The following is a 54,387-nucleotide window of genomic DNA, read 5'->3' on the forward strand; positions in this document are numbered from 1 at the left end:
TGGGGCGCTCGGCGGCTGACGGCCGCTGAAGTGGGGGGGGGGGGGGGGGGGGGGGGGGGGGGGGGGGGCGGCGGGGGGGGGGGGGGGGGGGGGGGGGGGGGGGAGCTGTTCGGGGGGGGGGGGGGGGGGGTGCGGGGGGGGGGCCCCCCCCCACGTCCGGATCACAACTCCCGGATCAGTTCTACCGGTTCAGGCATTCCGGTAGGGGTGTCCGACCGGTTCGGTCAGAGGCACAGGACGATGCTGGCGTCGCTCCAGCAGAGCAGCAGGCTGGCCTCGCTGCCGCCACCGCCGCCGCCGTGCTCGGGAGCGTCCATCGCCTGGAGGTCGAGAAGTGCCATGACACTTTCCTCTCACTATGGGGACGAAGTTGTACTGGTGTTGCTGTGTTGCTGATTGTGCTGTGTTGCGGGTGTTGCTGCGGTTCCGGGTGGCGGGTCTCCCCGTGACACCCGGTGGTACGGCTCCGGCACGACGGCCGGGGCCGGCTCTAGGGCCGCCGGACCTCCGGGGAGGGCGGTGGCGGGAGGAAGGGCAACTGGACGGGCCGGTCGTGCAGCGCGGCACCGAGGGCCAGCAGGCAGCCCGCCGTCCCGGTCGCCAGGTCCATCGACAGGCGCATCATCTGGTCGCCGGGGAAGGCGAGGTGCTTCTGGTAGGGCACGGCGTACCAGCTCAGGTACGAGATCTGGGCCGCCAGCTCCCCGTCGAGGTCGGCGCCCGGCGTGGTCGTACGCGCCAGGTGCAGGACGCATCCCGCGCGGCCGCGGAAGAGGCCGGGCTGCGCGTAGAAGCGGGACCTGGCGGCGGGCAGGATGGCGGTGCGCGCCTCCTGGAACTCCTCGTCCGCCCGGTGCGCCAGGTAGTCGTCCAGCACTGTCGCGATGCCGACACTGCCGCCGCCGAGGTACGGCAGCGTCCGCCAGCCCTCGTCGACGACCAGGGTGCCGTTCTTGTTCCGTACGCAGCGTGCCAGGTCGCGCCGGAGCGCCTCGGCCGCGAGGTCGAGCAGGCCCGGATCGCCGGTGGTCTCGTACAGCCGCAGGAACAGCAGCGCGGGTCCGCTGGCGCCGCGCAGCAGGCCGGCCCGCTTTCCGCAGGCGTCCAGCCGGTCGGCGGTGTGCCCGGCGGCCTCCAGGGCCCGGTCGCGCAGCTCGCGTTCGCCGCGGGTGCGGGCCAGGTGGTCGAGTGCCAGGCCGACGCCGGCCAGCCCGCCGTGCAGGTCGGGGGCGAGGCGGTGCCACTTCTCGGCGAGGACCCGCTCCATCAGTTCCATGGCCCGCTCGGGGTGGCCCAGCCGGTCCAGGACGCAGGCGACGCCGGACAGCCCGTCGTAGAAGCCCAGCGAGGTGCCGGGAGGAGGCGGGGCGGTCTGCCGCAACAACCACTCCTCGCCTTCCCCGTACCTCCCGGCACCGGTCTCGGCGAGCGCGTACAGCACGCCGGCGGCGCCGTACGCGATCCCCAGTCCGCCGCCGTCCGTGAACTGGGCGATGTCGCCGGGGAAGAGCCGGTCGGTGCGTTCGGGGGTGGCGGAGGCGAGGATGCCGGCGACCATCGCGTCCCGGCTGTGCGGCCAGTCGGCGGGCTCGGCGGGGAGGTAGGGGGTGGGGCCGGTACGGCGCTCGGCGGGCGGGGCGGCCGCCGGTGCGGCCGATGCGGCCGGTGCGGTCTCCGGCGCGGCGGCGGTCTCCGGCGTCCCCTGGATCACGTCCACCGCTTCGGCGAGGAACTCCGCCGGTACGTCGGGGAATTCGTGCGCCACGATCTCGGCGAGGTGCGCGGCCTTGTCCCGGTCGATGACCAGCAGGGTGGTCATCGGCAGGAACAGCGCGAGCCGCAGGCAGGCGAGCGCGTAGCGGTCCACCTCGAAGCCGGTGCGGTCGGCCGGGGCGATGAAGCCGGGGTGCGCCAGCGTCTGCCGCTGGGCCTCGCCGGCCTCCACGGCCGCCTCGAAGTCCAGGAGTTTCACGCCGCTTTCGTCGGGCGCGACCATGATGTTGAACATGTGCAGGTCGTTGAAGACGACGCCGCGGCGGTGCACGGCGGCCACCACGTCCTCGACCGCGGCGTGGATGCCCAGCGCCCAGCGCGTGTAATCGGCCAGCGCGGACGGCTCCGGCGCGGGCCCCATCAGCGGGTGCCGCTCGGCGTAGAAGGAGTTGAGGGTGCGCCCCTCCAGGAAGTCCATGACCAGGAAGCGGTGGTCGTCCAGGGTGAACCAGTCGCGCACCTCGGGCGCGACGCCGAGCCCGGACAGCTTCTCCAGGGCGGCCCGTTCGCGCTCCAGGCGGGTGACGGCGTCGGCGCGGTCGGCGGCCAGCCCGGCGTGCGGGCGGGCTTCCTTGAGCACCACCTTGTCGCCGGTGCGCCGGTCACGGCCCAGATAGACACCGCCGCCGTTGGAGAAGTGCAGCGCCGACTCGATCTGGTACGGCAGGTCGGTGACGGTGGTGGAGTTGCGGGCGGCGAGCTGCGGGGCGAGGAAGTCCGGCAGTTCGATCCACTCCGGCACGTGGAATCTCGGCTCGCGCCGGTCGGGGACCAGCTTTCCCTCGGCGTTCTCGATCGCACCGACCAGGTTGCCGTGCTCGTCGACGCAGTAGCGCCGGGTGAAGCCGCCGTACCGTACGTACAGCGGGCCGTCCTGCCAGCGCAGGTCGCTGAGGATGTACGGGCCCGGCTCGCCGGCCAGCAGCGCGCCCAGCTCCCGCAGGACGGTGTGCAGCTCCTGTTCGTCCGACGGGTAGAGGGTGGCGAACTTGCCGCTGGAACCACGGTCGGCGTACTTGGAGTTGCGCAGGTGCAGCGGGCGCGGACCGGGCACGAACTTGAACGGAATCAGCCGGGCGACGCAGTAGTCCCACACCTGGGACGCCAGCTTCTCCGCGTTGTCGGTACAGGCCGAGACGTGGATCTTCCAGCCCTGCGCGGGCAGTCCGGGACACGGCTGTCCTTCGGCGTCGACCGGATTGACGTGGAGCCAGTCCCCGGAGAGGAAACACCGCCACCCTTCGGGGACTGCGCGCTGCGCCGCTTCGTACAGGGGACCGCGGCCCGACGCGGCTCCGGTCCCGGCGGACAGACGGTCCGGGGTCTCGTAGAAGAATCTGTCGGCGAGACAGTAAACCTCGTACCGCTTGTCCATCGTCTCCCCCCTCGGCGGCGTGGCACAGAGATTTCCACGCCGCCGAGGGGCGTTAACAGTCACAGATGTCACGAGATCACTGTGAGAAGTTCACGGGTTACTGGCGGTACGTACCGGTGGGCGCGCCGCCTCGCACCCGTACCGCGCGGCGGTCACTCCTCCGGCGGGAAGACGGCCTCCCCCGTGGCGGCGAGCGTCACGGTGATCGCTTCGACGGGGCAGCCCTCGGCCGCCGCCAGCACGTCGTCGGACGCCTCGCACTCGGGCCGTACCGGATGCGACTGGCGGGCCGCGTCCAGTTCGAACCCGCCGGGGGCGGTGGCCGCGCACAGCCCGGAGCCGATGCACACGCCCCGGTCGACCGTCACGTGCCAGCGGCCGGGCGCGCCGGTCCCCTCGTCCTTGCCGCTCGTGTCGCGCACGCCGTTCTCACCCCTCCGCCGGCAGGTGGATCATCTTGTGCTCCAGGTACTCCCCGAAGCCCTCGGGCCCGAACTCCCGCCCGATGCCGGAGTTCTTGTAGCCGCCGAAGGGGCCGAGCATGTCGATGCTGAAGGTGTTCACGGAGTACGTGCCGGTGCGCACCCGCCGCGCGACGTCGATGCCGTGCGCGGTGTCCGCGGTCCACACCGAGCCGGACAGGCCGTACTCGGAGTCGTTGGCGATCCGGACCGCGTCCGCCTCGTCCTCGTACGGCAGCAGGCAGATCACCGGGCCGAAGATCTCCTCGCGGGCGATGCGCATGGCGTTGGAGACCTCGCCGAACAGGGTCGGCTCCACGTACCAGCCGGTCTCCAGGCCCTCCGGCCGCCCGCCGCCCGTGAGGACCTTGGCGCCCTCGCGCTGCCCGAGGCCGATGTAGTCCAGCGAACGCTGCTGCTGGCGCCGGGTGACCAGCGGGCCGACCTCGGTCGCCGGGTCCAGCGGGTCGCCCACCCGCAGGGCGGACGCGGCGGCGGCGAAGCGTTCGGCGATCTCGTCGTAGCGCTCGCGCGGCGCCAGGATGCGCGACTGCGCGATGCACGCCTGCCCGTTGACCAGCCACGCGAACGGCACGATGCCCGCCACGGCCGCGTCCAGGTCGGCGTCCGGCAGGATGACGGCGGCCGACTTGCCGCCCAGCTCCAGCGTCACCCGCGTCAGGTTGCGCGCCGCGACCTCCATGACCCGCTTGCCCGCGGCGACCGACCCGGTGAAGGCCACCTTGTCCACGTCCGGGTGCCCGACCAGGTACTCGCTCACCTCGCGGTCCGCCGGGAGGATGGACAGCACGCCCGGGGGCAGCCCGGCCTCGCTCACGATGTCCGCCAGGAGGTAGGCGTCCAGCGGCGTCTCGGGCGACACCTTGAGCACCACCGAACAGCCGGTCAGCAGCGCCGGCGCCAGCTTGGCCGCCGCGGTGAACTGCGGCACGTTCCACGGCACCACGGCCGCCACCACACCGGCCGGCTCGCGCCGCACCAGCAGCGGCCCGAGCGCACCGGCCCGGCGCTCCTCGAACGGGAAGTCCCGGGCGACGGTGAGCGCCGCGTCCCACGCCATCATCGCGGCCAGCGCCTGCACCATCACGCCGGAGGTGTACGGTGTGCCGTTCTCGGCGCTGATGACCCTGGCGATCTCCTCGCTCCGGACGGCGAAGGCGTCCTTGATGCGCGTGACCACCGCGATCCGCTCCGCGAGCGGCGTACCGGCCCACACCCCGGAGTCGAAGGAGGCGCGCGCCGCGGAGACGGCCCGGTCCACGTCGGTCCGCGAGGCGTGCGGCACCCGGCCGATGACCTGCTCGGTGTGCGGCGAGACGACCTCGATGGTGCCACCGCCGGCCGGGTCGGTGAACTCGCCGCCTATGTAGAGCTGTTCGTATTCGACGAGTGCGCTCATGGCTGCCGCCTCCTGCGGGTCGACCGGTGGGTGAGCACGTGCGGGAGTGGTACGCGGATTTTCTGACGCTGCATCAGGACTGATACCAGTTCCAGTTATGCTGGGCAATGCTCGGCACGGGGGGCCCGGTGGCACGGTGGCCCGGTACGGGGGCGCGGCGCGTCCGCGCGGAAGCGGAGGTGCGGGGGATGACGGCAGCGGCCCGGACCGGAACGACGGCGGACGGACCCCGGGTGACCGACCACCGGGGCGGCGTCTGGTCGATCGCCGTCCCCATCCCGGACAACCCGCTCGGCCACACCCTCGTCCACCTCCTGGAGACCGCCCGGGGACCGGTCCTCGTGGACACCGGATGGGACGACCCGGACGCCTGGGACACCCTCACCGCCGGGATCACCGCCTGCGGCTTCGAGGTCACCGACCTGTACGGCGTCCTCCTCACGCACCACCACCCCGACCACCACGGCCTCTCCGCCCGCGTACGGGAGGCGTCCGGCGCGTGGCTCGCCATGCACGCGGCGGACGCCGCCGTCGTACGCCGCACCCGGGAGGCCGAACCCGGCCGGTGGCTGGAGTACCTGATCACCAAGCTGGCCGCGGCCGGCGCGCCCGACAGCCACCTGGCACCGCTGCGCGCGGCGCGCACCCGGGGGCAGGTGCGCGACCTGCCCGGGCAGCGGGCCGCGCTGCCCGACCGCGACATCGTCCCCGACGCGCTCCTCGACCTGCCCGGCCGCCGGCTGCGCTCCGTCTGGACCCCCGGCCACACGCCCGGCCATGTGTGCCTGCACCTGGAGGAGGACCATCCGGCGCGGCGGCCCGGCCACGGCCGGCTCTTCTCCGGCGACCACCTGCTGCCCGGCATCAGCCCGCACATCGGGCTCTACGAGGACCCGGACGACACGACACCCGCCGACCCCCTCGGCGACTACCTGGCCTCCCTGGAACGCGTCGCCCGCCTCGCGCCCGCCGAAGTGCTCCCCGCCCACCAGCACGCCTTCACGGACGCGCCCGGCCGGGTGCGCGAACTCCTCGCCCACCACGAGGAACGGCTCGCCGGCCTGCGCGCGCTGCTCGCCGTACCCCGCACACCGTGGCAGCTCGCCGAGGCCATGGAGTGGAACCGGCCCTGGGAACGGATCCCGTACGGGTCGCGGAACATCGCCGTCTCGGAGGCGGAGGCGCACCTGCGGCGACTGGTGCGGCTGGGGCTGGCGGAAGCGGTGCCCGGGGCGTCGGGGACGGAGCCGGTGACCTACCGGGCGGTGTGAGAGGGCCGACGGGAGCGCCTGCCGGCCCGTACCCGGGCCTCCCCCGCCCCGCCGGTTAAGGTGTGCGAGACAATTTCATCCCGTGCCCGATCGGGGGAAGCCGGTGGAAATCCGGCGCTGACCCGCAACCGTGATCCGGGACGTACGGCACCGCCGCACCGGCCGCCGCCGGGACCGTGAACAGGTCCCGCGCCGAGGCCGCCCGCACGGCGCCCGTACCTCCCCGGCAAGCCGGAACACCCGCTGGGGCACGAACCAAGGCTCCCGCCACCGCAAGGCCGCGCCTCCTCGCGCGGACGCCCGGTGCGCGGCACCGTCGAGGTATGCGGAGCTGAGCCCGGTGCCACCGCGGCCGGTCACCGACCGGCGGGCGGCGGGGCGTCCGAGTGCGGCTGCGCACCCACCGCAGCACCCACGACCCGCCCACCGCGGCGAACCGACCCGAGAGGCACCGACCCGATGGCCACCACGGCTTCCCAGGCTCCCCTGGCCCCCAGGGCTTCCACGGCCCCCACCTTCGCCGCCCTGGCGCGGCGCGCCGCCGCGGCGCTGGCCGGGGCCGCCGTGCTGTGCGCGGCCGGTGTCCCCGTGGCGGCCGCCGACTCCCCCGCGCCCGCCGCCAAGGCGTCGAAGCTGCCCGACGGGCTGTACGGCACCAAGGACCCGCAGTACGACGGCGTGTGGCGGCAGTCGCTCGCCCTCCTCGCGCAGCGCACCGTCGGCGTGCGCCCGTCGGTGGCGGGCGTCGACTGGCTCGCCGGCCAGCAGTGCTCCGACGGCGCCTTCGGCGCGTACCGCGCCGACCCGTCCAAGGCGTGCGACGACAAGACGATGCGGGACACCAACCAGACGGGTGCGGCGGTCCAGGCGCTGGCCGCGCTCGGCGGGCACGACGATGCCGTACAGAAGGCCGTGAAGTGGCTGAAGTCGGTGCAGAACGACGACGGCGGCTGGCCCTCGATGAGCGGTTCGCCCAGCGACGCCAATTCCACCTCCGTGGTGATCGGCGCGCTCAAGGCGGCGGGTGAGAAGCCGGAGTCCGTGCGCAAGGGCGGCAAGTCACCGTACGACGCGCTCGTCGCCTTCCAGCTGGGCTGCGACGCGAAGGAGGGGGAGCGCGGCGCGTTCGCCTTCCAGCCCAAGGACGGCAAGCTGGCCCCGAACGCGGACGCCACGGCCGCCGCCGTGCTCGGCGGGCTGGGCGACGGCTTCGTGGTGGACCCGGCGGGCAAGGACGTCAACCAGCCGGTCAAGCCCCTCAAGTGCGCCGCGGGCGAGGACGCGGAGCGGGACCCGGAGCAGGCCGCCGAGGGCGGCGCGGCCTACCTGGTCTCGCTGCTCGACGCGGGCGGGCAGCACCTGAAGTCCGCGATGCCCGGCGCCGGGGACCAGCCCGACGTCGGCAACACCGCCGACGCCGTCGTCGCGCTCGCCGCCGGCGGACACGGTGCCGCCGCGCAGCAGCCGCTGAAGTGGCTGGAGAAGAACTCCGCGAACTGGGCCAAGGAGGCCGGCCCGGCCGCGTACGCGCAGCTGGTGCTGGCCGCGCACGCCGCGGGCGCCGACCCGCGCCACTTCGGCGGCGCCGACCTGGTCGCGCAGCTGAACGCCACCGGTCCCAAGCCGGCCGGCAGCTCCGCGCCGTCCGCCACGCCCGAGAAGGACGCGAAGGACCAGGACGAGCAGGGCGCCGGCGTGTGGTGGATCTTCGGCATCGTGTTCGTCGCGTGCGTGGGCGTCGGGTTCCTGATCAGCGGCCGCCGGAAGAAGAACGACCTCTGATGCGACGTCCGCCGTTCCCCCGCCCCGCCCGCCTCCTCGGCGCCCTGGCCCTGGCCGGTACGGTCACGGGCCTGGGCGCGGCGCCCGCCCAGGCGCAGGAGTACCGCTACTGGTCCTTCTGGGACGGGCCCGCCGCCGGCGCTCCGGTCTCCGCGGACGGCGGCTGGTCGTACGCGACCGAGGGCCCGGCCACCAGCCGCCCCCGGGACGGTGCCGTGGCGGGCTTCCGCTTCACCGTCGGCGCCGACTCGAAGGCGGCCGGCCGGCCGCGCCACGCCGCGGACTTCACCGCGATCTGCGGGAAGACCCCCGCGCAGGACGGCACCAAGCGCGTCGGCCTGGTCCTCGACTTCGGCACGAAGGCGGAGGCACCGGCCGGGGAGAACCCGCCGCCGGTCCGTACGGAGTGCGCGCGGCTGCCCGAGGACGGGACAGTCGGTGACGCGCTGGCCGCCGTCGCGGGGCCGCTGCGGTACGACGCGAGCGCGCTGCTGTGTGCGGTCTCCGGATATCCGAAGGCGGGCTGCGCGGAGAAGGCGGGGCGGGGTTCCGGTGCGCCGGAGCCCGGGGCCTCCGAGGACGCGTCCGCGTCCGCTTCCGGTGAGCAGGCGGACGACGACGATGCGGGCGGCCCCTCCGCCGGACTGATCAGTGGCATCGCCGTCGTGGTCGTCCTGGGCGCGGCGGCCGGGTGGCAGGCCCGCCACCGCCGCCGGTGAGCGCCCGCGTCCCCCGCGCCACCCGCTCCACCGCACTGCACGCGGGTGCCTGGTGGCTGTGGGCGCTGGGCCTGGCCACCGCGGCCTCCCGGACCACCAATCCGCTGCTGCTGGGCCTGCTGATCGGTGTCGCCGGATACGTCGTCGCGGCGCGCCGCACGGACGCGCCGTGGGCCCGCTCGTACGGCGCGTTCCTCAAGCTCGGCCTGCTGGTGATCGGCATCCGGCTGGTCTTCGCGTTCTTCCTCGGCTCGCCCGTCCCCGGGACGCACACCCTGGTGATGCTGCCGGAGGTGCCGCTGCCCGAGTGGGCGCGCGGCGTGCGCATCGGCGGCCGGGTCACGGCCGAAGGCATGCTGTTCGCGTTCTGCGACGGGCTGAAGCTGGGCACCCTGCTGATCTGCGTCGGCGCCGCGAACGCGCTCGCCAGCCCTGCACGCCTGCTGAAGTCACTCCCCGGAGCCCTGTACGAGGCGGGGGTCGCGGTCGTCGTCGCGATGACGTTCGCACCCCACCTCGTCGCCGACGTCCAGCGGCTGCGGGCCGCGCGCCGGCTGCGCGGCCGCCCGGACCGCGGCTTCACGGCGCTGCTCCAGGTCGGGCTGCCGGTCCTGGAGGGCGCGCTGGAACGCTCGGTGTCGCTGGCGGCGGCGATGGACGCGCGCGGTTACGGCCGTACGGCCCAGGTACCGCCCGCCGTACGGCACACCACCACCGCGCTCACCCTCGGCGGCCTGCTCGGGGTCTGCGCCGGTACCTACGGGCTGCTGGCCGACACCGGGGCCGCGTACGGCCTGCCGGTGCTGCTCGCCGGGCTCGTCGCGGCCCTCGGCGGACTGTGGCTGGGCGGCCGCCGGTCCGTACGCAGCCGCTACCGCCCCGACCGGTGGGGCGTGCGCGCCTGGCTCGTGTCGGGCTCCGGCATCGCGGTGGCCGCCCTGATGATCTGGGCGAACTCCTACGACCCGGCCGCCCTGCACCCGCCCGCCGTCCCGCTCACCGCCCCCGTCCTCCCGCTGTGGCCCGCGGCCGGGGTCCTGGTGGGGCTGCTCCCGGCGTTCGTCGCGCCGCTGCCGCCGCGGGCGGCGGAGGCCGGGCCGGGGCCGGGGACCGGGCCGGGGCCGGGGGAACCGGAATCCGCCGGACGGGTACGAGTAAGGAAACCATCGGCGCAGGGCGCGCCGCACACGAAGGAGTCCCCCCAGTGATCCGCTTCGACCAGGTGTCGGTCACCTACGGGGACGCGGCGGAACCCGCCGTCCAGGGCATCGACCTGACCGTCCCGGAAGGCGAACTGTGCCTGCTCGTCGGCCCGTCCGGCGTCGGCAAGTCCACCGTGCTGAACGCCGTCTGCGGCCTCGTACCGCACTTCACCGGCGGCACCCTGCGCGGCCGCGTCACCGTGGCCGGCCGCGACACCCGTACCCACAAGCCGCGCGAACTGGCCGACGTCGTCGGCACCGTCGGCCAGGACCCGCTCGCCCACTTCGTCACCGACACCGTCGAGGACGAACTCGCGTACGGCATGGAATCGCTCGGCCTGGCCCCGGACGTGATGCGGCGCCGCGTCGAGGAGACCCTGGACCTGCTCGGCCTCGCCGACCTGCGCGACCGCGCCATCACCACACTCTCCGGCGGCCAGCAGCAGCGCGTCGCCATCGGCTCGGTGCTCACCACCCATCCCAAGGTGCTGGTCCTGGACGAGCCGACCTCCGCCCTCGACCCGGCCGCCGCCGAGGAGGTGCTCGCCGTACTGCAACGCCTGGTCCACGACCTCGGGACGACGGTTCTGCTCGCCGAACACCGGCTGGAGCGCGTCGTGCAGTACGCGGACCAGGTCATCCTGCTGCCCGCGCCCGGCGCACCCCCCGTCGTCGGCGCGCCCGCCGACATCATGGCCGTCTCCCCCGTCCACCCGCCGGTGGTGGCCCTGGGCCGGCTCGCCCACTGGTCCCCGCTGCCGCTCTCCGTACGCGACGCCCGCCGCAAGGCATCGTCGCTGCGCGAGCGGCTGGCGGGGGTGGAGCCGGGGGGTACGGGGGACGCGACGGTGACAGGGGGCGGTACGGGGTCGGGTACGGGGGCGGGGTCGGCCGGTGTCGATCCCGGGTTCGGGGACGGGGTCGGTACCGGTACCGGTGCCGGTACCGGTGACAGGGGTGCCCGTAAGCGTCCGAGCCGGTGGCGCCGTCGCGATGCCCGTCGCGATACCGGTACCGGCGCCGATGCTGATTCCGGTTCCGGTTCCGGTTCCGGTTCCGGCGGGCCGTCCGCGCCGGTACCCACGCCGCTTCCGTCCGCCGCCGGCGCCCCCCTCGCCGCCGAGGCCGCAGGCCTCTCCGTACGGCGCGGCCGGATCGACGCCCTGCACCACGTCGGCCTGACCGTACGCGCCGGCGAGACGGTCGCCCTCATGGGCCGCAACGGCGCGGGCAAGTCCACCCTGCTCACCACCCTCGTCGGCATGCACGAGCCCGCCGCCGGCTCGGTGCGCGTCGGCGGCGCGGTTCCGCACCGCACCGCACCGCGTACGCTGCTGCGCCACGTCGGCCTCGTCCCGCAGGAGCCGCGCGACCTGCTGTACGCGGACACCGTCGCCGCCGAGTGCGCCGCCGCCGACCACGACGCGGACGCCGCCCCCGGCACCTGCCGTGACCTGGTCACCCGGCTCCTCCCCGACGTACAGGACGGCACCCACCCGCGCGACCTCTCCGAGGGGCAGCGGCTCGCCCTCGCGCTGGCCGTCGTACTGACCGCCCGCCCGCCGCTGCTCCTGCTCGACGAGCCGACCCGCGGCCTGGACTACGCGGCCAAGGGCCGGCTCGTGCAGCTGCTGCGCGGGCTGGCCGCCGAGGGCCACGCGATCGTCCTGGCCACCCACGACGTGGAGCTGGCCGCGGAACTCGCCCACCGCGTCGTCATCCTCGCGGACGGCGAGGTCGTCGCGGACGGCCCGACCGCCGAGGTCGTCGTCTCCTCGCCCGCGTTCGCACCGCAGGTCTCCAAGGTGCTCGCGCCGCTGCCGTGGCTCACCGTGCCCCAGGTCGCGCACGCCCTGGAGGCCACGGCATGATCCGTACGCTCCCCTCTCCGCCGGACCGGCAGGCGCGGGCCGTGCGACTGGGCCCGCGGGCCGTCGCCGCGCTCGTCCTCATCTCCGCGACGGGCGTGATGGCCTTCGGGTGGCCGCTGCTGGCGGACTCCGCCTCCGGCCTCGCGCACTCCAAGGACGCGCCGTGGCTGTTCGCGGCGCTGCTGCCGCTACTGCTCGCCGTCGTCGTGGCCACGATCGCCGACACCTCGGCGTCTTCGGCGGCGGGCGGCGCGCCCAGCCTGGACGCGAAGGCCATCGCCATGCTCGGCGTGCTGGCCGCCGCGGGCGCGGCGATGCGTCCGCTGGGCGCGGGCACCGCCGGGATCGAGCCGATGTTCTTCCTGATGGTGCTGGCCGGGCGGGTGCTGGGGCCGGGCTTCGGCTTCGTGCTCGGCTCGGTGTCGATGTTCGCCTCCGCGCTGCTCACGGGCGGGGTGGGGCCGTGGCTGCCGTTCCAGATGCTGTCGATGGGGTGGGTGGCGATGGGCGCGGGCCTGCTGCCCGGCCCGGACCGGCTGCGCGGCCGCCGCGAACTGGCCGTGATCGCGGCGTACGGCGCGATCTCCGCCGTCCTGTACGGCCTGCTCATGAACCTCCAGGGCTGGCCCTATATCGGCGGCCTGGGCTCGGGCGTCTCCTTCGTGCCGGGCGATCCGCTGCCCGACAACCTGGCCCGCTTCGTGGCCTACTGCCTGGCCACCTCACTCGGCTGGGACCTGCCCCGCGCCCTGGTCACGGTCGTCCTCACCCTCACCCTCGGCGGCACCCTCCTCAAGGCCCTGCGCCGCGCCACCCGCCGCGCGGCATTCGACGCCCCGGCGACGTTCGACGCCCCGGCGGCACCCGGACCGGGACCGCACGGGCCGGAGCCGTCCCCAGGGCCGGAGAAGCCCTAGCGCCGGTCCTCCGTAGCACCCAAACGCCTCCGTAACACCCAAAAACCACTCCAGCCCATTACGCACTCATCACACACCCGGCACGTTGCCCCGTTTCCCTGTGACCCCACCCACAGGACTTCCGTCCCCTACGACCGCCCTTCGTAGTCCCGCTCCTCCCCTTCACCCCCTCCGATCCGCTCCGATCCCCTCCCTCTCGGGCCGGGACGGGCAGGACCTTTCACCTTCCGTGCGAGATCTACTAGTACGTCCGGGTATTGCCAACCCTACCGACCACTTCCCAGGGTGGATGTGTCGCCGAGCGCAGCGTGCTTCTTCCCCCCCTGGCCGCAGCCTCGGCGGCGCCCCTTGCACCCGTCGGAAGGTTTCCCCTCCCGTGAGCGTCACCTCGTCCACGATCACCCGTCTCGCCGCCCACAAGAAGGCCGCCGTCGCCGCCGGTGCCGTCGCCCTGGGTGCTTCGGCCGCAGCCTTCGGCGCCACGCCGGCCCAGGCCGCCGCTCCCGCGCAGGCACCGTCCTCCGCGAGCGCGAGCGACGCCAAGGCCGCGGCGCACAAGCTGATCCCGGACCAGGCGCAGTACCAGTGCTTCAGCAACATCGTCGAGCGGGAGAGCGGCTGGGACCCGACCGCCACCAACCCGTCCAGCGGCGCCTACGGCCTGGTCCAGGCGCAGCCGGGCTCGAAGATGGCCTCGGCGGGCCCGGACTGGAAGACCAATCCGGAGACCCAGATCAAGTGGGGCCTGGACTACATGAACTCCACCTACGGCAGCCCCTGCGACGCCTGGAACTTCTGGCAGTCCCACAACTGGTACTGATCAGCAGCCCCTCCCCCGAAGCGGCCGACGCCCCCTGCGCCGGCCGCTTCCGCGCGCCCGCCCCTCTCCCCTCCCCCAGGGCCCGCCCTGGCATCGGTCCATGTCGGTGTGCGACCCGCCCCCGGTCAGTACCCGGTGGCCCCGTCCATTCGCTCACGCAGCAGATCGGCGTGACCGTTGTGCCGGGCATACTCGGCTGTCAAGCCGACCATCGGAGTCCGTTCGCCCGCGAACCGGATGTGGAACCACCACCGCTCCACCGCGGCGAGGTGCCGTATCAGCCCGTGCAGGCTCATCCCGGACGGCGGCACCGTCCGCTCCGAGAGCCGCTCCGCGGGCACCCCGAGCACTTCAGCGCGAAGGTGGCGCGGTGCCACTCCAGATAGCCGGTGAGGATCTCCCGTTCGTCCCCCACCAGCGGCGGGCGCTGCCGCGCACCGCCGTCGCCCGCCCACGCCGGTGCGTAGTTCCCCTGCGGCACCGCCGGCGGATCTGTCGCCTGAACCCCTGATCCGGTCATGAGGCGAGTGTGACAGGCACCACTGACAACGCCCCCGCCGCTGGTGGGGCGCGGCCCACCGTCTCGGCGACGCGGGCTGGGTGGGCCGCGCGGTGGAACGGCTGACGCGGCAGCGGCCCCGTGCGGCCCGCGCCATGCAGCAGGCGCTGGACGAGAGCCTCCAGGAGTGAGTCCGGGGCCCGTTCCCGGGCCCGTCCCTCACAGCCGCTGGATGATCGTTCCCGTCGCCAGCCCTCCGCCCGCGCACATCGTGATCAGCGCGAACTCCTTGCCCGTACGCTCCAGTTCGTGCAGTGCCGTGGTGATCAGGCGGGCGCCCGTGGCGCCGACCGGGTGGCCCAGGGCGATGGCGCCGCCGTTCACGTTGACCTTGTCCAGGTCCTGGTCGAAGACACGCGTCCAGGACAGCACGACCGACGCGAACGCCTCGTTGATCTCGACCAGGTCGATGTCCTTGAGGGACATGCCGGCCTTGCCGAGCACCGCCCGTGTGGCGTCGATGGGTCCGTCGAGGTGATAGTGCGGGTCGGCGCCGACCAGCGCCTGCGCGACGATCCGGGCGCGTGGTTTGAGCTTCAGCGCGCGGGCCATCCGCTTGGACGCCCACATCACCGCGCACGCGCCGTCCGAGATCTGTGAGCAGTTGCCCGCCGTGTGCACGGCGGTCGGCATGACCGGTTTGAGCCCGCCGAGCGCCGCCATGCTCGTGTCGCGCAGTCCCTCGTCGCGGTCCACGAGCCGCCACATGCCCTGTCCGGCGGCCTGTTCCTCCTCCGTGGTCGGCACCTGCACCGCGAACGTCTCGCGCTTGAAGCGTTCCTCGGCCCAGGCCGCCGCGGCCCGCTCCTGCGACAGCAGCCCCAGCGCGTCGACGTCCTCGCGGGTCAGCCCCCGGTTGCGGGCGATGCGCTCGGCGGCCTCGAACTGGTTGGGCAGGTCCACGTTCCACTCGTCCGGCCAGGGTTTGCCGGGCCCGTGCTTGGAGCCGCTGCCGAGCGGCACCCGGGACATCGCTTCCACGCCGCACCCGATGCCGATGTCGATGACGCCGCCCGCGACCATGTTGGCGACCATGTGGTTGGCCTGCTGGGACGAGCCGCACTGGCAGTCCACGGTGGTGGCGGCCGTCTCGTACGGCAGGCCCATCGTCAGCCAGGCGGTGCGCGCCGGGTTCATGGACTGCTCGCCGGCGTGGGTGACCGTGCCGCCGACGATCTGTTCCACGCAGTCCGGCTGGATGGCGGTGCGGGCGAGCAGTTCGCGGTAGGTCTCGCCGAGGAGGTAGGCGGGGTGGAGGTTGGCGAGCGCGCCGCCGCGCTTGCCGATCGGGGTGCGTACGGCTTCGACGATGACGGGTTCCGCGGCCATGACTGACTCGTCCTCTCCTCACGTCCCGCAGGACGTCCCGGCACCCCCGACGACGGAACTGGTACGCGTTCTAGTTCCACGGCCAGTCTCTTTGAGCCGCCGCCGGGGGCGCAAGGGTGCTGCACGGGCCTTCCGCCCCCAACGGCCCTACGGCGGCGCCGGTTGACGCCCCGCACCCCCTTGCCACTTATAGAACCCGTTACTACCTTCACCGCCATGAGCTGACGGCCCGTCAGGACCGCCGGTCGGCATCCGCACGACGGCGGGCCGCCAGGACCCCCGACCGGCACCGGGCCGGACCAGAGCTGGAGTCGCCGAGATGCCATGCCCCGCGCTGCCCGACGGGTTCGACTTCACCGACCCCGACGTCTACCACGACCGCGTACCACTGCCCGAGTTCGCCCAGCTGCGGCGCACCGCGCCCGTCTGGTGGAACGCCCAGCCGCACGGCATCGCCGGCTTCGGCGACGACGGTTACTGGGCGGTGACCCGCCACGAGGACGTCAAGGAGGTCTCCACCCGGCCGGAGGTCTTCTCGGCGAGCCTGAACACCTCGATCATCCGCTTCAACGCGGCCATGACCCGCGACAAGATCGACATACAGAAGCTGATCATGCTGAACATGGACCCGCCGGAGCACACCCGGGTCCGCCAGATCGTCCAGCGCGGCTTCACACCGCGCGCCGTCCGCGCCCTCGAAGGTGCCCTGCGCGACCGGGCGCGGACCATCGTCGCCGAGGCCCGGCACAAGGAGTCCGGCGACTTCGTCACCGACATCGCCTGCGAGCTCCCGCTCCAGGCCATCGCCGAACTGATCGGCATCCCCCAGGACGACCGGGCCCGCATCTTCGACTGGTCGAACAAGATGATCGCGTACGACGACCCCGAACTGGCCATCACCGAGGAGGTCGGCAGCACCGCGGCGGCCGAGCTGATCTCGTACGCGATGAACCTGGCCGCGGCCCGCAAGGAGTGTCCGGCCCAGGACATCGTCAGCCGGCTCGTCGCGGCGGAGGACGAGGGCAACCTCGCGTCCGACGAGTTCGGGTTCTTCGTCCTCCTGCTGGCCGTCGCGGGCAACGAGACGACGCGTAACGCGATCACCCACGGGATGCACGCGTTCCTGACCCACCCCGAGCAGTGGGAGCTGTACAAGCGGGAGCGGCCCGGCACCGCCGCCGAGGAGATCGTGCGCTGGGCGACGCCCGTCGTCTCCTTCCAGCGCACCGCCACCCAGGACACCACCCTGGGCGGCGCGCGGATCGAGAAGGGGCAGCGCGTCGGTCTCTTCTACGCCTCCGCCAACCACGACCCTGAGGTCTTCGAGCACCCCGAGACGTTCGACATCACCCGTGACCCCAACCCCCACCTGGGGTTCGGCGGCGGCGGCCCGCACTTCTGCCTCGGCAAGTCGCTCGCCGTCCTGGAGATCGACCTGATCTTCCAGGCCATCGCCGACACCGTGCCGGACATCGCCCTCGCGGGCACCCCGCGCCGACTGCGGTCGGCCTGGCTCAACGGGGTGAAGGAGCTGCGGGTGCGGTACGTGTAGGCCGTACGCGGCCCGCAGCCGAGCGGTACGGCGGTACGCCCCGGCCGGGTCCCCGCGGCCGGGGCGTACCGCCGCGTCTCTTTTGCGCCTCCTGTGGTTCCTTCGGTCCTCAACCTTGCCAACGGCTACTGGCAGACTTACATTCAACTCGCCAGTAACACCGGCCAGTTCTTCACACCCTCCACAGAACCACCACGCACCTCCACTTCCTGGCCCGGTGCCCAGCACGTCCCCCCACATCTCTCGGCTGCGCGATCCACCGCACATCGAAGGGGACCACTCTCATGAAGGACGCACACGGCAGACACGTCACGGGGCGGGTCAGCTGGCGCAAGTTCGCCGTGCTGTCCGTCCCGGCCTTCGCCGGGACCGCCGCGCTGGCCATCGCCCTGGCCAACGGCGCGCTGGCGGCATCGTTCGCCGTATCGGGACAGCAGTTCAAGGTGTCCGCCGCCTCCCTGAAGGGCGACGGCTTCGCCCAGTACGGCGGCGTCGACCAGAACGCCAGGGGCGACCTGCTGCCCGTGGCCGTGACCGCCATCAAGAAGGCCGAGCTGAAGAGCCTGTGCCAGTCGGTCGTCACCACGCTGCCGGTCATCGGCGACATCTCGCTCAACCTGACCGCGGGCCGGGGCAGTACGCCGGTCAAGGCGACCGACCTGTTCGTGGACGCCACCCAGCTCTCCGGCAACGCGGACTTCAACAACATCGAGATCGGCCGGGACGCCTCCACCCTCGACAAGGGTCCGGCGACCGCCCAGGGCATGCAGGACCTCTTCGCCCAGCAGGCCGACGACGTGAACATCACCAACCTCAAGCAGACGGCCTGGGCCACCAACGCCGGGACGTTCCGGCTGGCCGGCCTGAGCATGAACATCTCCAAGGGCAAGAAGGAATGCTTCTGACCGGGCAGGGCTCCTGGCGGCGTGGGCGTGCGGCCTGGCGGCGCTGGCGCAAGGGCCGTCCCTTCTGGGGCGGACTGGCGGCCGTCGTCGCCGGTGCGGAGATCTGCGCCATCCCGCTGGCCCCGCTGAAGGTCATGCTCCAGCAGGGCATCGCCGGGATCCCGTCCGTCCTGATGGGCCTGGTGATGATCCTGATGGGCCTGTCCGCGTGGTTCGCGCCGCACTACCGGGGGCTGGCCGGAATCCTCACCGTCCTGGTCGCCACCGCCGCGCTGGTGATGTCCAACCTCGGCGGGTTCCTGTTCGGCACGATCGTCGGCATCCTCGGCGGCGGCATGATCTTCGCCTGGCAGCCACGCCCGCTGCCGGAACCGGAGCCGCGGACGGACGCGGGTACGGGTACAGGCCCTGAGCCGGGGCCGCCCGACAGCGAGCCGTCCGCACCGCCCCGCACCCAGCCGCAGAACTGACCGGGCCGCGCGGCAGGACCGTCGTACGCGTACGGCAGCACCTCCGTACGCGTACGACGGTGGCCGCCGCCCCGCAAGCGCACCGCCACCGCAGCCCGGAACCGCAGCCGACCGCCGCACTCCCATGACTCGCAGGTGTTCGCAGGCACCTGCGTCGCCCCTGCCGCACCAGGGGTTCCACCAGCACCACCGCACCACCCCGTCCCACCCACACCGCTCGCAGAAGGAGATTCGCGATGACGCACAGACCCGCACGCTCTCGCGCACATCACTCCGTCGCACGGCGGCCGCGCGCCCTGCTCGCCGCCGGTACGGGAATCCTGGCGACCGCGTCCCTCTCCCTGGCCCTGACCGGCTCGGCCACCGCCCAGCCCACCGGGGCCCCGGCCGCCGCCGGTTCGACCACCGTCACACCGGCCGGTCACGCCTACGCCGCCGACCTCAGCGGCAAGGCCACGTTCAAGGCCGGTTCGGTGACAGTGACCTGCACCGTCTCGCACGCCGCCGGACAGGTGCCGGACGCCCCGGACAACACCAACGCCGCCGGCCCGGTCAGCAGCACCCTCTCGGCACCCACGTACGGCTCCTGCACGACGAGCATGCCGGGCGTCAGCGCCACCATCCAGACGTCCGGCACATGGGGCGTCTCCATGCAGAACGGCGCGCAGACCACCGCCGGGCTGACCATCCCGACCGGCGGTTTCGTCCTGAAGACCAGCGGTCTGGCCAGCTGTACGGTGACGGCCGCGCCGCAGAGCGCCGCGACGGTGAACGGCGCCTGGACCAACGGCGCCCCGTCCACCCTCGCCTTCACCAACGCCTCGGTGCCGGTCAAGGTCGTCGGCGGCTTCGGCTGCCCGACCAGCGCGACGACGTCGGCCTTCAACGCCACGTACCAGGTCACCGACACCACCGACCCGGCGTCGCAGATCACGGTCACCGGCTGACGGGCGGTCCCCGGCCGGCGGCCGGGAGGTGCCCGCAGGCCGCCCCCTCAGCCACGGGCACTCCCGGCCGTCGTCAGTCCGTTGCCCTCACCCGCCGGTGAGGGCAACGGCAACCGTCACCACGCCGGTCACCAGCACCACGGCCGCGGCCAGGCACCCCGTCACCAGCCGTCGCCGCAGCACCTCGTACACGCCCTCGTACTCGGCGCGCAGTTCTCCGCCGCGCGCCGCGATCCGTTTCAGATACGCGTGGGAGAATTCCAGCTGGTCGGCCTGGTACTGCCGCTCGACCTCCTCCCGCTGCGCGCGGGTCAGCCACGGCAGCCGGGCGGTGAATTCGCGGGCCCGCGTGCGTGCGCGGTCCTTCTCGGCCTCCCAGAGCAGATATCCCTCGATCTCGTTGATCGCCTCGGCCGTGCTCACCGGCGGACCGCCGCTCATACCAGTACACCTCGCTCCTTCTCACTGCCCAGCTCGGGCGCGCCGACCTCGGGGTGGTGCAGGTCGAATGCCGGGGATTCGGAGCGGATACGCGGCAGCGAGGTGAAGTTGTGCCGCGGCGGCGGACAGGAGGTCGCCCATTCCAGGGAACGTCCCCAGCCCCACGGGTCGTCGGCCTCGACCTTTTCCCCGTACTTCGCGGTCTTCCAGACGTTGTAGAGGAACGGCAGCAACGACAGGCCGAGCAGGAACGAGGCGATCGTCGAGACGGTGTTCAGCGTGGTGAAGCCGTCGGCAGCCAGGTAGTCGGGAATGCGGCGCAGCATTCCTTCGGCGCCCAGCCAGTGCTGGACGAGGAAGGTGCCGTGGAAGCCGACGAACAGCGTCCAGAACGTGATCTTGCCGAGCCGCTCGTCGAGCATCTTGCCGGTGAACTTCGGCCACCAGAAGTGGAAGCCGGCGAACATCGCGAAGACGACCGTGCCGAAGATGACGTAGTGGAAATGGGCGACGACGAAGTACGAGTCCGTCACGTGGAAGTCCATCGGCGGGGACGCCAGGATGACGCCGGTCAGACCACCGAAGGTGAAGGTGATCAGGAAGCCGACGGCCCAGAGCATCGGTGTCTCGAAGGACAGCGAGCCCTTCCACATCGTGCCGATCCAGTTGAAGAACTTCACACCGGTCGGTACCGCGATCAGGAACGTCATGAAGGAGAAGAACGGCAGCAGCACGCCGCCCGTCGCGTACATGTGGTGCGCCCAGACGGTGACGGACAGGCCGGCGATGGAAATCGTCGCCGCTATGAGCCCGATGTAGCCGAACATGGGCTTCCGGGAGAAGACCGGAATGACCTCGGAGATGATGCCGAAGAACGGCAGCGCGATGATGTACACCTCGGGGTGGCCGAAGAACCAGAAGAGGTGCTGCCACAGCAATGCGCCGCCATTGGCCGCGTCGAAGACGTGCGCCCCGAATTTGCGGTCCGCCTCCAGGGCGAAGAGAGCCGCCGCCAGCACGGGAAAGGCGAGCAGGACCAGTACGCCGGTCAGCAGCACGTTCCAGGTGAAGATCGGCATGCGGAACATCGTCATGCCGGGAGCGCGCATACAGATGATGGTGGTGATGAAATTGACCGCGCCCAGGATCGTACCGAAGCCGGACAGCGCCAGGCCCATGATCCACATGTCGCCGCCGATTCCCGGGGAATGCACGGAGTCGGAGAGCGGCGCATAGGCGAACCAGCCGAAATCGGCGGCGCCCTGCGGCGTGAGGAAGCCGCCGACCGCGATCAGCGAGCCGAAGAGGTAGAGCCAGTACGCCAGCATGTTCAGCCGGGGGAAGGCGACGTCGGGGGCGCCGATCTGCAGCGGCATGATCCAGTTGGCGAAACCGGAGAACAGCGGCGTCGCGAACATCAGCAGCATGATCGTGCCGTGCATCGTGAACGCCTGGTTGAACTGCTCGTTCGACAGGAGCTGGTGGCCCGGCCGGGCCAGCTCGGCGCGCATCAGCAGGGCCATCAGGCCGCCGACGCAGAAGAACGCGAACGAGGTGATCAGGTACAGCGTGCCGATGGTCTTGTGGTCGGTGGTCGTCAGCCACTTCACGGGGGACTTCATGCACCGTAGGTGTCCGGGGCCGCGGAAATCTTCACCGCCGGAGGGTGTGAAGATCCCGTACGTGCCGGACACCAACAGATCATGAGCAAGGACGCAGGCGCCGAGGGCGGCCCCGGCCAGGACTTCGACCCGGGCGTCGACGGTGACGTCCACCAGGACGCCGACGAAGCCTTCGCCGACGCCTACCGCGCGCACTACTGGGCGGTCAGCCGCTTCGTCGCCCGCCGACTGGACAGCGGGCAGGCGGACGACGTCGAGGAGGTGGTGGCGGAGGTCTTCTCCACGGCCTGGCGGCGGCGCGCCGAGCTGCCGCCGTCCCCGCTGCCCTGGCTGTACGGCGTGGCCCGCAACTGCCTGTCGAACACGGTGCGCGGCTTCGGCCGCTACCGGCGCCTGCTGCACCGCCTCGGCAACCACGAGGCCGCGCACCGCCGCCAGACCGTGGACAGCCCCGACACGGAACGGCCGGGCTCCTGGGTGCACGAGGCGCTGGAGCGGCTCTCCCCCGCCGACCAGGAAGTGCTGCGCCTGACCGCCTGGGAGGAACTGACCCTCCAGGAACTGGCCGTCACCCTCGGCTGCGGCCAGAGTGCCGCGGCGATGCGGCTGCACCGGGCGCGCAACCGGCTCCGTACGCAGATAGACCGCCTCCGCCCCGAGGGGGCGCCGGAGCCCGGCCCCGACCCGGGCCCGGTCCCACCCCCGCCGCGCCCGCGCGCACGCCGTACGCCCGCACGTTCCCCCCTGCCCGCACCCGCGGTGCCGACCCGAGCCGGAGGCCGCAGCCTTGACTGACGAACTGGAGCTGCTGCGGCAGGCCGACCCCGTACGGTCCGACGAGGGCCCCTGGCGCGACCGCCCGCTCGACGCCCACGCGGAGCACCGGCTGGCCGCCCTGATGGACACCGGCGCGCCGTCGCCCACGCCGGCGCGCGCCACCACACCCACCACCGGACGCGCCCCTGTCCCCCGACCCCGCCGCACCCGCCGCCTCCTCATCGGCGCCACCGCCGCCTCGGCCGTCATGCTGACCGTCCTCACCCTCACCTTCTCCGGTGCCGGTACGACTCCGGCGGCGGCCTCCCCCACCGCGCTCGTCGTGCAGCCCGACGCCCCGGCCCTCCCGCTGGACGAGGTCGCGCGCCGGGCGGAGACGTACGCCCGCGCCCTGCGCGACGCCCCCAAGCCGCACCGGGGCAGCCACCTGCAGAGCTGGTACCTGAGCATGCAGACGGGCCCCGACGCCAAGCCACCGGTGACCGTCCCCGAGGAACGCATCACCCGCTGGAACCCGGACGGCAGCGGCTCCGAACTCGTCGTCGCCACCGACCCCCGGCACCCCGGCCGCCCGGTGATCAACGACGCCGACGGCGAGTGGCGCACCGTCAACGACGGCAAGGTCCTGCACCGCAAGACGTACCCGACGGGCACCCGCCTGGACGACCCGGCCACCGGCGACGGCACGCTGCCCGCACGGCCGCCCGCCGACCCCGGCGAACTGCGCTCCTACCTGTCCGCCTTCTACAGCGGCGCCGGCACCGAGACGCAGCCGCTGCTGATGGCCCTCTCCTCCTTCCTCCAGGAGTGGACCCCGGGTCCGCGCGAGTCGGCGGCGCTGGTCCGGATGCTCTCCCGTGTGCCGGATCTCCGCCCGGCCGGTCAGGTCGTCGACCGTCTCGGACGGCGCGGCCAGGCGTACGCGTACCACGGCACGGACGCGTCGCAGGGGTCCATGGACGGCACCCTGCAACTGGTCATCCTCGACCCGGAGACCGGCCAGGTCCTCGGCATGGAGACGTCGTTCACGAAGGACATCCCCGACTTCAAGATCAAGTCGGGTGACGTGCTGTCGTACGAGGCCTGGATGCCGTGAGGTGTGCGCCCGCCCTCTTTGGGGCGGGCGCGTACGAAGGGCTTCCCCGAGTGGCGGAGTGCGGCCGGATGGCTGATGCTTGACGGGCGCGACGATCCCGCGGCGCGGCAGTGAGACTGCCGCGCCGCTCGCGTCCGGGCGCCGGGCCAGGGGGCTCCCAGGCGTCAGGCCAGGGGCTCCGAGGTGTCAGGCCAGCGGAACGTTGACGCAGGCCAGGCGGGCACCCGCGGTCCCCGCGTGGCCCGGTTCGGTGTGTGTCCTGTGCTCGTGGACGACCACGGAGCGGGCCTGACCATGGCGGACGTGCCAGTTGACCCTGGCGGCCGAGGCGCCGTCGCCGTCCGCGTCCGTCTTCAGGTCGAGCCACACCTCGTTGCGCGGGTTGGCGTAGGCGGGGTCGGTGGAGGGCTGCACGGGGTCGGGCACGTTCTGGTAGTGCGGTCCGGAGTCGTTCGGCTTCGGCCCGCACGGCTTGGTGTGGACGTGGGCACCGTACGTACGGTCCGGGACCAGGCCGGACAGCCGCAGGCCGACGGCCGTACGGGCGTCCTTGCCGGATCCGTACCGCTTCTCCACGACCGTGACCCGGCTGCCCTCGGGCACCAGGGCCGGTTCATAGGTGACGGCCTCACCTGTCGGCGACGCGGCGAAGTGGGCGCGGACGGTCACGCTGGTGCACTGCACTCCCATGGATGGCGCGGCGGCCGGCGCCATCGCCAGTGACGCGGTCAGCACTGCGGTAGCGATAGACATGCGAGGCACCCTCGCGCCCCGGTGCGCCGACCGGAACCGGGAAACCGGTCAGGCGGACCGCACGGGAACGTGATGGAAGAGGGTTGGGGAAAGGTTCGCGGGGCACACGGGAAGCCGTCGGGGGCGGCCCGGAGATGCTCGCAGGCGCCCCCGAAGCGGGCCGAAACGGACCATGGGCAAAGCCGAGACAGACCTCGGAAAAATTCTTCCGGCCGGTCCGCATACATCTCCGCGGAGTGGGCAGGGTCAGGTCCGTGCGTTGCGCATGTGGCGCAAGACGGGGCATTTCGGTTGCGGCGATCGCAGCGAGATGGATCACACTTATAAAGGCCGGATAAAGCCCCTCGGGACGCCGTTTCCCCTGCCGGGAGCAGGGATGCACGCTGTTGCGCGGTCGGCTGTGCACTGTCCGTGATGAGCCGCTCTGCCCCTATGGTCGACCTTTGCCCGTCACGCCATGGCGGGCCAGGCCCGCCCCCGGCGGGTGTTCCATGCAGTCGTCCCAGAGAGCGCAGGCGAGCGAGCACGTGCCGACGCAGTCACCCGTGGCACCGCGGACCCGTACCGGTGGTCCGGCCCCCGATCCGGCCGAGCCGGAGAAACCGGAGAAGCGCGGGCAGGGCAACGACGTCACCGTCGTCGACCCGTCCATGGTCAAGCGCGCCGTCTCGGCAGCCGCGGTCGGCAACGCGATGGAATGGTTCGACTTCGGCGTCTACAGCTACATCGCGGTCACGCTGGGACAGGTCTTCTTCCCGTCCGGCAACCCGACCGCGCAGTTGCTGTCGACGTTCGGCACCTTCGCCGCGGCCTTCCTCGTCCGCCCCATCGGCGGCATGGTCTTCGGGCCGCTCGGTGACCGTATCGGACGGCAGAAGATCCTCGCCATCACCATGATCATGATGGCGGCCGGCACCTTCGCGATCGGCCTGATCCCCTCGTACGCCTCCATAGGCGTCTGGGCCCCGATCCTCCTGCTGATCGCCCGGCTGGTGCAGGGCTTCTCCACCGGCGGCGAGTACGGCGGCGCCTCGACCTTCATCGCCGAGTACGCACCCGACAAGAAGCGCGGCTTCATGGGCAGCTGGCTGGAGTTCGGCACGCTCGCCGGTTACGTCGGCGGCGCCGGCCTGGTCACGCTGCTGACCTGGATCCTGCGCGACAACCACGACGCGCTGCTCTCCTGGGGCTGGCGCATCCCGTTCCTGATCGCGGGCCCGATGGGCATCATCGGCCTCTACCTGCGGATGCGGCTGGAGGAGACCCCGGCGTTCGCGCAGCTGGAGAAGGAGGCGCGGACCAAGGAGAAGGAGCGCCGGGAGGCCGAGAAGAAGATCGGCCTGCGCGAGATGATCTTCGGCCAGTGGCGGGCGATGCTGCTCTGTGTCGGCCTGGTCCTGGTCTTCAACGTCACCGACTACATGCTGCTGTCGTACATGCCCAGCTACCTGACCTCGGAGCTGAAGTACGACGAGACGCACGGACTGCTGGTCGTGCTGGCGGTCATGGTCGTGATGATGTGCGTGCAGCCCTTCGCGGGCCGGCTCACCGACCGCTTCGGGCGCCGCCCGGTCATCGCGACCGGCTGCGTCGGCTTCCTGGTGCTGTCCGTACCGTCACTGCTGCTGATCCGGCAGGGGTCGCTGGCCGGCATCGCCCTGGGCATGGCCGTCCTCGGCCTGCTGCTGGTGTGCTTCACGTCCACCATGCCGTCCACGCTGCCCGCGCTGTTCCCGACGAAGGTGCGCTACGGCTCGCTGTCCATCGGCTTCAACATCTCGGTCTCCGTCTTCGGCGGTACGACTCCGCTGGTGGTGACCGCGCTGATCGGCGCCACGGGCAACAACATGATGCCCGCGTTCTACATGATGGCCGCCGCCGTGGTCGGCGGGATCGCGGTGCTGCTGATGTCGGAGAGCGCGCGCAAGCCGCTGCCGGGGTCGCCGCCGGCCGTCGAGACCGAGTCGGAGGCGCGCGCGCTGCGCAAGGCCGCGGCGTCGAAGCCGGTCGCGGGCAACAAGCGGCAGGTGGCCGCGGAGTCGCCCGCCTGACCGACCCGGCCGGTGGTGTGAGCCCCGGCCGCATGAACCCCACGGCGCCGGTGCGCGAGGACTTCCCTGTCCTCGCGCACCGGCGTTTCCGGTCCCCCGGAAGACGGCGTCCGCGCCGCGCGCCCGGTACCTCAGGTGTCACTCGGGCGGTACGGGCGCTCCCACCCGCCGTTGTCACACGTACGCCCCGACGGGTCCTTCTGGCCGTGCGCGTAGACCCCCTCCCCCGAGGTCGCCCCGGACGGCGAGGGGAAGAAGCTGGTGAACGCGACACGGCAGCTTTCACCGCGCGCCGCACGGTGGTCGTGCGCGGGGCAGGCCGACGCGGCGGGAACGGCGGCCAGGACGGCGCCGGCCACGGAGACCGACACCACCACGGCGCGGGTGAACTTCCGCATGGGGTACAAGAGGTTGCCTTTCGTCACCGGGCCGCGCCCTCGCGCGCCCCCGGTGGTCATGCTGGCGGGAAACCGCCGTCCGGCCCCGGCCACACTCCGGCGCCCCCACGGCTGCAACCTCAACAGCGGACACGGCCGTTACCGCAACGCCGCCACCCCGTTGAACCCTCTCGGGTCACTGCTCCACGAGCCGTACGAACGGTATGTTCTCCCCCGCCTGCCGGTAGCCCTCCACCGTGCCGTCGACCTCGAACCCCATGTACGCCGTCAACTGCCGGGCCGCCTTCGGATGCTTCGGCGCGTACCGCGCCATGATCCGGCCGCCCTCCTCGGCGGGGAGGAAGTGCGCGATGACGGCACACCTCCTGCGCCCGACCTGGATGGTGGCCCGGGGCTGCGCCTGAAGATTGCGGTACCACTGCGCGCCCGGCCCGAAGCCCGAAGCCAGCGTCCACGTACGGGCCTGCCGGTCGTACGACACCACCTCCAGGACGACCCGCCGGGTCTTGCCCGACGTACGGCCGAGGTGCTCCAGAAGCAGCAGCCGCTTGCCGAAGAGACCACCGAGACCGAGCCGGTAGAGGTGGATCGGAGCGCGCAACGCAAGCCGTTTCCAGCCCGTCGGCCGCGCCGGCCTGCTCACCCGCCGCGCCGCCCGCGGCACCTCCGACGGTCCCTGTCCCGCTTCTGAGTTCGACATGTTCCGACGCTAACCCCGCCCACCGACAACCGGAGTGACGCAACCGGCCGAGCTGAGCCTCCGGGGCGCACCAGCGTTCAAGACGGCCTTCCGCTTCCGGACGAGACTCACCCCATGAGTACCGACCTGAACGCCGAAACGCCTGCCGAGACGCCGGACGAGACCGCCGAACGCTTCCCCACGAAGATCGCCATCGTGGTCCGCGAAGACCTCGCCACCTGGCAGAAGCTGAACGTGACGGCCTTCCTGGCGAGCGGCATCGCACACGCCTGCGACGACATCATGGGCAAGCGCTACGAGGACGGTTCGGGCAACGACTACCTGGCGCTGCTCCGCGAACCCGTCCTGTGCTTCGCCGCCGACTCCGCCGGCCTGGCCCGTACGCGCGCCCGCGCCCTCTCCCGGGAACTGCCCACCGCGCTGTACACGGCGGACATGTTCACCACCGGCAACGACGACGACAACCGCGCGGTGGTACGCGCCGTCACCGCCGACGACCTCGACCTGGTCGGCGTGGCCCTGCACGGCCCCCGCAAGCAGGTCGACAAGGTGATCAAGGGCCTGAAGCTGCACGGCTGAACCCCATACCGTCCGGCGGACGGCCCTGGACTACGCCCGCCGGACGGTATGGGGCACGATGTTCGGTATGAGCATCGTGAAGATCAATGTGCTGACCGTTCCCGCCGAACAGCGGGACATCCTGGAGAAGCGCTTCGGAGCGCGGGCCGGTTCCGTGGAGTCCTCGGACGGCTTCGAGTGGTTCGAACTGCTGCGCCCGGTCGAGGGCACCGACCAGTACCTCGTCTACACCCGCTGGCGGGACGAGGAGTCGTTCCAGGCCTGGATGGAGGGCCCGATGAAGGCCGCGCACCTGGGCGGTGGCACGGAGGGCGGCGAGCGGCCCAAGCCCGCCGCTTCCGGGTCGACGCTGTGGTCGTTCGAGGTGGTGCAGCAGGCTGGGCCGAAGGCACAGGGCTGAGCGGTCGGGGGGCGGGACGGCTCAGAAGTCGAGGAGGCGCTGGGCGGTTTCCCGGTAGTGGCGCAGGGCGACGCGGAGCTGTTCGGTGTCCGCGCCGCCCTGCTCCCAGGTCGCGTGCAGGGCGCGGCGGCGGGCGGCCAGGGCCTCCGGGAGGAGGGCGGCCAGCTCTTCGTAGATGCCGTCGGCTTCCTGCACGGCCTCGCGGGGGCGGTCGACGAAGCCGTTGACGGCGTGGTCGAGCCGCTGCCGCAGCTTCTCCCTGGCGTCGGAGGGGAGCAGGGGTTCGGGGGTCCCCGCCCGGTCATGGCCGGATGCTTCGGTCGTCGAGGGGGAGGCCGCGCCGGGCGTGCCCGCCGGGTAGTCGGTTTCGGTGCCGGGCAGGCCTGCGTACACACCGGGTTCGGTGGCGCCTGACGTGGTGGTGGGCGGCGGTGCGGTCGGCTGCTGTGCGCTGCGGTCGCCCTCGTACGCCGCGGCTCCGCGCTCCGGGGGCTGCATGCCTTCGCTCGCCGCGCGCTCGCCGGGCGTCTCGACGGGACCGGTCCCGCGCTCGTCGTACGTACTCATCGCGCACCGCCTTCCGCGGTGTCGTGCCCGTGGCCGCGGCCGTGCGTCCACCGGGAACGCAGCCGGTCGCCGAACCGCCGGGCGGTGGGCTTGTCGTGCCGGGGGCCGTGGCCGCCCGTCGGGTGGTGAGCGTCGCGGGCGGCGGGGTCGGTGCGGCCGTGGTCCGTGCCGCCGCGGCCGTGGTCGCGGGGGTTGTGGTCACGGGAGCCGTGTGAGGTGGTGGAACGGCCCGGTCCGGCGTCGAGCAGTTCGGTGAACAGGGCGCGTGCGTGGACGACGGCGGCGCGCAGTTCCTCGGTGCCGGCGGCGTTCTCGGGGCGGTTGTCACGCGCGCGTACGGCCGTCTCGTGGGCCTTGCGGTAGTCGTGGACGGCCTGCGCGTGGTGGACGGAGAGCGCGTCGGTCTGCTCGTCGTAGGTGTCCGCCGGGTAGCCGCGCTCGCGGGCGAGCCGGCCGATCAGCAGGTCGGCCTCGACGACGGCCTGTTCGGGCTCGTCGACGAACTGCCGCTGTACGGCCTCCCACCGCTCCTCGTACTGCAGGCGCAGTTCGGCGGTGAGCGGCTGCGGGCGGAACGCGCCGTGCCGGTCCAGCCGCTGGTTCAGCTCGCGTTCGGCGGCCGTGGTGTCGCCGTCGTGCACGGCGACGGCGCGTTCGTACTCGGGGCCGAAGCGCCGTCGTAGGCCTCTGCTGCCGCTGCGGGCGACCTTGGCGCGGGCCATGAGGACGAGAGCGGCGATCACCAGGAGCGCCACGATGGGGACGATGATCAAGGTGATGGACATATGGGGCGGGTAGCCGCGCCATCGGGCGTCAAACCCCGCCTGGTGGCGGCCTCTTGGGGCGTCCCGGCGGTGCCTCGCGCGATATTCGGGGGCGGCGGTCCGGCCCGTACCGGCACAATGCCGCCATGACCGACGCCGCCATCAGGCACCTGTCCGGGACGAGCAGCCTGCCGGGGGCCGGGACGCTGCCGGGAGACGCGAGGCCGTCCGGGAGTTGGCAGCTCGCGGCCGAGCCCGACGACTCGCCCGTCGCCACGGCCCTGTTCCGTGAGTACTACACCGAGGTCGCGGCGCGCTACCACGTGGTGCACGGGTGGCCGCCGATCACGCCGGAGGAGATCGACGAGGGGGTGGCGGAGTACCCGGTGGGTCAACTCATGTCGCCCGGCGGGGAATTGCTCGTCGTCCGCGAGGGCGGGGAGGCCGTCGGGTGCGGCGGGCTGCTGCTCCTCGACGGCGGACGTACGGCAGAGCTGAAGCGGGTGTTCATCCGCAGCGCGTGGCGGGGGCAGGGTGCGGCGGGCGTCCTGATGCGCGCCCTCGAACAACGCGCGGCGGAACTGGGCGCCGGACGCGTCCGGCTGGACACCCGGAGCGATCTGGTGGAGGCCGTCGCGATGTACCGCGCCCACGGGTACGCGGAGGTCCCCGCGTACAAGGAGGACCCGTACTCGGACCTGTTCTTCCAGAAGGCGGTGGCGGGCGGGTAGCGCCGTGCTCAGCGCGGCGCCGACGGCGGCCGCCGTCTTCGGGCGTCGCCGTCGCGCGGACTCTCCGCGTCCGAGCCGCACAGTTCCGCGCTCAGCTGGTCGACCAGCTCCGTGAGGTCGGTCGGCCGGTCCTCGGTCCACCAGTCGCCGAGCAGTTCGGCCAGCGACGCGCGGCGCGCGGCGGCCAGCCGTTCGGCAATCGCGCGGCCCTTGTCGGTGAGGACCAGCGGCAGCCCTTCGCGTACGGCCAGGCCGCGCTCCTCGATCTGCCGGGCGGCCTCGGCGATCACCCGGAACGGCACGATGCTGCGTTCGGAGAGCAGCGTGGGCTCGACCGATCCGTAGCGGTTGATGCGCAGCAGCATCCAGCTCGCCGCGGGCTTCAGGTCCAGCCCGGCCTTCTCGGTGATCCGCTCGTAGACCGCCTTGCGGCCCTCCAGGCTGCCCAGCTTGGACAGTGCGCGGCAGACCTCGTCGTACGAGGAGCGGTGTACGGGGTTGGAGGAGAGCACCTCGGAGGTGTCGGGCGCGGTGACACCGCGGCGCAGCGGCTCCTCGCGCAGGAACCAGGCGAGGACGAAGGCGATCAGCACGACCGGGACCGCGTAGAGGAAGACGTCGGTGATGGACGTCGAGTAGGCGTCGAGCACGCCGGACGCGGCGTCGGCGGGCAGCTGTCCCACCGTTCTCGGGTCCTCCGCGATACGGGACGGGTCGACGCCGGGCGGCAGCTGCTCGCCCGCGAGGGCGTCGGCGATCCGGGGCCCCAGCTTGTTGGCGAAGATGGTGCCGAAGATGGAGACCCCGAAGGAGGAGCCGATCGAGCGGAAGAAGGTGGCGCCGGAGGTGGCGACGCCGAGGTCCTCGTAGCCGACGGCGTTCTGCACGATCAGCACCAGGACCTGCATGACCAGGCCCAGCCCGAAGCCGAAGACGAAGAAGTACAGGCTCATCGCGGTGGTACTGCCGGCCGGGCCGAGCTGGTGCAGGAGCAGCAGGCCGGCGGCCGTGACGGCCGTACCGGCGATCGGGAAGACCTTGTAGTGCCCGGTACGGCTGACGAGCTGCCCGGACCCGGTCGAGGACAGCAGCATGCCGATGACCATCGGCAGCATGTGCACCCCGGACATGGTCGGCGACACGCCCTGCACCACCTGGAGGAAGGTCGGCAGATAGGTCATCGAGCCGAACATCGCGAAGCCGATGACGAAGCCGATGACCGCGGTGAGGGTGAAGGAGCGCAGGCGGAACAGGCGGAGCGGCAGGACCGGTTCGGCGGCCCGGCGCTCGACGGCGACGAACACCGCCAGCAGGACCAGGCCGAGCACACCGAGGCCGATGATCTGCCAGGAGCCCCAGCCGTAACTGACGCCGCCGAGCGAGGTCATCAGCACGAAGCAGGCGGCGACCGCGGCGATCAGGGCGGTGCCGAGGTAGTCGATGCGGTGCGGGGTGCGGCGGACCGGGATGTGCAGCACCGCGGCGATGACGGCCAGCGCGACGATCCCGATGGGCAGGTTGATGTAGAAGACCCAGCGCCAGCTCAGGTGGTCCACGAACAGGCCGCCGAGCAGCGGCCCGAGCACGCTCGTCGCGCCGAAGACCGCGCCGAACAGGCCCTGGTAGCGGCCGCGGTCCCGGGGCGGCACGATGTCACCGACGATCGCCATGGACAGCACGATCAGGCCGCCGCCGCCCAGGCCTTGGACCGCCCGGAACGCGATCAGCTGCGGCATGTCCTGCGCGATGCCGCACAGCGCGGAGCCGACCAGGAAGATCACGATGGCGGTCTGGAACAGCCGCTTGCGCCCGTACTGGTCACCGAGCTTGCCCCACAGCGGGGTCGCGGCGGTCGAGGCCAGCAGATACGCGGTGACCACCCAGGACAGGTGGTCCAGGCCGCCGAGGTCGCTGACGATGGTGGGCAGCGCGGTGGCGACGATGGTCTGGTCGAGTGCCGCGATGAGCAGACCGAGCAGCAGCGCGCCGATCGCGACGAGGACCGTCCGCCGGGACTGGCCCTCGCCGGGCACGGCCGGAGCGCCGGTGTCCTGCGCCATGAGCGTCTCTCTTCGTGCGGGCGGGGGTCGGACTTCTTCCATCCTGATCGTTTCGGTGGGATACGGCCTGCTGAGAGCCGTGGGGCCCGCCGGCTTGCGGATGCTCCCTGTGCAGGAAGGGACCAGACCGGGATAATTCGCTGACCGATCGAGGGCTTCAGGAGGGGGAACGCTCGTGACGGACCGAACCTGCCCGCACTGCTCGGCACCCGCACGGGACGGCGGCCGGCCGCGGTGCCTGTGCGAGGCCGCCGGCGCCGAGGACTTCGACCCCCTGCGGGTACGCCCGTACGTGCGACTGCCGGACGGGGCGGACACCACCGGGGCGGCGGGCACGACGGCGGGGGGTGCGGAAGGCGCGACGGCGGGGAGGACGGGAGGCGCGACGGCGGACGTGATGCGGCCCGAACCGCGGCCCGCGCCCAGGTTCGGCTTCCGTACGGTGCCGTCGGGCGGGGGCCGGGCGGGGACGCGGGGAAACTCAGGCTGCGGGGGTGGCTCCGGCCACGGGGGTGGTTCCGGAGCCGGTTCCGGTCGCAGGGCTGACTCCGGTTCCGGTTCCGCTTCTGAAAACGACGCCGGGAGGGGCGCCGACGCCCCCCGCCACCGTAAGAAGCAGGCGGCCCTGGCCGCCATGGCGGTCGTCGCGGCGTCCCTGGCCGCCGGCGCGGTGCTGCTCAGCGGCGCGCTGCTGTCCGACACGGACCAGGACCGCGCCCTGCCGGACGACCACCGGCACATGCCCAGCGCCGCCCGCACGCCGGGCAGCGACGGCGGTTCCGGAGGCGGCGGTCCCGGCCGCCACGCCGCGCCGCCGTCCGCCGCCCCCACACCGGCGCCTCAGCGGGTGACCAGGGCCCAGCCGTCCGCCGGCCCCTCCCGTCCCCCGGCCCCGTCCGCCAGTCCGTCGTCGGCCGCGCGTACGGCCACGGCGTCCGGCAGCATCACCAGCGCTCCGGAGAGCCGTGCGCCGAGCAGCCCGCCGGACGGGCCGCTCGTGCTGCGGGAGGGGGCCGGCGGGCCGGAGGTGCTGGAGTTGCAGCGGCGGCTGGAGCAGGTGGCCGTGTACCCGGGCCCGGAGGACGGCCGGTACGGCGGTGCCGTACGGGAGGCCGTCGCCTCGTACCAGCGTTTCCACGGGCTGTCGCAGGATCCGGCCGGTGTCTACGGAGTGCAGACCCGCCGGTCGCTGGAGGCCCGTACGGTCGAGCCGTGAGCCGGGGCGCGCGGTGCGGTCCGCCGGGCGCGGAAGCACGCGTGTGGCCCGTCGCACCAGGGGGCGGTTGGCCTCTCGCGGAGGCTCTTTGTATCGTGTAGGAACAAAGTGGTTCCGCCCGCACTCCCTGACCGGCGGGCGGAGCCGCTTGACTCTTTCCTCAGCGCCCAGGAGCCCGCCGATGCCGGCAACCACCCCGCTCATAGCCCGCGCCCTGCTGCTGGACATGGACAGCACGATCGTGAACTCCGAGGCCGTGGTCGAGCGCTGCTGGCGCCGCTGGGCCGCCGAGCAGGGGCTCGACGCGGACGAGGTCCTCAAGGTGGTGCACGGGCGGCAGGGCTGGGCCACGATGGCCGCACTGCTCCCCGACCGTCCGATGGAGCTCAACCACGAGGACAACCGGCGGATGCTGGAGCAGGAGACCGCCGACGTCGAGGGCGTCGTACCGGTCCCGGGCGCGCCCGCCTTCATGGCGGCCGTCGCCTGCCTCCCGCACGCGCTGGTGACCTCCGCCGACATCGCCCTCTCCGACGCCCGCATGGGCGCGGCCGGGCTGCCGATGCCGGCCGTACGGATCACCGCCGAGTCGGTCAGCGCCAGCAAGCCGGACCCCGAGGGCTTCCTCAAGGGCGCGGCCGAGCTGGGGTACGCGCCCGAGGACTGCGTGGTCTTCGAGGACTCCGAGGCGGGCATCGCGGCCGGGCGCGCGGCGGGGATGCGCGTGGTCGGCGTCGGCGAGCGGGCCGGGGCCTTCGGCCCGGACGTCCTCGTACGCGACCTGGAGCAGGTCCGGGTCGAGGCGCTCGCGGACGGGTCGATCGCGCTGCACATCGACGCCTGACCAGGGCCTGCGCATCGACGCCTGACCCGGCACGAGAGGCGGTACGGGGGCGGGGCCACGGTCGGTGACCCCACCCCCCGTACCGTCCCGTACTCACCCCACGATCGCCTCGTACAGGCTGAACCCCGCGAGCAGCACCATCACCGCCGCCGCCACCTTCGTGATCAGCTTGAGCGGTACGTACTTCATCAGCGTGCGACCGCCGAGGATGCCCAGCCCGGCCACCGCCCACAGGGCCAGCACCGCGCCGACACCCACCGAGACCGGGTCGTCGTAGCGCGCGGCGAGGTTCGCGGTCATGATCTGGGTCAGGTCGCCGAACTCGGCGACCAGGATCATCATGAAGCCCGCCCCGGAGACCTTCCAGAAGCTCTGGTCGGCGGGCTTCTTGACCTCCTCCTCGTCCTCGTCCTTCTTGAAGAGCAGGACCGCCGCGCCCGCGAGGAAGAGCACGCCGACGACCGCCTGGACGAGGCGGTGCGGGAGCAGGGACAGCACGCTGCCCGCGGCGATGGCGAGCGCGACGTGCACGGCGAAGGCCGCGGCGACGCCGGCGAACACGTACGAGGCGCGGTAGCGGGTGCCGAGCATCAGCCCGGCCAGGGCGGTCTTGTCCGGCAGCTCGGCCAGGAAGACGACGCCGAAGACGACGGCGGCGACGGTGAAACTGAACACGGGGTGTCTTACCTCGATCGGTCGGGCCGCACCGAGGGGCCCGGAAAAGGGGTCGCTTCGGCACGGCAGCGTCTCTTGCGCACACGTGCGTCTGCGCAAACACTGCGGCCGAAGGTCTCGCTGGCGCGGCAGGGACACATGCCACCTGTCGCGCTCCGGGCGCCGGCCCACCGCGGGCGGCCTGTCACCTGGGCGGTGGCGGCCGACGGGCGGGCAGTATGTCGACGGTCCGGCGAAGAGCTACTCCCCTTCTGCTGCGGCCAAGGGTACGCGGTGCAGCCGCCCGCGGGCCACCAGCTCCAGCACCACCGCCACGGCCGCCGCCTGTACGGCGAGCAGCGCGACCAGGACGAACAGCTGCACCGCGCCCGCCTGAACGGGTGACGCGCCGCCCAGCAGCATGCCGACGAAGGCTCCGGGGAGCGTGACGAGTCCCACGGTGCGGGTCTGGTCCAGGCCCGGCAGCAGCGCGTCGGACGCGGCCGGACGGGCGACCTCCATCCGGGCCTCCCGGTCCAGCAGGCCCAGCGCCAGCCCGGCCTCCACCTCCCCGTGCCGGGTCTCCAGCTCGTCCAGGGCCCGCCGTCCGCCGAGGACGGTGGCGGTGAGGGCGCCGCCGATGAGGATGCCGGCGACGGGGATGAGGGTGACGCCGCGCGGCGGGACCAGGCCGGTGAGCAGCAGGGCGCCGACGACCGGCACGACCCCGGCGGCGAGCGGCGCGGCCGCCCACCACCAGGTGCGGTTCGGGGTGAGGCGGCGGCCCGCGGTCCGTACGGCGACCGTGAACATCAGTACGAGGAAGCAGAGCAGCCAGGGCACCGCCCGTACGACCCAGCCGATGAGGTACGAGACGGCGGCGAGCTGGAGGGCGGCGCGCAGTCCGGCGAGGGCGACGGCGCGCGCGTGGCCGAGGCGCGCGAGCGCGGCGACGGCCACGGCGGCGGTCAGCAGGACGGCGAGAACGACCCCGAGGGTGGCGTTGACCGGCAGCAGCACGCGCTCACTGTAGGGCGCGCGGGGTGGCGTCACGGACGGGCGCACGCGCCCGCGCGAGCCACTTTCCGGCCCGCCGGGGGCGGGTGACGTCACGTCAACCCCTTGAACTGACGTGGGCATGTCGTCACTCTGTTACCTGGAGCCCGCCCGGTGGTAACCCCACGGCGCCACCATGGGCCCCGTCCCGCACCTCGACTTCCCCCCACACAAAGGGAGTTACGATGCCCAAGGTCTACGCGCGTCGCGTATCGGTCGCCGCCGGGTCCGCCGCCGCCCTCGTCTGCACGCTGGTGCTCGGCACCCAGCCCGCCCAGGCGGCGCCGCCCACTCCGCCGGACGCCGCAACGGCCCGTACGTACCTCGCCCAGCTCAAGGAAGCCCCCCAGGGCTCGCAGGACGGTTACAGCCGCGACAAGTTCCCGCACTGGTCCGACCAGGGAAAGAACTGCAACACGCGCGAGGTCGTGCTCAAGCGGGACGGCGAGAACGTGCAGACCGACAGCAAGTGCGCCTCGACCAGCGGCACCTGGAAGTCGGCCTACGACGACGGCGTGTGGACCAAGGCGTCCGACGTGGACATCGACCACGTCGTACCGCTGTCGGAGGCGTGGAAGTCCGGCGCCTCGAAGTGGACGACCGAGCGCCGCGGGCAGCTGGCCAACGACCTCACCCACGCGCAGCTGATCGCCGTCACCGACAACGTGAACCAGGAGAAGGGCGACAAGGACCCGGCCAAGTGGCTGCCGCCGAAGACCTCGTACCACTGCACGTACGCGCGGATGTGGGTCTCGGTGAAGCACGTATACGGGCTGACGGCCGACTCGGCCGAGAAGGCGGCACTGAAGAAGATCCTGGACCGCTGCTGAGGGCTGCCCCCGAGTGGCCCCTGCGGAATGGTTACTGCGGACGCGTCCGGCACGTACCTGATCGGCTTGTGACCGGCTGACGCAACCGTACGACCGGATGGCTCCGTCTTTCTTCGTGAAGGAGGGCGGAGCTGTCCCGTGGCCCCGCGATCGGCTCTTATCCTCTGAGCACACACGTACGGGCACCGGCCCGTACGAGGGGAGGATCGCCGATGGCCGGGCTGCTCCTGGGACCGCTGCTGCGGTACGTGGACGAGATCAGCGCGACGGTGTGGGTCGAGACCGACCGGCCGTGCGAGGTGCACGTCCGCTGCGAGAACGGCGCCGGCGGTGCCGAGCGCACGTGGCAGGTGGCCGGGCACCACTACGCGCTGGTGCCCGTCACCGGGCTTGCGCCGGCGAGCGAGACCCCGTACCGGGTCCTGCTGGACGGCGAGCAGGTCTGGCCGCTGCCCGACAGCCGCTTCCCGGAGAGCACGATCCACACACCGGCGGCTCCGGGTGACGCCCCGGCGGACCAGCACCTGCGGGTCGCGTTCGGCTCCTGCCGCTGGGCCGCGCCGCCCACCGACGCGCACGACCCGGTCGGCCCGGACGCCCTGGACACCCTCGCCGCCGCGCTCGCCGCCGACCCCGCGCGCCCGCGCCCGGACGTCCTGCTCCTGCTGGGCGACCAGGTGTACGCCGACCAGACCTCGGACGCGACCGCCCGGCTGCTCGACGCCCGGCGCGACACCTCCGAGCCGCCCTGGAGGCAGGTCGCGGACTACGAGGAGTACACCCGCCTCTACGCCGAGTCCTGGCTCGACCCGGAGGTGCGCTGGCTGCTGTCCACCGTCCCCAGCTGCATGATCTTCGACGATCACGACGTCATAGACGACTGGAACACCTCCGCCGCCTGGCAGGCCCGGATGCGCGCGACCTCCTGGTGGCGGGAACGGGTGCTGGGCGGCCTGATGTCCTACTGGGTGTACCAGCACCTGGGCAACCTCTCCCCCGCCGACCTGGAGAAGGACGAGCTGTACGCCCGGGTGCGCGCGCTGCCGGACGGCACGGACCTGGTGCGGGAGTTCGCCGCGGCAGCCGACGCCGACCCGGGCTGCGCGCGCTGGAGCTACCGCCGCGACTTCGGCCGCGTACGGCTGGTCATGGTCGACACCCGCGCCACCCGCGTCCTGGACGAGGGACGGCGGGCGATGCTCGACCCGGCCGAGGCCGAGTGGCTGCGCGAACACGTGCTGGCCGACCACGGCGCGTACGACCACCTGCTGATCGGCAGCTCACTGCCCTGGCTCCTGCCGAACCTGATCCACGACGCGGAGGGCTGGAACGCCGCACTGTGCGCCGGGGCGCGCGGCGCGCGCTGGGCGCGCCGGAGCGAGTGGCTGCGGCAGCGGGCCGACCTGGAGCACTGGGCGGCGTTCCCGGAGTCCTTCGCCGCGCTCACCGACCTGCTCACCGAGGCCGGTTCGGGCGAGGCGGCACCGGCGACGGTGTGCGTGCTGTCCGGCGATGTGCACCACGCGTACGTGGCCGAGCCGCACTGGCACGACGGCTCCGCGCCCGCCGGGCGCGTGCTCCAGCTGACCTGCTCGCCCGTGCACAACAGCATCCCCGCCACCATGCGGGCCGGGTTCCGCTTCGGATGGAGCCGGCTCGGCCGCCGGCTGGGCCACGCGCTGACCCGGCACGCCCGGCTGGAACGCCCGTCGATCGGCTGGCGCCGCACGGGAGGCCCGTGGTTCGGCAACCAGCTGATGACCCTGGCGCTGAACGGGCGCGCAGCGCGGCTGCGGCTGGACCAGGCACAGCGCGAACAAGGCGGTGACGCGCGGCTGGTCTGCGCGTGGGACGAGCAGCTGGCGGGAGGACAGGAGCCGGGCGCGGGGGCGGGGGCGGCCTCGCGCTAGGGCGCGAGGGCGGCGTTGCGCCAGGGCGCGCCTTCCGGACCGCCCAGGGCCCGTCCGCTCGCGCCGGGCTCTTCACCCGCTCTTCCACTCGTCCTGTCGCCGGGCTTTGCGTGCGGCCGGCCTTCTGCTGCCGCCGAGGCGCTCCGCCCAGGCGGACGGGCATATTCCAGGGCAACCCGGGGTGAGTTCGGTGGCCGGTGCAGTCACTGTTGCCGCCCCTCGGGCAGCACTTCGCGCCATGACCAATTTCGGCCACCGGCCGGATATGGCCAGATGTTGAACTTGCAAGTACCGATTAGGTCTCCCTAACCTTTCCCCTTGTCGGTTCCCGTCCCCGAAACCGCAGGAGTTCCTACATGTCCGCTCCGTCCCCGGTGACCGAGTTCACCGAACGAATCAAGCCGCAGGTCCTCTCACTCTTCCGCATCGTCACCGGCCTGCTCTTCGCCTGCCATGGCGCATCCTCGCTGTTCGGCATCCTCGGCGGCGCGATGGGCAAGGGCCTGACCGTGCCCGCGGGCACCTGGCCCGGCTGGTACGCGGCCGTCATCCAGTTCGTCGGCGGCCTCCTGGTGATGCTGGGCCTCGGCACCCGCGCCGCGGCGCTGATCAGCTCCGGCTCCATGGCGTACGCGTACTTCTCCGCGCACGCGGGCCAGTCCCTGTGGCCGCTGCAGAACGGCGGCGAGCTGTCCGTGCTGTTCTGCTGGTCGTTCCTGCTGCTCGTCTTCACCGGCCCCGGCACCTGGTCGCTGGACCACCTGTTCTTCCGCTCGCGGCAGCCGGCCGAAGAAGCCCCGGCGGGCGCCCGGCGCGAGCCGAGCGCGGCCTGACGGCAGCCCGGCGGCCTTTCCGGCTGCCGGCGGCCCGGCGGCCCTCCCGGCCGCCGACCGGCGATGAGCGGCGGCTCCCGGTGCGTGCCGGGGGCCGCCGCTCGTCCGTACGACGGTGGGGTCACCCGGCCGCGCCGAGTCCGTACGACCGGGCCGCGGCCGGAAGAGCCCCGGCCACGGTCAGAAGATCTTCGACAGGACGCCCGCGACGGCCTTCGCGGCTTCCTTCGAGTTGTTGAACGGCACGGAGTAGCACGCCACCACCCGGCCGGCGGTCCCCGCCACCCCGGCCCCCGTCGCGGTACGCCGCTCATGGATCGCCACGGACCGCGCCTCGCCGGAGCGGAAGCGCCACGCGTTGCGGGACTCGGCGCTCCCCTCGCCGCGCCCGTCGGTCGTGAAGTCCAGCCAGACCTCGTTCTTCGGGTTTGCGTACGCCGGGTCGACGGACGGCGAGCGCGGGTCCTTGCGGTGCTGGTAGTGCGGCCCCGAGCTGTCCGGACGGGCACCGCACACGCCGGTGTGAACGTGCGCCCCGTAGGCGCGGTTCGCCACCAGGCCGGCCACCCGCAGGCCGACCCGGGTCCGCTTGCTGTCTGCGCGCTCGCTGACCGTGACGCGGGAGTTCACGGGGACCAGCTTGGGGTCGTACGTCACCGCCCTGCTGAGCATCGCGCCGTCCGGCCGGGTGAACTGCGCCGCGATGGTGACGGCGTACTCCTGGTCGACGCGGGTCTTCGTGACCTTGTCGCCGTCCGCCGCCACGGCCGCCGGTGCGAGCAGGAGCGCGCCCGCCGTGGCGAGGACCGCCACGGAGGCGCCCGCCGCCCTGGCCGCCGTCCGCGTCCGCGCCGCGCCGCCCCCGGCCCGCCCCCCGTGCACGGCCGTTCCCCTGCCGGCGGCCCCGCCCCCGTCAGCGGCGCGTTCCGCCACGCTGCCCGACACGCCTTCCGACGCGCTCTCCGATGCGCTCTCCGCCGCGCCTTCCGACGCCGTCGACGGCTCCCTCATCGTCTGCATCCCTGTCTCCATTCGTGTGCCGTTCCGCTCCGGAGCACCCTGTTTGCGCGCTTCACAAGGCACTTATAACGGCACATAACATGCCCAAAGCCGTGCTCTTTTGCGCCACGGCCGGAGCAGACGGGTGACAGTGGCGCCGAGAGCCCTTCCTCAGGGGGTGTGAAGCCGACAACACCGCGCGCCCCGGAACGTCACTGCGGGCACGCCAGGCGTACGCTGTATGGCGGTACAGCCGCCCCAGCCGCCGATGCGACGTCGCGGCAGGGGTTCGGATCAGGAGAAGGACGTTGTTGGAAAGCCTGGGGTCGTTGAGCGACACCCCTTGGGTCTACGCGATCGTCGGCCTCTCCGTACTCCTCGACGTCTTCGTGCCGATCCTGCCCAGCGGTGTACTGGTGATCACCGCGGCCACCACGGCCGCCGGCACCCGCACCGCGGCCGGCGCGGTGGGCGTCACCACCTCCGTACGCGGCGACGCCGACATCGCCGAGATGCTGGCCCTGGTGCTGTGCGCCGCGACCGCCTCGGTGCTCGGCGACATGGTCGCCTACCGGCTCGCCTGGCGCGGCGGCGACCGCTTCGACCGCGCCATCGCCCGCTCCCGCCGCCTGACCGCGGCGCAGGAACGGCTCGGCGCCGCGCTGACGCGGGGTGGCGGCGGCATCGTCGTACTGGCCCGCTTCGCACCGGCCGGGCGCTCGGTGGTCAGCCTGGGCGCGGGAGTCGCGCACCGTACGGTCCGGGAGTTCCTGCCGTGGTCCGCGCTGGCCGGGCTGGCCTGGGCCGCGTACGGGGTGAGCCTGGGCTATGTGGGCGGCCAGTGGCTGGGCGCGTCGTGGATCAGCACCGCGATGTCGGTGTTCGCGCTGTTCGCGGCCGGGTCCGCGGCGGTCTTCCTGATGCGCAGGCCGGAGCGCCGGGCCGCGGCGTTCCCGGCGGCGACTTCGGACTGACACCACCCTGACCCACCGGCCCACTGCCACCGCCCCCTGCCCGTCGCCGGGAGGCAGCAGCGGGACGGGAGGCGGTAGCGGGGCGGTCATGGGGCTGTGGAAAACTCCGGGCGGATTGTCAGACCCCGGTGCGACGATGAGGGCATGAACACCTGGCAGTGCCGCCCCGAGACCCCCGAGGACGTTCCGGCCGTCCGCCGGGTCAACCTCGCCGCCTTCGAGACCGCCGGCGAGGCCGACCTCGTCGACGCGCTGCGGCTTGACCCGGTGGCCTGGCTGCCGGGCCTTTCGTACGTGGCCGGGCCCGCCGCCCAGCCGGCCGGCGCCGCGTCCGTCGTCGGGTACGCACTGCTCACCCGCTGTCACATATCCGGCGAACCGGCCGTCGCGCTCGCGCCGTGCGCCGTACTGCCCGAGCACCACGAGCAGGGCGCGGGCAGCGCCGTCATCCGGGCCCTGCTGGACGCGGCACGGGCGGCCGGCGAGCGGACGGCCGTGGTGCTGGGCCACCCGCCGTACTACCCCAGGTTCGGCTTCGAGCCCGCCTCCCGCTTCGGCATCCTGCCGCCCCAGGAGTGGCCGGACGAGGCGTTCCTGGCGCTGTCCCTGGACGGCGGCACACCACCGCGCGGCACGGTGCGCTATGCGGAGGCGTTCGGCATCGGCTGAGGAGAGGCGCCGGGTGGCTCGGTCGGGTGGTGCGGAAGGCTGCGGGCCGGGGGTCCCGGGCGCCGGGGCTACTTCCCTTCCCTGTTCCGCCCGGACTCCTCCGGCACGACCGCGACCGGGCACACCGCGTGCAGCAGTACGGCGTGGGCGACCGAGCCGAGCCGGCGGCCGACCGGCAGCCGCCTGCGGTGCCGGGCGACCACGACCAGGTCGCTGGCCCGGGACGCCTCGACGAGCTGCCCGGCCGCGTCCGCGTCCCGCAGCTCGGTCGTCACCGTCACCTCGGGATGCCGCTCACGGTGCGGCGCGAGCGTCCGCGCCACCTGCTCGGCCAGCGCGCTCTCGTACTCCTGTTGGGTGCCTTCATAGGCCGCCACGTATTCGAAGGACGGTGGTGTCAGCATCGGCCAGGCGTAGCCGGAGACCACCTTCAGGCGCGCGCCGCGGCGGCTCGCCTCGGCGAAGGCGAAGCCGATCGCGCCCGGCTCGTCCGAGGAGGCGTCGACGCCCAGCGTGACCTGCGGGGGGACGGGGCGGACCAGCTCGCCGTCCGGGCCGGGTTCGGCGCCGGCCCGGTCCGGGCGCGGCACGACCACCACCGGCCCTTCGGAGTGCGCCGCGCACGCCATGCCATTCGAGCCGAGCAGCAGGCTGGCGAAGCCGCCGCGTCCGCGCGAGCCGAGCACGAGCAGCTGCGCCTCGGCCCCGAGGGCGGGCAGCAGTGTGTCGGTGAGGCCGCTGAGGCTGCGGAATTCGATGCCCGGCAGACCGGCCGTGTCGGCCTGCCCGTCCTGCGTCTTGCGCAGCTCGTCCAGGACGGGGTCGCCGATGCCGGACTCGGCCGCCGCGCGGCCCTCCGAGGTGACGTACGGCCAGACGTGCACGACCTGGAGCGGCGCGGAGCGCAGCCGGGCCGCCTCGATCGCCCAGCGCAGGGCCCGTTCGCTGTCGGGAGATCCGTCCACCGCGACAATGACCGGCAGGGTGTCCATGTACGCCTCCATACGACCAACAGCGTGTGCTATGCCCAACTATTTCCATACTCCTCTCCCGAACCGCCCGGACGACAGGGGACGGAGGTCCCTCCCTGGCACGGAGTAGAGTCGAACGTCACTTCTCAGCCCCTTACCTGGGACGCAATGAACACACTCCAGGCCCCGCAGTCCGTCGCGTGGACCGAGGCCGGCGCCGCCCGCACCGCGCGCTGGCGTTCCGAGAGCGGCACCCCGGCGCCCCGCCGGGTGGCCGTCGCGGACGACCGCACGAAGGCCGACGACGCCTACAAGCTCGCCTGCGAGGGCACCGCGCTGCTGTGGCGCGGCGACTTCCACAACGCCCGCCAGCTGCTGACGGCGCTGGCCCGCCGGATCGACCGCCGCCCGCGCAAGCGGCCGCCGACCGACCCCGCCCAGGCCTTCCACCTGCACCGGGCCGCGCAGAGCCAGCGCGCCCGCATCCTGGGGATGGTGCTGGTGTCCCTGGACCCCGGATACGGGCTCGCACTGCGCCGCGCGCCCGACGTACGGGAGGCGTGCCTCCAGGCGTACGGCCCGGACGACGCGACGGCCGGGGCGGAGGGCATGGTGCCCGGGACGGAGGGCGCGGTGCCCGGGACGGCCCTGCCCTTGATCGTTTCACTGCGCGAGCTGCTCGGGGTGATCGGCGCGTACGAATGGCGCAGAACCGGCGTCGCCGTACCGGCGCTCGGCGGCGACCGCGTCCACCCGTACTACGGCGTCTTCTCGCCGGTGCGCGGCGAGTACGTCGACCTGGTGGCCCGGGCGCCGCTCCCGTCCGCCCCGGGACCGGCGTTCGACATCGGCACCGGTACCGGAGTCCTGGCCTCGGTGCTGGCCCGCCGCGGCATGTCCCGCGTCGTCGCCACCGACCAGGACCCGAGGGCGCTGGCCTGCGCGCGGGAGAACACCGAACGGCTCGGCGTGGCCGACCGCGTGGAGGTCGTGGAGGCCGACCTGTTCCCGGCCGGACGCGCGTCGCTGATCGTCTGCAATCCGCCGTGGGTGCCGGCCAAGCCCACCTCCCCCGTCGAGTACGCGGTCTACGACCCGGGCAGCCGCATGCTCCGCGGCTTCCTGAACGGCTTGGCCGCTCATCTCGAAACGGGCGGCGAGGGCTGGCTGATCCTGTCCGACCTCGCCGAACACCTCGGGCTGCGTCCCCGCGCCGAGCTGACCGCCGCGTTCGACGCGGCGGGCCTGACGGTCCTGGACCGCCTGGACATCCAGCCGCGCCACCCCCGCGCCCGCGACACCACCGACCCCCTGCACGCGGCCCGCGCCGCCGAGGTGACCTCGCTGTGGCGGCTGGGGGTGGCGGGGGACCCGAACCATGCCTGAGCCCGTAGGAGGAGCAGGAACCCCGATCATGGAACTGCAGCAACTCGTCGCACGCGCCCGGCGCCTCGCCGCCTCCGCCACCCCGGCCCGCCGCCGGCTCCTCGGTATCGCGGGGCCGCCCGGCTCGGGCAAGTCCACCCTGGCCACCCACCTGGTGTCCGGGCCGGCCGGGCCGGCGGCGCTCGTCCCCATGGACGGCTTCCACCTCGCCGAGGCGGAGCTGCGCCGCCTGGGGCGTACGGACCGCAAGGGCGCGCCGGACACCTTCGACGCCGCCGGGTACGCGGCCCTGCTCGCCCGCCTGCGCACCCCCGCGCCGGACACCGTCGTCTACGCCCCGGCCTTCGACCGCCGCATCGAGGAGCCGGTGGCCGGCAGCATCCCCGTGCCGCCCGACGTGCCGCTCGTCGTGACCGAGGGCAACTACCTGCTGCTCGACGACCCGTCGTGGGAGCGGGCCAGGGCCTGCCTCGACGAGATCTGGTACGTCGACCTGGACGACGCGGAACGGGTACGGCGCCTGGTCGACCGGCACGAACGCTTCGGCAAACCACGCGCGCACGCCGAGCGGTTCGTGCACACCTCGGACGAGGCCAACGCCCGCTTGGTGGCGGCCGGGCGGGAGCGCGCCGACCTGGTCGTCAGGTTCGGCCCGGGGGCGGCGCCGGGGCCGTACGAGGAAGCGTGAGGCCCGTGGCTGGTCACCACAGCCACAGCAATCACCACAGCCACCCCGGCCACCGCGTCTATGCGTAGATCTGCACGCTGGGGCCGCCGCCGGGAACTTCGACGCGCCCTCATCCGTACATACAGCGGAATCACCGTTATCCCCGGATTTCACGGATTAAGTGAGCCCAGGGGTTTCGGCGGAAGCGGCGGAAGCGGCGGAAGCGGCGGAAGACCGTAACTACCAGTCCTGTGTCGCAACTTCCGTAACGACACCGTCGATGTCATCATGACACCATGAGTGTCACCGAGGACGGCGCGGACCCCGCCGAGCACCTCGCGTACGAGGTGATCCGCCGCCTGTGGCCGCTGCACCGGGCGGTCGTACGCGCCATGGAACGGCAACTGACCGGTACGGGCCTGACAGCAGGTCAGCACGCGCTGCTGGACGCCCTGCGCGCGCAGGGCCCGCGAACCGTGCCGGAGCTGGCCCGCGCCCTCGAACTGGACCGGCAGCCGGTGCAGCGCTGGGTGAACCACGCGACGGAACTGGGCCTGGTGGAGGCCACCCCCAACCCCGCGCACCGACGCTCCCCCCTGATCCGGCTCACACCGCACGGCTCCGAGGTCATGGGTGCGCTTCAGCGGTCCGAGGCGGCCGGGCTGCGGCGCGCGCTGGCCGGGGTGCCGGCCGCCGACGTGGCCACCGCGCTGCGCGTGCTGGACCACCTCGGCGCGGAGTTCCGGGCGCCGGCCCGGAACGACCCGGCAGACCCGCAGTCCTCCCCGACGCCCTCAGCGCCCCACCCGACCCCCGTACCCGAACCCGCACCCCACACAGGACGGCACGGAGCATGACGACCGAAGAGATCCAAGAAGCCGGCGCCTGGCCCGGGGCGGAGGTCGAGAACGACACGGTCCCGGTCGAGAACGGTGAGCTGTTCTACGAGGCGGCCGGCGCCGGTACGGAGGGCGACCCTTCGGTGGTGCTGCTGCACGGCGGGATGCTCGACCAGCGCATGTGGGACGAGCAGTTCGCCTGGCTCACCCGGTCCGGCCTGCACACGGTCCGTTACGACGCGCGCGGCCACGGCCTGTCCTCCACCGTCGACGGCGACTACGCCAACCACGAGGACCTGCGTACGCTCCTCGACCACCTCGGCATAGCGCGCGCCATCCTCGTCGGCCTCTCGCACGGCGCCCGCATCGCCCTGGACATGGCACTCACCCACCCGGACCGCGTCTTCGCGCTGGCACTGGCCTCGCCCGGGGTCAGCGGCCGGGCCTTCACCGACCCGTTCATCCTGGAGCACATCAAGGAGCAGGTGGCCGCCCTCACCGACGACGAGGAGGACGGGGCGGAGCGCTACATCGAGCACTTCCTGCGCATGTGGGTGGACGGTCCGCACCGCGGCCCCGATGCCGTGGACCCCGCACTGCGCGAGCGGATGCGGGCGTCGGCGGACGCCAATGTGGTCGTGCACGCGGGCGGTATGGGCGCCGGTGTGCCGATCGAGGTCGGCGCGTACGAGCGGCTGGCGGAGATCCGCGTACCGACCCTGGCACTGGACGGCGACCTGGACAGTTCCGACATCTCCGCCAACGCGCACGCCATCACCCTCGCCGTGCCGGGCGCCCAGCGGGTACGGATACCGGGCGCCGGCCACATGGTGAACCTGGAGAACACCGGTCACTTCGACCAGGCCCTGCACGCTTTCCTCTCCGGACTTCCGTACTGAACCCCGCCGCTACGGGCGGACCCCGCGCCGAGCCCTGCCCGTCCGGCGTCCGGGGCGGGGTGCAACGATGAGCGGGTCATGATTGCGGGGCGTGTTCTCAGAGGTTTGCGGGCCGGGGTGTTCGCGGCGGTGTGTGTGCTGCTCGCCGCCCTCGGCCACGCCCTCATGTCCGGCGCGCCCGTGCCCTGGTGGGTGCTGTTCGGCGCGGTGACGCTGACGGCCTGCGGAGCGTGGTGCCTCGCCGGGCGCGAGCGGGGGCCGCTGTTCGTGACCTCGCTGACGCTGGCGACGCAGGCCGCGCTGCACTCCGCCTTCTCCTTCGGCCAGTCGGTCGCGGCCGGCCTGTCCGCCGCCGGGACCGGCGGCGAGCAGGCGTCCCTGGCCCAGCGGTGGGCAGCCTCGCTGATGTGCGGCACGGTCGGCCCGATCCCGCAGCGCGAGGCCGAACAGATGCTGCACGACGCGGGCATCGGGCGGCAGTACGGCGAGGCCGTGGCCGGGATGCACGGAGCGCACGGGATGCACGGGGCGCACGTCATGACCGCATCGCACCAGATGCACGACATGGCCGGTACGGGCAGCATGACCGGCATGATCGCGGCCCACGTCCTGGTCGCGCTGCTGAGCGCCTGGTGGCTGTGCGGCGGCGAACGGGCGGCGTTCCGCGTCGTACGGACCGTCTCCGTACGGCTCTTCGTACCGCTCGTCCTCGTCCTGCGCGCGGTCCTGCCCGAGCCGCCCCGGCCTGCCCGCCCGGTACGCCGCGAGCCCCGGCAGCCCCTGCGGCGGCTGATCCTCGTCCACGTCATCTGGCTCCGCGGCCCGCCCCGGGAGACCGCTGTCTGCTGACAGCACGGTCACACCCAGGACTTGGTACCTGCCGTGCCGCCGAACCGATGCCATCCGGTTCCGTTCGTTCGAGCCGATGCCATCCGGTTCGTTCCCGTCCTGGTCCTTGTAATCGCCACCGGTCCCGTTCGCCGTCGTCCGTTCCGTACGCGGCGGGGCGGGACCGGCTCTCCCGAAGGACTACTGATGATGACTCCTGTCCTGCGCGGCCGGCCGCCGCAGCCGGTCGAGCAAGCCGTCCAGAGCAGCCGACGCGTCACCGCTGGGTGCGTTCCGCGCGTCCGAGGTGAGGAGCCGCAACCGGGCAGCCCGCTCCGACCAGAGACGGCAGTCCGCGCACCCCGCCAGGTGGGCGTCGAGCTGCTTGCCCGTGACACCCGGCGGCAGCTGTTCGCCGTCCAGGCGGGCGGAGACGGCGGTACGTACGCGCGAGCAGTGCATGCCCCCATCCTCCCCGACGTGCGCGGCCGCGCATCCCTGGCCGGTGGCGAGGAGGTGCAGCGTGCGCGATGACAGCGCGGTGACGGACTGGGCCCTGGCGGCCCGTACTGGCGACGAGAAGGCTGTGGAACGTTTCGTCCGCGCCACACAGCTGGACGTACGCCGTTACGTCACGCACCTCAGCGGCGACGCACAGGCCGCCGACGACTTGGTGCAGGACACGTACCTGCGGGCGCTGCGCAGCCTGCCCCGGTTCGAGGGCCGGTCGTCGGCCCGTACCTGGCTGCTGGCCATCGCACGCCGGACGGTCGCCGACCGGCTGCGGTCGATGGCCAGCAGGCCCCGGCTCGCCGGGACCGAGGACTGGCAAACCGCGGTGGAAAGGGCACAGCCGCGTGGCGTACCCGGCTTCGACGAAGGCATCGCCCTCACCGAACTGCTGTCGGCACTGCCCGGGCCCCGCCGGGAGGCGTTCGTGCTGACCCAGTTGCTGGGCCTGCCGTACGCGGAGGCGGCGGCGATCGCCGACTGCCCGGTGGGGACGGTGCGTTCCCGCGTGGCGAGAGCCCGCGAAACGCTGGTGTCGCTGCTGGCGGAGCAGGAAGAGCGCGAAGAGCGCCCGGAGGCGGGCCAGGCGTGCGCCGTCGGCGCGCTCGGACGGGCGCACGGGCGCGTACCGGCGGGCTCTGCCGCGTAAGGGCGATGCCCGAAGCAGGTGCCTGAACAGACCGGTGCCCCGGGCGCGCGCCCGGGGCACCGGTCTTCGGCCGGGGCGTCGGGCCGGATCAGGGGCGCAGCTGTCCCGGGCGTACGGCGACGGCCTGGGCCGTGACGGGGCCGCTGTCGCGGAAGTGCAGGGTGAAGGTGAGCCGGTCGCCCGGTTCGAGGCGCGGTGGCGGGCTGACCATGATGTCCAGGCCGGTCGGTGCCATGCGCAGTTCGCCGCGCGCCGGGACGGGGACGGCGCCGGCCATCTCCATCCGGTGTGCTCCCACGGCGAACTCGACATCGCGGCCGACCATGGCCTGTAGTCCGGCGGGGCCGGTGACGCCTGTCAGTTCGTCGGCGGTGGTACCGGTGTTGCTGATGGTGAAGAAGGCGGCGGTGGCTTCCGTGTTGGAGGCGGTGAGGATGCGGCCGTCGCTCACGTGCAGCCGGGGCGGAGTGCCCGCGTTGCCGGTGACGGTCCAGATGGTGAGGCAGCCGAGCGTCAGCACGCCTGTGAGGAGGGGGACGGCGGCGGAGCGTAGGACGGAACGGGCGGAACGGAGGGTGCGGGAGGTATGGGATGTATGGGAGGTGCGAGCGGGGGTTGGGGTGTTTGTGGTGGTGGAGGCAGGCGTCATGGGGTGTCCCGAGAAGTTGCGGAGAAGGTGTGGACGGTGTCGGCCGCGGCGCGTCGCCCAGGTGCACCGGACCGCCGGTCGCCCCCCTTCCGGCCGCCCGGCTGCCATGCCCGTAGCCGCAGGCTGTTGCCCACCACCAGCAGCGAACTCGCGGACATCGCGGCAGCCGCGATCATCGGGTCCAGCCGTCCGACGGCGGCGAGCGGCACGGTGACCAGGTTGTAGCCGAAGGCCCAGACGAGGTTGGCGCGGATGGTGCCCAGGGTGCGCCGGGCCAGCCGTACGGCGTCGGGTACGGCCTGGAGGTCCTCGCGCAGCACGGTGACGTCGGCCGCGCCGATCGCCGCGTCCGTACCGCTGCCCATGGCGATGCCCAGATCGGCGCGGGCCAGGGCGGCCGCGTCGTTGACGCCGTCCCCGACCACCGCGACCCGGCCACCGTGTTCCTTCAACGTGGTGACCAGCGCGGCCTTCTCCTCCGGGAGGGCCCCGGCGTGGATCTCGGTGATGCCGAGGTGCCCGGCGACGGTCCGCGCGGTGGCCGCCCGGTCCCCGGTGGCCAGCACCGGCCGCAGGCCCAGGCGGCGCAGATGGTCGACGGCCCGGTAGCAGTCGGGCCGCAGCGTGTCGCCGATGGCGACGACGGCCTGCGGGGTGCCGTCGACGGTCACCAGTACGGCGGTGTGCCCGGCGGTCTCGGCCGTACGGACGGCGTCCGCGAGCGAGGCGGGCAGTTCCGTCAGCTCGCCGGGCCGCCCGACGGTCACCGGCCGCCCGTCCACCTCGCCGGTCACGCCGTACCCCGCGGTCGCGGCGAAGTGGCGTGCGGTGGGTGGCGGCCGGTGCTCGGCGAGGGCTGTGCGGCGCAGGTCGCCGTACGCGGTGATGGCGCGCGCCAGAGGGTGTTCGGAGCCGTGCTCCACGGCGGCGGCGAGGCGAATGATTTCGTCGGCGGTGAGGCAGGGGGCGTGCGAAGTCTGCGCGGCCGCGGCCGCCATGCCTTCCGTGGCCTCCGTACGGGCCGTCACGGCGACCACGCTCATCCGTCCCGTGGTCAGTGTGCCGGTCTTGTCCAGCACCAGCGTGTCGATGCGCCGCAGCCGTTCCAGGGCCTGCGGTCCGCTGACGAGGATGCCCAGCTGCGCACCTCGCCCGGTGGCGGCCAGCAGCGCGGTGGGAGTGGCCAGTCCGAGTGCACAGGGACAGGCGACGACCAGGACGGCCACCGCGGCGGTCACCGCCGCCTGCGGGTCGGCGCCCGCGCCCAGCCAGAAACCGAGGACGGTCACGGACACCGCCAGCACCGCCGGCACGAAGACCCCCGCGACCGCGTCGGCCAGGCGCTGCACCCGGGTCTTGCCGGTCTGCGCCTCCTCCACAAGGCGGGTGATCCGGGCCAGCCGGGTGTCCGCGCCGACCGCGGCAGCCCGTACTTCGAGCAGGCCGCCCACGTTCACCGCACCGCCGACGACCGCCGCACCCGGCCCGACCTCCACCGGGCTGCTCTCGCCGGTGACGAGGGACAGGTCGAGGGCGGAGCTGCCGTCCAGCACCGTGCCGTCGGTGGCCACCCGCTCCCCGGGGCGTACCAGGAACCGGTCGCCGACCTGGAGCCGGGCCACCGGAATGCGGCGTTCCACGGTGCGGGCGGTGCCCCCGGGCCCACTGCCGGAGCCACGGTCCGTGACGTCGGCGGCAGGTACCCGTACGGACACCTCGTTGCCGACCAGTTCGGCCAGCGCCCGCAGCGCGGACCCCGTACCGCGACGGGCCCCGGCCTCCAGCCGCCGCCCCGCGAGGACGAACAGCGGTACGCCGACAGCCGCTTCCAGATAGATGTGCGCGGTGCCGCCGCTCAGGAAGAGCGCGTATGCGGACCAGGCGAACGAGGCGGCCACGCCGAGGGAGACCAGGGTGTCCATCGTCGCGGCGCCGTGCCGCAGGCCGCGGAACGCGCGGCGGTGGAACGGCAGGGCGCTCCAGACGGCGACCGGCGCGGTCAGTGCGAAGCAGAGCCACTGCCAGTTGCGGAACTGCCAGGCGGGGACCATCGAGAGGACGAGTACGGGGACGGACAGCAGCGCGGTGACGAGCAGGCGGTTGCGTTCGGTGCCTGGCGCCTCCCTTTCGGGGGACGGCGCTTCCCGCACCGGTTCCGGCAGTTGGGCCTTCGGGATCTCCGCCGTGAACCCGGCGGCCTCCACCGTCGCCACGAGGTCGTACACCGGCAGCGTGGCCGGGTGGCTGACGCGGGCCTTTCCGGTGGCCAGATTCACCGTGGCGGTCACCCCGTCGAGCCGGCCGAGCTTCTTCTCCACCCGGTTCACGCACGCGGCGCAGGTCATCCCGCCCACCGTCAGTACGGTGACGCGCTCGCTCATCCCATGCCGCCCATGCCGTTCATGCCATCCATTCCGTTCGTGCCGTTCATGGAGTCGCCGTTCCCGGGTTGTTGCGGACCTCCGGGGAGCGTGCCGCTCGGCCGGATGCCCGGCGCCACGGGTCCGGCTGCCGACCCCACCACGTACGCGCACACGAACAGGACGGCGAGCAGCGCCACGAACCCGATCACCGGTTTCGCGGGCAACACGGATGACAGACGCCGTACGAGAGGCATGGCCGCTCCGATACACAGACGACGGAAGAGGAAAGGAGAAGGAAAGGGAAATTTCCCGAGGAACGGAGAACGAGGGCACGGGAACAGGACGCGGCCAAGGCACGCGGAAACTCCGGAGAATTCCGCGCGCCACAAGCAGCAACTCACCGACCGGCCAGCCCGAAGCAGCCATCCTGACACGGCATTCGCCTCCCGCCCCCTCCCGGACCGCTCCCCCTCCCACGTGAGGTTTGTCCTGGCCACACGACGGAACCGGACCGCCCGCCAGCCCGACTACCTAGGGTTCCGGCCACCGTTGACCGCACCCCCGCGTCGCGATTCCCGCAACCCCGGCAAGCCCCGGCGCGCGCCTCGGCAGAAGTGCCGACGGAATTCCCGTACCGCGTCGGGAACTCACCGCGCATTCCGCCCGACCTCTGAGTGAAGCGCGCGCACGACCGGTCTCCGGCGTGTACGCGGACATTCGACCGACCGCCGAGGAGTTCGGGCCATGTGTGGCATCACCGGATGGATCTCGTACCGCGAGGGCCCCGACGGCCATGAGAACCGCGACGACCACGAGGGCCACGAGACCCCCCGCGCCCAGGCATCTGTCATCGAGCGGATGACGGCCGCGCTGGCCCTCCGTGGCCCTGACGCCTCGGGCACCTGGTGCGGCCCGTACGCCGCGATCGGACACCGTCGCCTGGCCGTCCTGGACCTCGAAGGCGGTACGCAGCCCATGACCGCGCCCGCCGTCGCGCCCGTACCCCCGCGCCCCGGAAGAGCGGTGCCGCCCCACCACCCGCCGGAAGCCGTCCTCACCTACAGCGGCGAGATCTACAACCACCACGCCCTGCGTGCCGAACTCCGGTCACGCGGGCACCGTTTCGCGACGCGCAGCGACACCGAAGTCGTGCTGCGCGCCTACCTGGAGTGGGGCGACGGCCTCACCGAGCGCCTGGAGGGCATGTACGCCTTTGCGGTCTGGGATGCCCGTCGTGAGCGGCTCCTCCTGGTACGCGACCGGCTGGGTGTCAAACCGCTGTTCTTCGCCGAGGTTCCCGGCGGCCTGGTCTTCGCTTCCGAGCCCAAGGCCCTGTTCGCGCACCCCGCGTGCCGGCCGCGCGTCGACGCGCAGGGGATGCGCGAGGCGTACAGCCTGGTCTTCGGTACCGGGGAGACGCTCTGGTCGGGGGTGCGCGAGGTGCAGCCCGGCGGCGTGGCCGTCTTCGACCGGAGCGGTCTGACCGAGCGCGTCCACTGGCGCCTCGAAGCCCGTCCGCATCCGGACGCCGGGGTCGCCGCGACGGTGGACGCCGTCCGCTCCCATGTGGAGCGGGCCGCCCGCGCCCAGTCGGAGGCGGACGTGCCCTTGTGCACGCTGCTCTCCGGAGGTCTCGACTCCACCGTTCTGACCGCGTTGCTGGCGGACGAGCTGCGCATACGGGAGAGGTCCGCGGCCCTTTCGGTCCCGGCCCGGCTGCGTTCGTACGCGGTCGATTACAGCGACCAGATGGAACGCTTCACCGGCGATGTCCTGCGCACCGGCCACGACACCCCGTACGCCGCCGAGGCAGCCGCCTTCATCGGCACCGACCACCACCTCGTCGTCCTCGACCCGCGCGAACTGCTGGACCCGGCACACCGCGCGGCCGTGGTGGCGGCCCGCGACTCGCCCATCGGCGTCGGCGACATGGACACCTCGCTGTACCTCCTCTTCGGCGAGATGGCCCGGCACTCGACGGTCGCGCTGTCCGGCGAGGCGGCCGACGAGGTCTTCGGCGGCTACCCCTGGTTCCGCAGCCCCGCCGCGCGGGACGCCGGCACCTTCCCCTGGCTGCTGGTGACCGGCGACGAGGCCGCCATGCCACTGCACCCGGCGCTCGCGGCGACGCTGCGCGTCGGCGAGTTCCGGGCCGACACGTACCGGTCGGCGCTGGCCGCCGTCCCGCACCTGGACGGCGAGACACCGGCACAGCACCGCCGGCGCGAACTCCAGCACCTGTCCCTGACCCGCTGGCTGCGCCAGCTGCTGCACCGCAAGGACCGGCTCAGCATGGCGCGGGGGCTGGAGGTGCGGGTGCCGTACTGCG

Annotated in this window: 52 protein-coding genes and 1 pseudogene (1 of these 53 only partly in view); 31 read left to right on the top strand and 22 right to left on the bottom strand. The window is 72.9% G+C overall.

From position 1 onward, the window contains the following. Window positions 1–224: 224 nt before the first annotated feature. The 4 genes from ACZ4Z1_RS16680 to ACZ4Z1_RS16695 form a co-directional block, all read right to left on the bottom strand. Complete coding sequence (locus ACZ4Z1_RS16680) at window positions 225–341, bottom strand: SapB/AmfS family lanthipeptide (protein ID WP_073761776.1); 117 nt, start codon at window positions 339–341, stop codon at window positions 225–227. Between the two features lie 149 nt (window positions 342–490). Further along, the gene (gene lanKC, locus ACZ4Z1_RS16685; RefSeq protein WP_468487328.1) at window positions 491–3,148 is read right to left on the bottom strand and encodes a class III lanthionine synthetase LanKC; all 2,658 of its coding nucleotides are present in this window, start codon (window positions 3,146–3,148) and stop codon (window positions 491–493) included. 152 nt (window positions 3,149–3,300) lie between these two features. Then, the gene (locus ACZ4Z1_RS16690; RefSeq protein ID WP_468487329.1) at window positions 3,301–3,570 is read right to left on the bottom strand and encodes a ferredoxin; all 270 of its coding nucleotides are present in this window, start codon (window positions 3,568–3,570) and stop codon (window positions 3,301–3,303) included. Between the two features lie 7 nt (window positions 3,571–3,577). After that, window positions 3,578–5,029: an aldehyde dehydrogenase gene (locus tag ACZ4Z1_RS16695; protein ID WP_468487330.1), complete on the bottom strand. Its 1,452-nt coding sequence runs from the start codon at window positions 5,027–5,029 to the stop codon at window positions 3,578–3,580. Between the two features lie 188 nt (window positions 5,030–5,217). Here ACZ4Z1_RS16695 and ACZ4Z1_RS16700 point away from each other — a divergent pair, with 188 nt between their 5' ends. The 7 genes from ACZ4Z1_RS16700 to ACZ4Z1_RS16730 all read left to right on the top strand — a co-directional run bounded on the left by ACZ4Z1_RS16700 (window position 5,218) and on the right by ACZ4Z1_RS16730 (window position 13,611). Further along, complete coding sequence (locus tag ACZ4Z1_RS16700) at window positions 5,218–6,300, top strand: MBL fold metallo-hydrolase (protein ID WP_468487331.1); 1,083 nt, start codon at window positions 5,218–5,220, stop codon at window positions 6,298–6,300. A 459-nt stretch (window positions 6,301–6,759) separates the two neighbouring features. Next, window positions 6,760–8,082, top strand: a complete 1,323-nt coding sequence (locus tag ACZ4Z1_RS16705; protein ID WP_468487332.1) for a prenyltransferase/squalene oxidase repeat-containing protein — start codon at window positions 6,760–6,762, stop codon at window positions 8,080–8,082. Beyond that, entirely contained in the window at window positions 8,082–8,801 is a 720-nt protein-coding gene (locus tag ACZ4Z1_RS16710; RefSeq protein WP_468487333.1) for an SCO2322 family protein, read from the top strand. Before ACZ4Z1_RS16705 ends, ACZ4Z1_RS16710 begins: the two co-directional genes overlap by 1 nt. After that, window positions 8,774–10,009 (top strand): energy-coupling factor transporter transmembrane component T family protein, encoded by a 1,236-nt coding sequence (locus ACZ4Z1_RS16715; RefSeq protein WP_468487334.1) that lies wholly within the window; start codon window positions 8,774–8,776, stop codon window positions 10,007–10,009. Before ACZ4Z1_RS16710 ends, ACZ4Z1_RS16715 begins: the two co-directional genes overlap by 28 nt. Beyond that, entirely contained in the window at window positions 10,006–11,874 is a 1,869-nt protein-coding gene (locus ACZ4Z1_RS16720; protein WP_468487335.1) for an ABC transporter ATP-binding protein, read from the top strand. Before ACZ4Z1_RS16715 ends, ACZ4Z1_RS16720 begins: the two co-directional genes overlap by 4 nt. Beyond that, entirely contained in the window at window positions 11,871–12,791 is a 921-nt protein-coding gene (locus ACZ4Z1_RS16725) for an ECF transporter S component (protein ID WP_468487336.1), read from the top strand. The genes ACZ4Z1_RS16720 and ACZ4Z1_RS16725 overlap by 4 nt, the downstream gene beginning before the upstream one ends. Window positions 12,792–13,167: 376 nt before the next feature. Further along, entirely contained in the window at window positions 13,168–13,611 is a 444-nt protein-coding gene (locus ACZ4Z1_RS16730; protein WP_468487337.1) for an aggregation-promoting factor C-terminal-like domain-containing protein, read from the top strand. Between the two features lie 125 nt (window positions 13,612–13,736). On the opposite strand, the pseudogene ACZ4Z1_RS16735 reads toward ACZ4Z1_RS16730, so the two are convergent. Both ACZ4Z1_RS16735 and ACZ4Z1_RS16740 read right to left on the bottom strand, forming a co-directional pair. Beyond that, window positions 13,737–14,131, bottom strand: a pseudogene (locus ACZ4Z1_RS16735) (mycothiol transferase). 198 nt (window positions 14,132–14,329) lie between these two features. Further along, complete coding sequence (locus ACZ4Z1_RS16740; RefSeq protein WP_468487338.1) at window positions 14,330–15,499, bottom strand: steroid 3-ketoacyl-CoA thiolase; 1,170 nt, start codon at window positions 15,497–15,499, stop codon at window positions 14,330–14,332. A gap of 319 nt (window positions 15,500–15,818) precedes the next feature. Between ACZ4Z1_RS16740 and ACZ4Z1_RS16745 the strand changes: the two genes are divergently transcribed. The 4 genes from ACZ4Z1_RS16745 (at window position 15,819) to ACZ4Z1_RS16760 (ending at window position 19,373) form a co-directional block, all read left to right on the top strand. Further along, on the top strand, window positions 15,819–17,051 hold the full coding sequence (locus ACZ4Z1_RS16745; RefSeq protein ID WP_468487339.1) for a cytochrome P450: 1,233 nt from the start codon (window positions 15,819–15,821) through the stop codon (window positions 17,049–17,051). A gap of 284 nt (window positions 17,052–17,335) precedes the next feature. Continuing rightward, on the top strand, window positions 17,336–17,956 hold the full coding sequence (locus ACZ4Z1_RS16750) for a DUF6230 family protein (RefSeq protein ID WP_468487340.1): 621 nt from the start codon (window positions 17,336–17,338) through the stop codon (window positions 17,954–17,956). Beyond that, the gene (locus tag ACZ4Z1_RS16755) at window positions 17,947–18,426 is read left to right on the top strand and encodes a DUF6114 domain-containing protein (RefSeq protein ID WP_468487341.1); all 480 of its coding nucleotides are present in this window, start codon (window positions 17,947–17,949) and stop codon (window positions 18,424–18,426) included. The genes ACZ4Z1_RS16750 and ACZ4Z1_RS16755 overlap by 10 nt, the downstream gene beginning before the upstream one ends. Before the next feature lie 236 nt (window positions 18,427–18,662). Beyond that, window positions 18,663–19,373, top strand: coding sequence for a hypothetical protein (locus ACZ4Z1_RS16760; RefSeq protein ID WP_468487342.1), 711 nt, complete (start codon window positions 18,663–18,665; stop codon window positions 19,371–19,373). Between the two features lie 87 nt (window positions 19,374–19,460). Here the strand turns inward: ACZ4Z1_RS16760 and ACZ4Z1_RS16765 are convergent, their stop codons facing one another. Next, window positions 19,461–19,814 carry a hypothetical protein gene (locus ACZ4Z1_RS16765; RefSeq protein WP_468487343.1) on the bottom strand — a complete coding sequence of 118 codons (354 nt, stop codon included), beginning with the start codon at window positions 19,812–19,814 and terminating at the stop codon, window positions 19,461–19,463. Beyond that, on the bottom strand, window positions 19,811–21,436 hold the full coding sequence (gene ctaD / locus ACZ4Z1_RS16770; protein ID WP_468487344.1) for an aa3-type cytochrome oxidase subunit I: 1,626 nt from the start codon (window positions 21,434–21,436) through the stop codon (window positions 19,811–19,813). The genes ACZ4Z1_RS16765 and ctaD overlap by 4 nt, the downstream gene beginning before the upstream one ends. A gap of 81 nt (window positions 21,437–21,517) precedes the next feature. Here ctaD and ACZ4Z1_RS16775 point away from each other — a divergent pair, with 81 nt between their 5' ends. Both ACZ4Z1_RS16775 and ACZ4Z1_RS16780 read left to right on the top strand, forming a co-directional pair. Further along, window positions 21,518–22,231, top strand: coding sequence for an RNA polymerase sigma factor (locus tag ACZ4Z1_RS16775; protein WP_468487345.1), 714 nt, complete (start codon window positions 21,518–21,520; stop codon window positions 22,229–22,231). Beyond that, window positions 22,224–23,309, top strand: coding sequence for a CU044_5270 family protein (locus ACZ4Z1_RS16780; RefSeq protein ID WP_468487346.1), 1,086 nt, complete (start codon window positions 22,224–22,226; stop codon window positions 23,307–23,309). Before ACZ4Z1_RS16775 ends, ACZ4Z1_RS16780 begins: the two co-directional genes overlap by 8 nt. A gap of 186 nt (window positions 23,310–23,495) precedes the next feature. On the opposite strand, the gene ACZ4Z1_RS16785 is transcribed toward ACZ4Z1_RS16780, so the two are convergent. Next, the gene (locus ACZ4Z1_RS16785) at window positions 23,496–24,062 is read right to left on the bottom strand and encodes a superoxide dismutase family protein (protein ID WP_468487347.1); all 567 of its coding nucleotides are present in this window, start codon (window positions 24,060–24,062) and stop codon (window positions 23,496–23,498) included. A 491-nt stretch (window positions 24,063–24,553) separates the two neighbouring features. Between ACZ4Z1_RS16785 and proP the strand changes: the two genes are divergently transcribed. After that, a complete protein-coding gene (proP, locus tag ACZ4Z1_RS16790; protein ID WP_468487348.1) occupies window positions 24,554–26,113 on the top strand; it encodes a glycine betaine/L-proline transporter ProP in 1,560 nt (519 codons plus the stop codon). Between the two features lie 131 nt (window positions 26,114–26,244). On the opposite strand, the gene ACZ4Z1_RS16795 is transcribed toward proP, so the two are convergent. Beyond that, window positions 26,245–26,511, bottom strand: a complete 267-nt coding sequence (locus tag ACZ4Z1_RS16795; protein ID WP_468487349.1) for a hypothetical protein — start codon at window positions 26,509–26,511, stop codon at window positions 26,245–26,247. Between the two features lie 175 nt (window positions 26,512–26,686). After that, window positions 26,687–27,211 carry a nitroreductase family deazaflavin-dependent oxidoreductase gene (locus ACZ4Z1_RS16800; protein WP_468487350.1) on the bottom strand — a complete coding sequence of 175 codons (525 nt, stop codon included), beginning with the start codon at window positions 27,209–27,211 and terminating at the stop codon, window positions 26,687–26,689. 114 nt (window positions 27,212–27,325) lie between these two features. On the opposite strand from ACZ4Z1_RS16800, the gene ACZ4Z1_RS16805 reads away from it, so the two are divergent. Continuing rightward, window positions 27,326–27,790 (top strand): DUF2000 family protein, encoded by a 465-nt coding sequence (locus tag ACZ4Z1_RS16805; RefSeq protein ID WP_468487351.1) that lies wholly within the window; start codon window positions 27,326–27,328, stop codon window positions 27,788–27,790. A gap of 67 nt (window positions 27,791–27,857) precedes the next feature. Further along, window positions 27,858–28,190, top strand: a complete 333-nt coding sequence (locus ACZ4Z1_RS16810; protein WP_468487352.1) for an antibiotic biosynthesis monooxygenase family protein — start codon at window positions 27,858–27,860, stop codon at window positions 28,188–28,190. A gap of 21 nt (window positions 28,191–28,211) precedes the next feature. Here the strand turns inward: ACZ4Z1_RS16810 and ACZ4Z1_RS16815 are convergent, their stop codons facing one another. Both ACZ4Z1_RS16815 and ACZ4Z1_RS16820 read right to left on the bottom strand, forming a co-directional pair. Continuing rightward, the gene (locus ACZ4Z1_RS16815; RefSeq protein ID WP_468487353.1) at window positions 28,212–28,757 is read right to left on the bottom strand and encodes a hypothetical protein; all 546 of its coding nucleotides are present in this window, start codon (window positions 28,755–28,757) and stop codon (window positions 28,212–28,214) included. Next, window positions 28,754–29,542 carry a hypothetical protein gene (locus ACZ4Z1_RS16820; RefSeq protein WP_468487354.1) on the bottom strand — a complete coding sequence of 263 codons (789 nt, stop codon included), beginning with the start codon at window positions 29,540–29,542 and terminating at the stop codon, window positions 28,754–28,756. The genes ACZ4Z1_RS16815 and ACZ4Z1_RS16820 overlap by 4 nt, the downstream gene beginning before the upstream one ends. A 125-nt stretch (window positions 29,543–29,667) precedes the next feature. Between ACZ4Z1_RS16820 and ACZ4Z1_RS16825 the strand changes: the two genes are divergently transcribed. Next, on the top strand, window positions 29,668–30,252 hold the full coding sequence (locus ACZ4Z1_RS16825; RefSeq protein ID WP_468487355.1) for a GNAT family N-acetyltransferase: 585 nt from the start codon (window positions 29,668–29,670) through the stop codon (window positions 30,250–30,252). 8 nt (window positions 30,253–30,260) lie between these two features. Here ACZ4Z1_RS16825 and ACZ4Z1_RS16830 read toward each other — a convergent pair whose 3' ends face one another. Further along, window positions 30,261–32,312, bottom strand: a complete 2,052-nt coding sequence (locus ACZ4Z1_RS16830; RefSeq protein ID WP_468487356.1) for an MDR family MFS transporter — start codon at window positions 32,310–32,312, stop codon at window positions 30,261–30,263. A gap of 634 nt (window positions 32,313–32,946) precedes the next feature. On the opposite strand from ACZ4Z1_RS16830, the gene ACZ4Z1_RS16835 reads away from it, so the two are divergent. Together ACZ4Z1_RS16835 and ACZ4Z1_RS16840 are read left to right on the top strand one after the other, a co-directional pair. Next, window positions 32,947–33,528: a peptidoglycan-binding domain-containing protein gene (locus ACZ4Z1_RS16835; protein ID WP_468487357.1), complete on the top strand. Its 582-nt coding sequence runs from the start codon at window positions 32,947–32,949 to the stop codon at window positions 33,526–33,528. A 181-nt stretch (window positions 33,529–33,709) separates the two neighbouring features. Next, on the top strand, window positions 33,710–34,372 hold the full coding sequence (locus ACZ4Z1_RS16840) for an HAD-IA family hydrolase (RefSeq protein WP_468487358.1): 663 nt from the start codon (window positions 33,710–33,712) through the stop codon (window positions 34,370–34,372). 93 nt (window positions 34,373–34,465) lie between these two features. Here ACZ4Z1_RS16840 and ACZ4Z1_RS16845 read toward each other — a convergent pair whose 3' ends face one another. Together ACZ4Z1_RS16845 and ACZ4Z1_RS16850 are read right to left on the bottom strand one after the other, a co-directional pair. Further along, a complete protein-coding gene (locus ACZ4Z1_RS16845; protein ID WP_125047363.1) occupies window positions 34,466–35,047 on the bottom strand; it encodes a TMEM165/GDT1 family protein in 582 nt (193 codons plus the stop codon). 240 nt (window positions 35,048–35,287) lie between these two features. Beyond that, the gene (locus tag ACZ4Z1_RS16850) at window positions 35,288–36,046 is read right to left on the bottom strand and encodes an ABC transporter permease (protein WP_468487359.1); all 759 of its coding nucleotides are present in this window, start codon (window positions 36,044–36,046) and stop codon (window positions 35,288–35,290) included. A gap of 221 nt (window positions 36,047–36,267) precedes the next feature. On the opposite strand from ACZ4Z1_RS16850, the gene ACZ4Z1_RS16855 reads away from it, so the two are divergent. The 3 genes from ACZ4Z1_RS16855 to ACZ4Z1_RS16865 all read left to right on the top strand — a co-directional run bounded on the left by ACZ4Z1_RS16855 (window position 36,268) and on the right by ACZ4Z1_RS16865 (window position 39,655). Next, window positions 36,268–36,912: an HNH endonuclease family protein gene (locus tag ACZ4Z1_RS16855; RefSeq protein ID WP_468487360.1), complete on the top strand. Its 645-nt coding sequence runs from the start codon at window positions 36,268–36,270 to the stop codon at window positions 36,910–36,912. Between the two features lie 212 nt (window positions 36,913–37,124). After that, on the top strand, window positions 37,125–38,822 hold the full coding sequence (locus ACZ4Z1_RS16860; protein ID WP_468487361.1) for an alkaline phosphatase D family protein: 1,698 nt from the start codon (window positions 37,125–37,127) through the stop codon (window positions 38,820–38,822). 356 nt (window positions 38,823–39,178) lie between these two features. Further along, window positions 39,179–39,655 (top strand): DoxX family protein, encoded by a 477-nt coding sequence (locus ACZ4Z1_RS16865; RefSeq protein ID WP_468487362.1) that lies wholly within the window; start codon window positions 39,179–39,181, stop codon window positions 39,653–39,655. A 180-nt stretch (window positions 39,656–39,835) separates the two neighbouring features. On the opposite strand, the gene ACZ4Z1_RS16870 is transcribed toward ACZ4Z1_RS16865, so the two are convergent. Further along, a complete protein-coding gene (locus tag ACZ4Z1_RS16870; protein WP_468487363.1) occupies window positions 39,836–40,675 on the bottom strand; it encodes a superoxide dismutase family protein in 840 nt (279 codons plus the stop codon). Between the two features lie 308 nt (window positions 40,676–40,983). On the opposite strand from ACZ4Z1_RS16870, the gene ACZ4Z1_RS16875 reads away from it, so the two are divergent. Beyond that, window positions 40,984–41,628 (top strand): DedA family protein, encoded by a 645-nt coding sequence (locus ACZ4Z1_RS16875; protein WP_468487364.1) that lies wholly within the window; start codon window positions 40,984–40,986, stop codon window positions 41,626–41,628. 144 nt (window positions 41,629–41,772) lie between these two features. Continuing rightward, window positions 41,773–42,297 carry a GNAT family N-acetyltransferase gene (locus ACZ4Z1_RS16880; protein ID WP_468487365.1) on the top strand — a complete coding sequence of 175 codons (525 nt, stop codon included), beginning with the start codon at window positions 41,773–41,775 and terminating at the stop codon, window positions 42,295–42,297. Window positions 42,298–42,365: 68 nt separating this feature from the next. Here ACZ4Z1_RS16880 and ACZ4Z1_RS16885 read toward each other — a convergent pair whose 3' ends face one another. Continuing rightward, window positions 42,366–43,289: a universal stress protein gene (locus tag ACZ4Z1_RS16885; protein ID WP_468487366.1), complete on the bottom strand. Its 924-nt coding sequence runs from the start codon at window positions 43,287–43,289 to the stop codon at window positions 42,366–42,368. A 147-nt stretch (window positions 43,290–43,436) separates the two neighbouring features. On the opposite strand from ACZ4Z1_RS16885, the gene ACZ4Z1_RS16890 reads away from it, so the two are divergent. The 5 genes from ACZ4Z1_RS16890 to ACZ4Z1_RS16910 all read left to right on the top strand — a co-directional run bounded on the left by ACZ4Z1_RS16890 (window position 43,437) and on the right by ACZ4Z1_RS16910 (window position 47,908). Continuing rightward, complete coding sequence (locus tag ACZ4Z1_RS16890; protein ID WP_468487367.1) at window positions 43,437–44,654, top strand: methyltransferase; 1,218 nt, start codon at window positions 43,437–43,439, stop codon at window positions 44,652–44,654. A gap of 28 nt (window positions 44,655–44,682) precedes the next feature. Beyond that, window positions 44,683–45,342 (top strand): nucleoside/nucleotide kinase family protein, encoded by a 660-nt coding sequence (locus ACZ4Z1_RS16895; RefSeq protein WP_468487368.1) that lies wholly within the window; start codon window positions 44,683–44,685, stop codon window positions 45,340–45,342. 275 nt (window positions 45,343–45,617) lie between these two features. After that, window positions 45,618–46,178 (top strand): MarR family winged helix-turn-helix transcriptional regulator, encoded by a 561-nt coding sequence (locus ACZ4Z1_RS16900; protein ID WP_468487369.1) that lies wholly within the window; start codon window positions 45,618–45,620, stop codon window positions 46,176–46,178. After that, window positions 46,175–47,059 carry an alpha/beta fold hydrolase gene (locus tag ACZ4Z1_RS16905; protein WP_468487370.1) on the top strand — a complete coding sequence of 295 codons (885 nt, stop codon included), beginning with the start codon at window positions 46,175–46,177 and terminating at the stop codon, window positions 47,057–47,059. Before ACZ4Z1_RS16900 ends, ACZ4Z1_RS16905 begins: the two co-directional genes overlap by 4 nt. A gap of 117 nt (window positions 47,060–47,176) precedes the next feature. Continuing rightward, the gene (locus ACZ4Z1_RS16910; RefSeq protein WP_468487371.1) at window positions 47,177–47,908 is read left to right on the top strand and encodes a PE-PGRS family protein; all 732 of its coding nucleotides are present in this window, start codon (window positions 47,177–47,179) and stop codon (window positions 47,906–47,908) included. Window positions 47,909–48,088: 180 nt separating this feature from the next. Here the strand turns inward: ACZ4Z1_RS16910 and ACZ4Z1_RS16915 are convergent, their stop codons facing one another. Further along, window positions 48,089–48,349, bottom strand: coding sequence for a zf-HC2 domain-containing protein (locus ACZ4Z1_RS16915; protein ID WP_468487372.1), 261 nt, complete (start codon window positions 48,347–48,349; stop codon window positions 48,089–48,091). A gap of 61 nt (window positions 48,350–48,410) precedes the next feature. On the opposite strand from ACZ4Z1_RS16915, the gene ACZ4Z1_RS16920 reads away from it, so the two are divergent. After that, entirely contained in the window at window positions 48,411–49,046 is a 636-nt protein-coding gene (locus tag ACZ4Z1_RS16920) for a sigma-70 family RNA polymerase sigma factor (protein WP_468487373.1), read from the top strand. A gap of 88 nt (window positions 49,047–49,134) precedes the next feature. Here ACZ4Z1_RS16920 and ACZ4Z1_RS16925 read toward each other — a convergent pair whose 3' ends face one another. The 3 genes from ACZ4Z1_RS16925 to ACZ4Z1_RS16935 form a co-directional block, all read right to left on the bottom strand. Continuing rightward, window positions 49,135–49,566: a copper chaperone PCu(A)C gene (locus tag ACZ4Z1_RS16925; RefSeq protein WP_468487374.1), complete on the bottom strand. Its 432-nt coding sequence runs from the start codon at window positions 49,564–49,566 to the stop codon at window positions 49,135–49,137. 125 nt (window positions 49,567–49,691) lie between these two features. Further along, window positions 49,692–52,076, bottom strand: coding sequence for a heavy metal translocating P-type ATPase (locus ACZ4Z1_RS16930; RefSeq protein WP_468487375.1), 2,385 nt, complete (start codon window positions 52,074–52,076; stop codon window positions 49,692–49,694). Beyond that, window positions 52,073–52,312 (bottom strand): hypothetical protein, encoded by a 240-nt coding sequence (locus ACZ4Z1_RS16935; protein ID WP_468487376.1) that lies wholly within the window; start codon window positions 52,310–52,312, stop codon window positions 52,073–52,075. Before ACZ4Z1_RS16935 ends, ACZ4Z1_RS16930 begins: the two co-directional genes overlap by 4 nt. Before the next feature lie 490 nt (window positions 52,313–52,802). Here ACZ4Z1_RS16935 and asnB point away from each other — a divergent pair, with 490 nt between their 5' ends. After that, a protein-coding gene (gene asnB, locus ACZ4Z1_RS16940) for an asparagine synthase (glutamine-hydrolyzing) (protein ID WP_468487377.1) crosses the window boundary here: on the top strand, window positions 52,803–54,387 show its 5' portion. 362 nt of this gene lie beyond the right edge of the window; the window shows 1,585 of its 1,947 coding nt (coding positions 1–1,585); the start codon lies at window positions 52,803–52,805; its stop codon lies beyond the right edge, outside the window.

It is taken from the genome of Streptomyces sp. NPDC030165 (genome assembly GCF_055573595.1).

What these genes read in the sequence shown, in the direction of transcription:
- ACZ4Z1_RS16760 (WP_468487342.1), top strand. Translation starts at nt 18,663, where the DNA reads ATGACGCACAGACCCGCACGCTCTCGCGCACATCACTCCGTCGCACGG.
- ACZ4Z1_RS16915 (WP_468487372.1), bottom strand. Translation starts at nt 48,349, where the DNA reads ATGCACTGCTCGCGCGTACGTACCGCCGTCTCCGCCCGCCTGGACGGC.
- lanKC (WP_468487328.1), bottom strand. Translation starts at nt 3,148, where the DNA reads ATGGACAAGCGGTACGAGGTTTACTGTCTCGCCGACAGATTCTTCTAC.
- ACZ4Z1_RS16830 (WP_468487356.1), bottom strand. Translation starts at nt 32,312, where the DNA reads ATGGCGCAGGACACCGGCGCTCCGGCCGTGCCCGGCGAGGGCCAGTCC.
- ACZ4Z1_RS16710 (WP_468487333.1), top strand. Translation starts at nt 8,082, where the DNA reads ATGCGACGTCCGCCGTTCCCCCGCCCCGCCCGCCTCCTCGGCGCCCTG.
- ACZ4Z1_RS16705 (WP_468487332.1), top strand. Translation starts at nt 6,760, where the DNA reads ATGGCCACCACGGCTTCCCAGGCTCCCCTGGCCCCCAGGGCTTCCACG.
- ACZ4Z1_RS16835 (WP_468487357.1), top strand. Translation starts at nt 32,947, where the DNA reads ATGGCGGTCGTCGCGGCGTCCCTGGCCGCCGGCGCGGTGCTGCTCAGC.
- ACZ4Z1_RS16680 (WP_073761776.1), bottom strand. Translation starts at nt 341, where the DNA reads ATGGCACTTCTCGACCTCCAGGCGATGGACGCTCCCGAGCACGGCGGC.
- ACZ4Z1_RS16765 (WP_468487343.1), bottom strand. Translation starts at nt 19,814, where the DNA reads ATGAGCGGCGGTCCGCCGGTGAGCACGGCCGAGGCGATCAACGAGATC.
- ACZ4Z1_RS16895 (WP_468487368.1), top strand. Translation starts at nt 44,683, where the DNA reads ATGGAACTGCAGCAACTCGTCGCACGCGCCCGGCGCCTCGCCGCCTCC.
- ACZ4Z1_RS16820 (WP_468487354.1), bottom strand. Translation starts at nt 29,542, where the DNA reads ATGTCCATCACCTTGATCATCGTCCCCATCGTGGCGCTCCTGGTGATC.
- ACZ4Z1_RS16740 (WP_468487338.1), bottom strand. Translation starts at nt 15,499, where the DNA reads ATGGCCGCGGAACCCGTCATCGTCGAAGCCGTACGCACCCCGATCGGC.
- ACZ4Z1_RS16885 (WP_468487366.1), bottom strand. Translation starts at nt 43,289, where the DNA reads ATGGACACCCTGCCGGTCATTGTCGCGGTGGACGGATCTCCCGACAGC.
- ACZ4Z1_RS16750 (WP_468487340.1), top strand. Translation starts at nt 17,336, where the DNA reads ATGAAGGACGCACACGGCAGACACGTCACGGGGCGGGTCAGCTGGCGC.
- ACZ4Z1_RS16785 (WP_468487347.1), bottom strand. Translation starts at nt 24,062, where the DNA reads ATGTCTATCGCTACCGCAGTGCTGACCGCGTCACTGGCGATGGCGCCG.
- ACZ4Z1_RS16840 (WP_468487358.1), top strand. Translation starts at nt 33,710, where the DNA reads ATGCCGGCAACCACCCCGCTCATAGCCCGCGCCCTGCTGCTGGACATG.
- ACZ4Z1_RS16930 (WP_468487375.1), bottom strand. Translation starts at nt 52,076, where the DNA reads ATGAGCGAGCGCGTCACCGTACTGACGGTGGGCGGGATGACCTGCGCC.
- ACZ4Z1_RS16810 (WP_468487352.1), top strand. Translation starts at nt 27,858, where the DNA reads ATGAGCATCGTGAAGATCAATGTGCTGACCGTTCCCGCCGAACAGCGG.
- ACZ4Z1_RS16805 (WP_468487351.1), top strand. Translation starts at nt 27,326, where the DNA reads ATGAGTACCGACCTGAACGCCGAAACGCCTGCCGAGACGCCGGACGAG.
- ctaD (WP_468487344.1), bottom strand. Translation starts at nt 21,436, where the DNA reads ATGAAGTCCCCCGTGAAGTGGCTGACGACCACCGACCACAAGACCATC.
- proP (WP_468487348.1), top strand. Translation starts at nt 24,554, where the DNA reads ATGCAGTCGTCCCAGAGAGCGCAGGCGAGCGAGCACGTGCCGACGCAG.
- ACZ4Z1_RS16800 (WP_468487350.1), bottom strand. Translation starts at nt 27,211, where the DNA reads ATGTCGAACTCAGAAGCGGGACAGGGACCGTCGGAGGTGCCGCGGGCG.
- ACZ4Z1_RS16755 (WP_468487341.1), top strand. Translation starts at nt 17,947, where the DNA reads ATGCTTCTGACCGGGCAGGGCTCCTGGCGGCGTGGGCGTGCGGCCTGG.
- ACZ4Z1_RS16870 (WP_468487363.1), bottom strand. Translation starts at nt 40,675, where the DNA reads ATGCAGACGATGAGGGAGCCGTCGACGGCGTCGGAAGGCGCGGCGGAG.
- ACZ4Z1_RS16745 (WP_468487339.1), top strand. Translation starts at nt 15,819, where the DNA reads ATGCCATGCCCCGCGCTGCCCGACGGGTTCGACTTCACCGACCCCGAC.
- ACZ4Z1_RS16865 (WP_468487362.1), top strand. Translation starts at nt 39,179, where the DNA reads ATGTCCGCTCCGTCCCCGGTGACCGAGTTCACCGAACGAATCAAGCCG.
- ACZ4Z1_RS16695 (WP_468487330.1), bottom strand. Translation starts at nt 5,029, where the DNA reads ATGAGCGCACTCGTCGAATACGAACAGCTCTACATAGGCGGCGAGTTC.
- ACZ4Z1_RS16795 (WP_468487349.1), bottom strand. Translation starts at nt 26,511, where the DNA reads ATGCGGAAGTTCACCCGCGCCGTGGTGGTGTCGGTCTCCGTGGCCGGC.
- ACZ4Z1_RS16860 (WP_468487361.1), top strand. Translation starts at nt 37,125, where the DNA reads ATGGCCGGGCTGCTCCTGGGACCGCTGCTGCGGTACGTGGACGAGATC.
- ACZ4Z1_RS16825 (WP_468487355.1), top strand. Translation starts at nt 29,668, where the DNA reads ATGACCGACGCCGCCATCAGGCACCTGTCCGGGACGAGCAGCCTGCCG.
- ACZ4Z1_RS16775 (WP_468487345.1), top strand. Translation starts at nt 21,518, where the DNA reads ATGAGCAAGGACGCAGGCGCCGAGGGCGGCCCCGGCCAGGACTTCGAC.
- ACZ4Z1_RS16700 (WP_468487331.1), top strand. Translation starts at nt 5,218, where the DNA reads ATGACGGCAGCGGCCCGGACCGGAACGACGGCGGACGGACCCCGGGTG.
- ACZ4Z1_RS16725 (WP_468487336.1), top strand. Translation starts at nt 11,871, where the DNA reads ATGATCCGTACGCTCCCCTCTCCGCCGGACCGGCAGGCGCGGGCCGTG.
- ACZ4Z1_RS16935 (WP_468487376.1), bottom strand. Translation starts at nt 52,312, where the DNA reads ATGCCTCTCGTACGGCGTCTGTCATCCGTGTTGCCCGCGAAACCGGTG.
- ACZ4Z1_RS16855 (WP_468487360.1), top strand. Translation starts at nt 36,268, where the DNA reads ATGCCCAAGGTCTACGCGCGTCGCGTATCGGTCGCCGCCGGGTCCGCC.
- ACZ4Z1_RS16880 (WP_468487365.1), top strand. Translation starts at nt 41,773, where the DNA reads ATGAACACCTGGCAGTGCCGCCCCGAGACCCCCGAGGACGTTCCGGCC.
- ACZ4Z1_RS16900 (WP_468487369.1), top strand. Translation starts at nt 45,618, where the DNA reads ATGAGTGTCACCGAGGACGGCGCGGACCCCGCCGAGCACCTCGCGTAC.
- ACZ4Z1_RS16890 (WP_468487367.1), top strand. Translation starts at nt 43,437, where the DNA reads ATGAACACACTCCAGGCCCCGCAGTCCGTCGCGTGGACCGAGGCCGGC.
- ACZ4Z1_RS16905 (WP_468487370.1), top strand. Translation starts at nt 46,175, where the DNA reads ATGACGACCGAAGAGATCCAAGAAGCCGGCGCCTGGCCCGGGGCGGAG.
- ACZ4Z1_RS16815 (WP_468487353.1), bottom strand. Translation starts at nt 28,757, where the DNA reads ATGAGTACGTACGACGAGCGCGGGACCGGTCCCGTCGAGACGCCCGGC.